This window comes from Acidobacteriota bacterium, from assembly GCA_018268895.1.
Lineage (GTDB): Bacteria > Acidobacteriota > Terriglobia > Terriglobales > Acidobacteriaceae > Edaphobacter.
Window position 1 is genome coordinate 288175 of the sequence record JAFDVP010000009.1, and the last position, 56367, is coordinate 344541.

Annotated in this window: 48 protein-coding genes, 4 tRNA genes and 1 pseudogene (1 of these 53 only partly in view); 41 read left to right on the forward strand and 12 right to left on the reverse strand. The window is 60.9% G+C overall.

Annotation, left to right across the window (positions count from 1 at the left end; all coding sequences use genetic code 11):
- Together JSS95_13075 and acs are read left to right on the forward strand one after the other, a co-directional pair.
- Positions 1–1082: the 3' portion of an amidohydrolase gene (locus tag JSS95_13075; GenBank protein MBS1800746.1), read on the forward strand. It extends 241 nt beyond the left edge of the window; the window shows 1082 of its 1323 coding nt (coding positions 242–1323); the start codon falls outside the window, past its left edge; its stop codon occupies positions 1080–1082.
- A gap of 95 nt (positions 1083–1177) precedes the next feature.
- Positions 1178–3154, forward strand: a complete 1977-nt coding sequence (gene acs / locus JSS95_13080; protein MBS1800747.1) for an acetate--CoA ligase — start codon at positions 1178–1180, stop codon at positions 3152–3154.
- Positions 3155–3207: 53 nt separating this feature from the next.
- Here the strand turns inward: acs and JSS95_13085 are convergent, their stop codons facing one another.
- Both JSS95_13085 and JSS95_13090 read right to left on the reverse strand, forming a co-directional pair.
- Positions 3208–5604 (reverse strand): PAS domain S-box protein, encoded by a 2397-nt coding sequence (locus JSS95_13085; protein MBS1800748.1) that lies wholly within the window; start codon positions 5602–5604, stop codon positions 3208–3210.
- 66 nt (positions 5605–5670) lie between these two features.
- Positions 5671–6249: a nuclear transport factor 2 family protein gene (locus JSS95_13090; GenBank protein MBS1800749.1), complete on the reverse strand. Its 579-nt coding sequence runs from the start codon at positions 6247–6249 to the stop codon at positions 5671–5673.
- Between the two features lie 253 nt (positions 6250–6502).
- Here JSS95_13090 and JSS95_13095 point away from each other — a divergent pair, with 253 nt between their 5' ends.
- From JSS95_13095 to murG, 15 genes are all read left to right on the forward strand, one after another.
- Positions 6503–7909, forward strand: coding sequence for a cation:dicarboxylase symporter family transporter (locus JSS95_13095; GenBank protein ID MBS1800750.1), 1407 nt, complete (start codon positions 6503–6505; stop codon positions 7907–7909).
- Between the two features lie 378 nt (positions 7910–8287).
- The gene (locus JSS95_13100) at positions 8288–9082 is read left to right on the forward strand and encodes an NIPSNAP family protein (protein MBS1800751.1); all 795 of its coding nucleotides are present in this window, start codon (positions 8288–8290) and stop codon (positions 9080–9082) included.
- 206 nt (positions 9083–9288) lie between these two features.
- A complete protein-coding gene (locus JSS95_13105; GenBank protein ID MBS1800752.1) occupies positions 9289–11187 on the forward strand; it encodes a 1-deoxy-D-xylulose-5-phosphate synthase in 1899 nt (632 codons plus the stop codon).
- A gap of 40 nt (positions 11188–11227) precedes the next feature.
- The gene (locus JSS95_13110) at positions 11228–12004 is read left to right on the forward strand and encodes a hypothetical protein (protein ID MBS1800753.1); all 777 of its coding nucleotides are present in this window, start codon (positions 11228–11230) and stop codon (positions 12002–12004) included.
- Between the two features lie 112 nt (positions 12005–12116).
- Positions 12117–12683 (forward strand): DUF2127 domain-containing protein, encoded by a 567-nt coding sequence (locus tag JSS95_13115; GenBank protein MBS1800754.1) that lies wholly within the window; start codon positions 12117–12119, stop codon positions 12681–12683.
- Positions 12684–13085: 402 nt separating this feature from the next.
- The gene (locus JSS95_13120) at positions 13086–13526 is read left to right on the forward strand and encodes a division/cell wall cluster transcriptional repressor MraZ (protein ID MBS1800755.1); all 441 of its coding nucleotides are present in this window, start codon (positions 13086–13088) and stop codon (positions 13524–13526) included.
- Positions 13527–13574: 48 nt separating this feature from the next.
- Positions 13575–14468 carry a 16S rRNA (cytosine(1402)-N(4))-methyltransferase RsmH gene (gene rsmH / locus JSS95_13125; GenBank protein ID MBS1800756.1) on the forward strand — a complete coding sequence of 298 codons (894 nt, stop codon included), beginning with the start codon at positions 13575–13577 and terminating at the stop codon, positions 14466–14468.
- Between the two features lie 164 nt (positions 14469–14632).
- Positions 14633–15142: a cell division protein FtsL gene (locus JSS95_13130; protein MBS1800757.1), complete on the forward strand. Its 510-nt coding sequence runs from the start codon at positions 14633–14635 to the stop codon at positions 15140–15142.
- Between the two features lie 66 nt (positions 15143–15208).
- Positions 15209–17542: a transpeptidase family protein gene (locus JSS95_13135; GenBank protein MBS1800758.1), complete on the forward strand. Its 2334-nt coding sequence runs from the start codon at positions 15209–15211 to the stop codon at positions 17540–17542.
- Between the two features lie 45 nt (positions 17543–17587).
- Complete coding sequence (locus JSS95_13140) at positions 17588–19078, forward strand: UDP-N-acetylmuramoyl-L-alanyl-D-glutamate--2,6-diaminopimelate ligase (GenBank protein MBS1800759.1); 1491 nt, start codon at positions 17588–17590, stop codon at positions 19076–19078.
- A complete protein-coding gene (locus JSS95_13145) occupies positions 19075–20457 on the forward strand; it encodes a UDP-N-acetylmuramoyl-tripeptide--D-alanyl-D-alanine ligase (GenBank protein ID MBS1800760.1) in 1383 nt (460 codons plus the stop codon). The genes JSS95_13140 and JSS95_13145 overlap by 4 nt, the downstream gene beginning before the upstream one ends.
- A gap of 140 nt (positions 20458–20597) precedes the next feature.
- A complete protein-coding gene (locus JSS95_13150) occupies positions 20598–21734 on the forward strand; it encodes a phospho-N-acetylmuramoyl-pentapeptide-transferase (protein ID MBS1800761.1) in 1137 nt (378 codons plus the stop codon).
- A 24-nt stretch (positions 21735–21758) separates the two neighbouring features.
- The gene (murD, locus tag JSS95_13155; protein ID MBS1800762.1) at positions 21759–23114 is read left to right on the forward strand and encodes a UDP-N-acetylmuramoyl-L-alanine--D-glutamate ligase; all 1356 of its coding nucleotides are present in this window, start codon (positions 21759–21761) and stop codon (positions 23112–23114) included.
- Positions 23115–23154: 40 nt separating this feature from the next.
- Positions 23155–24246, forward strand: a complete 1092-nt coding sequence (gene ftsW / locus JSS95_13160; protein MBS1800763.1) for a putative lipid II flippase FtsW — start codon at positions 23155–23157, stop codon at positions 24244–24246.
- Positions 24247–24272: 26 nt separating this feature from the next.
- Entirely contained in the window at positions 24273–25337 is a 1065-nt protein-coding gene (gene murG / locus JSS95_13165; GenBank protein ID MBS1800764.1) for an undecaprenyldiphospho-muramoylpentapeptide beta-N-acetylglucosaminyltransferase, read from the forward strand.
- Between the two features lie 52 nt (positions 25338–25389).
- Here the strand turns inward: murG and JSS95_13170 are convergent, their stop codons facing one another.
- On the reverse strand, positions 25390–26586 hold the full coding sequence (locus JSS95_13170) for a YXWGXW repeat-containing protein (GenBank protein MBS1800765.1): 1197 nt from the start codon (positions 26584–26586) through the stop codon (positions 25390–25392).
- 231 nt (positions 26587–26817) lie between these two features.
- Between JSS95_13170 and JSS95_13175 the strand changes: the two genes are divergently transcribed.
- The 5 genes from JSS95_13175 to JSS95_13195 all read left to right on the forward strand — a co-directional run bounded on the left by JSS95_13175 (position 26818) and on the right by JSS95_13195 (position 34162).
- The gene (locus JSS95_13175) at positions 26818–28215 is read left to right on the forward strand and encodes a UDP-N-acetylmuramate--L-alanine ligase (protein MBS1800766.1); all 1398 of its coding nucleotides are present in this window, start codon (positions 26818–26820) and stop codon (positions 28213–28215) included.
- Positions 28216–28578: 363 nt separating this feature from the next.
- Positions 28579–29862, forward strand: coding sequence for an FtsQ-type POTRA domain-containing protein (locus JSS95_13180; protein MBS1800767.1), 1284 nt, complete (start codon positions 28579–28581; stop codon positions 29860–29862).
- On the forward strand, positions 29859–31091 hold the full coding sequence (gene ftsA, locus JSS95_13185) for a cell division protein FtsA (GenBank protein ID MBS1800768.1): 1233 nt from the start codon (positions 29859–29861) through the stop codon (positions 31089–31091). The genes JSS95_13180 and ftsA overlap by 4 nt, the downstream gene beginning before the upstream one ends.
- A gap of 198 nt (positions 31092–31289) precedes the next feature.
- Entirely contained in the window at positions 31290–32756 is a 1467-nt protein-coding gene (ftsZ, locus tag JSS95_13190; protein MBS1800769.1) for a cell division protein FtsZ, read from the forward strand.
- Positions 32757–32905: 149 nt separating this feature from the next.
- The gene (locus tag JSS95_13195; GenBank protein MBS1800770.1) at positions 32906–34162 is read left to right on the forward strand and encodes a penicillin-binding protein; all 1257 of its coding nucleotides are present in this window, start codon (positions 32906–32908) and stop codon (positions 34160–34162) included.
- 136 nt (positions 34163–34298) lie between these two features.
- Here the strand turns inward: JSS95_13195 and JSS95_13200 are convergent, their stop codons facing one another.
- The gene (locus JSS95_13200; protein MBS1800771.1) at positions 34299–35684 is read right to left on the reverse strand and encodes an NAD-dependent succinate-semialdehyde dehydrogenase; all 1386 of its coding nucleotides are present in this window, start codon (positions 35682–35684) and stop codon (positions 34299–34301) included.
- A 231-nt stretch (positions 35685–35915) separates the two neighbouring features.
- Between JSS95_13200 and JSS95_13205 the strand changes: the two genes are divergently transcribed.
- Both JSS95_13205 and JSS95_13210 read left to right on the forward strand, forming a co-directional pair.
- Positions 35916–36389 carry a nucleoside deaminase gene (locus tag JSS95_13205; GenBank protein ID MBS1800772.1) on the forward strand — a complete coding sequence of 158 codons (474 nt, stop codon included), beginning with the start codon at positions 35916–35918 and terminating at the stop codon, positions 36387–36389.
- Between the two features lie 17 nt (positions 36390–36406).
- Positions 36407–37717, forward strand: a complete 1311-nt coding sequence (locus JSS95_13210) for a homoserine dehydrogenase (protein MBS1800773.1) — start codon at positions 36407–36409, stop codon at positions 37715–37717.
- 43 nt (positions 37718–37760) lie between these two features.
- Here JSS95_13210 and rsmD read toward each other — a convergent pair whose 3' ends face one another.
- Positions 37761–38333: a 16S rRNA (guanine(966)-N(2))-methyltransferase RsmD gene (gene rsmD, locus JSS95_13215; GenBank protein MBS1800774.1), complete on the reverse strand. Its 573-nt coding sequence runs from the start codon at positions 38331–38333 to the stop codon at positions 37761–37763.
- 40 nt (positions 38334–38373) lie between these two features.
- Between rsmD and JSS95_13220 the strand changes: the two genes are divergently transcribed.
- Positions 38374–39489 (forward strand): CBS domain-containing protein, encoded by a 1116-nt coding sequence (locus JSS95_13220; GenBank protein MBS1800775.1) that lies wholly within the window; start codon positions 38374–38376, stop codon positions 39487–39489.
- A gap of 6 nt (positions 39490–39495) precedes the next feature.
- Positions 39496–40371: a 16S rRNA (cytidine(1402)-2'-O)-methyltransferase gene (gene rsmI / locus JSS95_13225; GenBank protein ID MBS1800776.1), complete on the forward strand. Its 876-nt coding sequence runs from the start codon at positions 39496–39498 to the stop codon at positions 40369–40371.
- Positions 40372–40429: 58 nt separating this feature from the next.
- Here the strand turns inward: rsmI and JSS95_13230 are convergent, their stop codons facing one another.
- Entirely contained in the window at positions 40430–40843 is a 414-nt protein-coding gene (locus tag JSS95_13230) for a hypothetical protein (protein ID MBS1800777.1), read from the reverse strand.
- An 83-nt stretch (positions 40844–40926) separates the two neighbouring features.
- On the opposite strand from JSS95_13230, the gene JSS95_13235 reads away from it, so the two are divergent.
- From JSS95_13235 to moeB, 4 genes are all read left to right on the forward strand, one after another.
- Complete coding sequence (locus tag JSS95_13235) at positions 40927–41868, forward strand: cysteine synthase family protein (protein MBS1800778.1); 942 nt, start codon at positions 40927–40929, stop codon at positions 41866–41868.
- 8 nt (positions 41869–41876) lie between these two features.
- Entirely contained in the window at positions 41877–42347 is a 471-nt protein-coding gene (locus tag JSS95_13240) for a M67 family metallopeptidase (GenBank protein ID MBS1800779.1), read from the forward strand.
- Positions 42344–42646 carry a MoaD/ThiS family protein gene (locus tag JSS95_13245; protein MBS1800780.1) on the forward strand — a complete coding sequence of 101 codons (303 nt, stop codon included), beginning with the start codon at positions 42344–42346 and terminating at the stop codon, positions 42644–42646. Before JSS95_13240 ends, JSS95_13245 begins: the two co-directional genes overlap by 4 nt.
- Before the next feature lie 186 nt (positions 42647–42832).
- Positions 42833–44056 (forward strand): molybdopterin-synthase adenylyltransferase MoeB, encoded by a 1224-nt coding sequence (moeB, locus tag JSS95_13250; protein ID MBS1800781.1) that lies wholly within the window; start codon positions 42833–42835, stop codon positions 44054–44056.
- An 86-nt stretch (positions 44057–44142) separates the two neighbouring features.
- Here the strand turns inward: moeB and JSS95_13255 are convergent, their stop codons facing one another.
- Genes JSS95_13255 through thiL form a run of 4 tightly spaced genes read right to left on the reverse strand, consistent with a single transcriptional unit; the run spans position 44143 to position 47352 of the window.
- Positions 44143–44718 (reverse strand): hypothetical protein, encoded by a 576-nt coding sequence (locus JSS95_13255; GenBank protein ID MBS1800782.1) that lies wholly within the window; start codon positions 44716–44718, stop codon positions 44143–44145.
- Positions 44711–45199, reverse strand: a complete 489-nt coding sequence (locus JSS95_13260; protein MBS1800783.1) for a dual specificity protein phosphatase family protein — start codon at positions 45197–45199, stop codon at positions 44711–44713. Before JSS95_13260 ends, JSS95_13255 begins: the two co-directional genes overlap by 8 nt.
- Positions 45196–46320, reverse strand: a complete 1125-nt coding sequence (locus tag JSS95_13265; protein MBS1800784.1) for a cystathionine gamma-lyase — start codon at positions 46318–46320, stop codon at positions 45196–45198. The genes JSS95_13260 and JSS95_13265 overlap by 4 nt, the downstream gene beginning before the upstream one ends.
- 15 nt (positions 46321–46335) lie before the next feature.
- Positions 46336–47352 carry a thiamine-phosphate kinase gene (gene thiL / locus JSS95_13270; GenBank protein MBS1800785.1) on the reverse strand — a complete coding sequence of 339 codons (1017 nt, stop codon included), beginning with the start codon at positions 47350–47352 and terminating at the stop codon, positions 46336–46338.
- Between the two features lie 320 nt (positions 47353–47672).
- On the opposite strand from thiL, the gene JSS95_13275 reads away from it, so the two are divergent.
- The 3 genes from JSS95_13275 (at position 47673) to JSS95_13285 (ending at position 52012) form a co-directional block, all read left to right on the forward strand.
- Positions 47673–48710 (forward strand): M23 family metallopeptidase, encoded by a 1038-nt coding sequence (locus JSS95_13275; GenBank protein ID MBS1800786.1) that lies wholly within the window; start codon positions 47673–47675, stop codon positions 48708–48710.
- Positions 48711–48860: 150 nt separating this feature from the next.
- Positions 48861–50531 carry an alpha-L-fucosidase gene (locus tag JSS95_13280; protein ID MBS1800787.1) on the forward strand — a complete coding sequence of 557 codons (1671 nt, stop codon included), beginning with the start codon at positions 48861–48863 and terminating at the stop codon, positions 50529–50531.
- A gap of 224 nt (positions 50532–50755) precedes the next feature.
- Positions 50756–52012, forward strand: a complete 1257-nt coding sequence (locus JSS95_13285; protein MBS1800788.1) for an HD domain-containing protein — start codon at positions 50756–50758, stop codon at positions 52010–52012.
- A 179-nt stretch (positions 52013–52191) separates the two neighbouring features.
- On the opposite strand, the pseudogene JSS95_13290 reads toward JSS95_13285, so the two are convergent.
- Together JSS95_13290 and JSS95_13295 are read right to left on the reverse strand one after the other, a co-directional pair.
- A pseudogene (locus JSS95_13290) lies at positions 52192–53145 on the reverse strand (hypothetical protein).
- Positions 53146–53208: 63 nt separating this feature from the next.
- The gene (locus JSS95_13295) at positions 53209–54063 is read right to left on the reverse strand and encodes a hypothetical protein (GenBank protein ID MBS1800789.1); all 855 of its coding nucleotides are present in this window, start codon (positions 54061–54063) and stop codon (positions 53209–53211) included.
- A gap of 154 nt (positions 54064–54217) precedes the next feature.
- Between JSS95_13295 and JSS95_13300 the strand changes: the two genes are divergently transcribed.
- The 8 genes from JSS95_13300 to JSS95_13335 form a co-directional block, all read left to right on the forward strand.
- Positions 54218–54826, forward strand: a complete 609-nt coding sequence (locus tag JSS95_13300) for an HAD family phosphatase (GenBank protein ID MBS1800790.1) — start codon at positions 54218–54220, stop codon at positions 54824–54826.
- A 150-nt stretch (positions 54827–54976) separates the two neighbouring features.
- Positions 54977–55052 (forward strand) — tRNA-Thr (locus tag JSS95_13305).
- A 180-nt stretch (positions 55053–55232) separates the two neighbouring features.
- A tRNA-Tyr gene (locus JSS95_13310) sits at positions 55233–55319 on the forward strand.
- Positions 55320–55354: 35 nt separating this feature from the next.
- Positions 55355–55528: a hypothetical protein gene (locus tag JSS95_13315; protein ID MBS1800791.1), complete on the forward strand. Its 174-nt coding sequence runs from the start codon at positions 55355–55357 to the stop codon at positions 55526–55528.
- A gap of 25 nt (positions 55529–55553) precedes the next feature.
- A tRNA-Thr gene (locus JSS95_13320) sits at positions 55554–55628 on the forward strand.
- A 127-nt stretch (positions 55629–55755) separates the two neighbouring features.
- Positions 55756–55830: transfer RNA gene (locus tag JSS95_13325), tRNA-Gly, on the forward strand.
- 37 nt (positions 55831–55867) lie between these two features.
- The gene (locus JSS95_13330) at positions 55868–56176 is read left to right on the forward strand and encodes a hypothetical protein (GenBank protein MBS1800792.1); all 309 of its coding nucleotides are present in this window, start codon (positions 55868–55870) and stop codon (positions 56174–56176) included.
- A 78-nt stretch (positions 56177–56254) separates the two neighbouring features.
- On the forward strand, positions 56255–56367 hold a 113-nt coding region (locus JSS95_13335), incomplete at its 3' end, for a hypothetical protein (protein MBS1800793.1).

Below are 56367 nucleotides of genomic sequence, written 5' to 3' on the forward strand. Positions count from 1 at the left end.
CTTATGGCGTGGTCGGCATCCTGAAGAATGGCGCGGGGCCGATGCTGCTGATTCGTGCGGATATGGATGCGCTGCCGGTCACGGAGGCCACGGGGCTTCCGTATGCCAGCAAGGTGCGCTCTACCAATCCCGCAGGCCAGGAGGTGGGGGTGATGCACGCCTGCGGCCACGACATTCACGTGACGGCGATGGTGGGTGTGGCCCGCGCCATGGCCGCGCTCAAGGGCCAGTGGCACGGCACGCTGATGTTGGTGGGCCAGCCGAGCGAGGAGACGATCGACGGCGCGAAGGCCATGATGGACGACCACCTCTACGAGCGCTTTGGCAAACCCGATATGGCAATTGCGCTGCACGACGCGGCCTTTTCCGCGGGCCAGGTCGCCGTGGTTCCGGGGCCGGCGCTGGCGAGCTCCACCTCGATCGACGTTGTCATGCGCGGCATCGGCAGCCACGGCTCGGCGCCCGAGGCGGGGAAGGACCCGATCATGATGGCCGGCGAGTTCATTACGCAGGTCCAGACGGTCGTCAGCCGCTCGGTGCCTCCACAGCAGCCTGCGGTCATCACCGTCGGGCAGATCCATGGCGGCACCAAGCGCAATATCATTCCCGACGAGGTGAAGATGGAGCTGTCGACCCGCGCCTATAGCGAAGAGGTGCGGCAGACCATCATCGAGGGAGTGAAGCGCACGGCGAAGGGCGTCGCCATCGCAGCCGGAGTTCCCGAGGACAGGATGCCGATTGTGACCGTGCTGGAGCACGAGTCGACCCCGGCGACGATCAACGACCCTGCGTTGTCCAGCCGGTTGCAGAAGTTGTTTGTTGCGAAGCTGGGCAAGGAACGCGTCATCGAGGTCAAGCCGATCATGGGGAGCGAGGACTTCGGCTTCTTCGGCGATGGGGGAAAGGTCCCATACGTCATCTTCTGGCTTGGGGCGGACGACCCGCAGCAGGTTGCCGAATATCGGAGCAAGGGGATGCAACTGCCTTCGCTGCACTCGGACCACTTTGCACCTCTGCCGGAACCGGCATTGAAGACGGGCGTTACCGCGATGACCGATGCCGCTATCGATCTGCTGCAATAAAATGTCCATTATTTCGTTTCATCGTCTAGGACGTTTGCCCGTCGTGCGAGCCGTAGCGTAACGTTTATGTTGGAAAAATAAACGGAGGGTCGTACGTGACGGTGAGTACTGAAGAAAAAGCCAATCTGGATTCGAATCTGCGAGAGAACAGGGTCTTTGAGCCTTCAAAGGAGTTTCGCTCGAAGGCGCATATCTCGAGCCTCGACCAGTATGAGCAGATGTACCGCCGCAGCGTGGAGAAGCCTGAGGAGTTCTGGGCCGAGGCCGCTTTGGAGCTCGATTGGTTTTCGCGCTGGACGAAGGTGCTCGAACCCGGCCCCGATGGCTCCGCGCTTGGGGCGAAGTGGTTCGTCGGCGGCAAGCTGAACCTTGCGCACAACTGCGTCGACCGCCATGCGCTTGGCGCGCGCCGCGACAAGGTGGCGCTGCTGTGGGAGGGCGAGCCGGGCGAGGTCCGCAGGCTGACCTATGGCGATCTGCACGCCGAGGTGCAGCGCTTCGCCAATGTGCTGAAGAACCTGGGAATCCAGAAGGGCGACCGCGTCGCCATCTACATGGGAATGTGCCCGGAGCTGGCCATCGCCCTGCTGGCCTGCGCGCGTATCGGTGCGGTGCACTCGGTGATCTTCGGAGGGTTCGCGGCGCACGCGATCGTCGACCGTGTCAACGATTCCTCCTGCGTTGCGGTCATTACGCAGGACACGTCCTACCGCCGCGGCTCCGAGGTTCAGCTCAAGAAGATCGTCGACGAGGCGCTGACGCAGTGCCCCTCCGTCAAGAAGGTTGTCGTCTATCGCCGCAGCGGGACAAAGGTCAACATGCAGGAAGGGCGCGACGTGTGGTGGGACGAGTCGATGCTGGCTGCCGCGAAGGAGTGCGCGGCCGAGCCGATGGACGCGGAAGACCCGCTCTACCTGCTCTACACCTCGGGCACGACGGGCAAGCCCAAGGGGCTGGTGCATACGACCGGCGGCTATGCGGTGCAGACGTACCTGACCTCGAAGTACGTCTTCGACCTGCAGGAGAACGATGTGTACTGGTGTACGGCCGACATCGGCTGGGTGACCGGCCACAGCTATGTGGTCTACGGCCCGCTACAGAACGGCGCGACCGTGATGATGTACGAGGGCGCGCCCAACTGGCCGGAGAACGACCGCTTCTGGAAGATCATCGACGCGCACAAGGTGACGATCTTCTACACGGCGCCGACGGCGATCCGCGCGTTTACCAAGTGGGGCGTGGAGTGGGTGCGCAAGTACTCGCTCAGCTCGCTGCGGCTGCTGGGCACGGTCGGCGAGCCGATCAACCCCGAGGCGTGGATGTGGTTCCACCGCGAGATCGGCAAGGAGCGCTGCCCCATCGTCGACACCTACTGGCAGACGGAGACGGGATCGATCATGATCGCCCCGGTGCCCGGCGCCGTCTCGGCAAAGCCCGGTTCGGCCACGCGCCCGTTCTTCGGAATTGTGCCTGAAGTGGTTACAAAAGAAGGCAAGCCGGTCCCCGACGGCCAGGGCGGACTTCTCGTCTTCCGGACGCCGTGGCCGTCGCTTGCGCGCACCGTTTACGGCAATCCTGAGCGTTATCAGGCGGCGTACTTCAGCGAGATTCCAGGAAGCTACTTTACCGGCGACGGAGCGCGACGCGATGCGGACGGCTACTTCTGGCTGATGGGGCGCGTGGACGATGTGCTGAACGTCAGCGGCCATCGCCTGGGCACGATGGAGGTCGAGTCGGCGCTGGTGGCGCATCCCAAGGTCGCTGAGGCCGCGGTCGTGGGTCGTCCGGACGAGCTCAAGGGCCAGGCAATCTGCGCCTTCGTCACGCTGGAGCATGGTCATAAGGTCTCCGAGGAGCTCAAGCAGGAGATTCGCCAGTGGGTCGCCAAGGAGATCGGCGCGCTGGCGCGGCCGGACGATGTGCGTTTCACCGAGCAACTTCCCAAGACGCGCAGCGGCAAGATCATGCGTCGTCTTCTGCGCGAGCTTGCGACGACGGGCGAGGTCAAGGGCGACACGACGACGCTCGAAGACTTTGGCGTGATCGCCAAACTCCGCGAAAACGACGAGTAGGAGATAACGCAGGTAAGAGAGCGCGGCACGAGAATCTCGTGCCGCGCTTGTTTTTAGCGCAGGTTGGTGCGGGGTTTAGTCGGCAGGGTGAAGTGGAACGTTGTGCCCTTGCCAGGGGTGCTGGTGGCCCAGATGCGCCCGCCGTGCTGGCTGACGATGCTGCGGCAGATGGCCAGTCCCAGTCCGGTGCCGCCGAGGGTGCGCGTGTCTGAGGCGTCGCCCTGCTGGAAGCGGTCGAAGATATGCTCGAGCTTGTCCTCGGCGATGCCCTGACCCTTGTCGGTGACCTCAATCAACGCCTCATGATCATCGAGGTTGCGGGCGGTGAGGTGGACTTCTCCGCCGGGCGCTGAAAACTTGATCGCATTCGAGAGCAGGTTGTTCAACGTCTGAATGATTCGATCGGGATCGGCCCAGACGCTGACTCCATTGGCGGCGTAAAAGATGCGCGTATTGGGGCGGGGCACGCTGGCCTGTTGTATGCCGACCGCCTTGCGCAGCAGATCTTCGGCGCTGACCATGGTTGAGTGCAGTTCGCTCTTACCGCTTGAGATTCGCTCAAGGTCGAGGATGTCGTTGACCAGGCGGACGAGCCGGTCGGTATTGTTGATGGCGATCTCGAGCATCTGGCGCGATTTTTCGGGGCGTGCATCGAGTGCGCCTCCTGCAAGCAGGCCAAGCGCTCCGCGCAGCGAGGTCAGAGGCGTGCGTAGTTCGTGAGAGACCGTCGAGATGAATTCGTCCTTCATGCGGTCCAGGGCCCTGCGTTCCGTTGTATCTGTAAATGCCACAACCACCCCAATGGCGCGAGCTTCGCCGCTTTCGCTTGTGTTGGTGTCGATCAGAGGACGTGCGACGTACTCGACGGGAAAGCTGGTGCCGTCTTTGCGCCAGAAGACCTCATCGGTCACCCGCGCCGTGCCGAAGTTTGAAAGGCTCTTGCGGATAGGCGACTCGTCGCTGAGATAAGGGGTGCCGTCGGGCCGTGTGTGATGGATCAGATCGTGCATCACGCGGCCAAGTATCTCTTCCTGGCGATATCCAAGCATTTGTGCGGCTGCGGCGTTGACGACCGTGACCTGCCCGTCGAGATCGATACAGTAGATCCCATCGCCGACGGATTCCAGGATGGAATCCGACTGGCGGGTGAGGTTGCGCAATCTTCCTTCGGCGCGGACCTGCTCTGTAATGTCGACACCGAATCCCAGCACATAAGGCGTTCTGCCTGTAGATTCGATCAGCTTGTTCCGGTAGGCGATGACGCGCGTCTCGCCGCCGGTGTCCTCCAGGTAGAGCATTCCCTGCGCCTCGCCACTGTCGGCGATTGCCTTCAGGTAGTCGTCGATGGCGGAACGGCGGTCGGCGGGGACAAATCGGGCAAGAGGGCTGCCCACCATCTCCTCCACCGTGCGGCCAACTGCTTCTGCGCCGTGCGCGTTCAACGAGAGCAGACGGCCCTTCATGTCGTGGGTGAAGACCATGCCCAGCGAGCCTTCGACCAACTGCCTGTATCGCGCTTCGCTCTCACGCAGCGTGGCTTCTGCCGCGCGCTGCGTGGTGACGTCGATGCCTGTGGCGATGATGAAGGCCACCTGATCCTGAGCATCTTTGAGCGCGGTGGCGGACCAGGCGATCCTTCGCAGGCTGCCATCGCGGTTCAGCCACTGATTTTCAAATGCGGCGGGGAACGATCCCGAACGCAGGCGCTCGAAGGTCTCGATGGCCTCTGGAATCTCGTGCCGGGGGATGAGACGGTCCCATGTGTAGCGTCCGACCAGCGTCGCGAAATCATAGCCTGAGGCCATCTCGCAGGCGCGGTTGAACCGCACGATGCGACCGGCTGTATCGAAGACTGCGACCAGAGCGCCAACGGTGTCGAGAACTGCCGAGACGAAGTTCCTTTCGACAGTAAGAGCCGATTCGATTCTGCGTTGCGAACGTGCAGCACGGTCCATCTGCCGCATGCGGCCGTTCAACTCCAGGCGGGTGATGACCTGGCGGCCGAGGATTCCGAGAGCGTCCAGTTGGGCGGCGGTGAGCCGTCGCGGACCATGGTCGAGTACGGCCAAGGTGCCAATGGTGACGCCCGCAGGGGTCGCCAGCGGAGCGCCTGCGTAAAAGCGATAGGTGCGGCGCTCCAGAATGATGCCGTCGGGGGCGAACTCCTGGTTCAGCCGCGCATCCGGGATCTCATAGATGGTATCGCCCTGAATGGTCATCTCGCAGGGCAGGCTTCCGACTGCGACTTCCGCAACTTCGACGCCGATGCGCGCCTTCAGCCACAGACGGTCCTGCCCGACCAGGCACACCACCGCAACAGGAACGTCGCACAGTTGCGCAGCGAGTCGAACGATCTCATCCAACACTGGATCGCTCGCCGGATTGAGCACCTCATACTGCTCGAGGGCCTGGTTCCGAAGCGCTTCGTCTTTGACTAAAAGAGCGTTCATCTTCCACATCGATGGTAGGAGACCGTTATGGTGTGCCGCACTCCAACTTTTGGTGTAGCGAACCAGCTAAGGTTTTGGAACGACACAGCATTCGCCTTTTTCCAGAGGTTCATTCGCGCTCGCGTCTAAAGCCACTTTCCACGCACCGTCAGGCATTTTTTTCCACACCGTGATGTAGCGCCCGGAGACCACCACGGGATTCCCATTTTGGTCCTTCGATCTGCCTTCGTAGTGACCCCAGGTGAACCCCATATCGTTGGACGGCCCCATCTGCGCTCCCTCAGGCACCCAGGTCAACTGGTACACCTTGGGGTCCCACTGCGCTTTGGCGGCAATGGCGACGCGGCCCATGACTGCCGGCTGGCCATTGTTGAGCGTGAGGGCATCGTCGGCGAACCAGCTTGCAAAGGCTTTGCCTCCACCTTCGGCAACAGCCTGTGCAAATCTTCCTTCGAGCTCCATCAGCATGATGACGCCGGGTGAGAGATTGGGCTGAGTGATGGGGCTGACGATCGCCGGTTTCTGGCTGAGTCCGTCGAGTGGTGGTGGCGCAGGTGTCTGGGCATAGAGCGCACAGACGCCCGTCGTCAGCGACGTTACGACGACCAGAAAATGCACATAGCCTGTTTGGTTTCGTTTAGGCATGACAGACCTCGAACAAGATGGCTTCCATCGACACAGGGGGAGTCTGATGCCGGGCCGTTCCTTCATTTCGAGCGGATGGCCGCTCTCTGTACGTTAGACGGAGCCCGATCCTTACGAAATGTCACCGATTCGTAACAGGGTGAAAGCCCTTTATACCGCAAAATGCACCATAGGAAATTGTGGGCGAAACACGGGTGTGGTTTGAGGCGTTTTCCGCGACCGCACTGCGCTACTTTTTGTCCTGAGTGCTGGTATGCTTCGCGGAGTGAATACCGGCAAACGAGAACGTCCACTGGTTCTGGCGGCAGTGCTGCTGCTGGCTGGCGGTGCGGTGCTCTCCTCGATCCATGGCATCGAGCCTTATCTGGCGGCGATGCTCCGCTGGTTCGGGATTCTGCTGCTGGGCGTCTTTGCAGCCGGTCGCCGCACCCTGACGCCGTGGATCTTCGTCGCCATGATCGCGGGGGCAGAACTTGGGTTCGATGCGCCGCGCGTCGCGGTGTCGCTCCGTTTTCTGAGCGACATCTTTCTTCGATTGATCAAGGCGATTGTCGCTCCTCTCATTCTGGCTACGCTGGTTACCGGCATCGCCGGACATGGCGATCTGAAGAGCGTGGGACGGATGGGCATTAAGAGCCTTGTTTACTTTGAGGCAATTACCACGCTGGCGCTGGTTGTCGGTCTGCTGGCAATCAATATCAGCCGCGCTGGAGTCGGCTTGTCGGTGCCTCTGGCGACTCCGGCTGCCGGCGTCCCGCAGGCGGGTCCTCCCGCAGCGCACTGGCAGGAGTTCCTGATTCACGTCTTTCCCGAGAACATCGCGAAATCGGTAGCGGATGACCAGATCCTTCAGGTGGCGGTGTTCGCTGTTCTATTTGGAATTGCGCTGGCGGGCCTGAGCGAAGCGAAGCGTGCTCCTGTGCTTCATCTCTGCGAGAGCTTGAGCGAGGTGATGTTCAGGTTCACGAATGTTGTCATGTACTTCGCCCCCATCGGCGTCGGCGCTGCGATGGCGTTTACCGTCGGCCACATGGGGTTGGGGGTGCTGGCGAACCTCGGCAAGCTGCTGCTGACCGTCTATGGCGCGTTGACCGCGTTTGGGCTTCTGGTGCTGCTGCCGGTGGCGATCGTCGCTGGTGTGCCGGTACGGCGCTTTCTGGCTGCGGTTGCGGAACCGGCGACCATCGCCTTTGCCACGGCGACCAGCGAGGCTGCTCTGCCGAGAGCCATGGAGGCGATGGAGGCACTCGGCGTACCGCGGCGTATCGTGGCCTTCGTCATCCCGGCGGGTTACAGCTTCAACCTCGACGGCTCGACGCTCTACCTTGCGGCGGCCAGTCTCTTTGTCGCGCAGGCGGCGGGAATTCACCTCTCCATCGGACAGCAACTGATGATGATGGGGACGTTGATGCTGACCAGCAAGGGCGTCGCCGGAGTTCCACGCGCGACGCTGGTGGTATTGCTGGCGACGGCATCGACCTTCGGTCTTCCCTCGGAGCCGATCTTCGTCCTGCTGGGGGTGGATGCCCTGGCCGATATGGCGCGCACGACGGTGAATGTCGTGGGCAACTGTCTGGCGTCGGTAGTGGTCGCGCGGTGGGAGGGCGAGTTCGGCACGGAGCCTGTCAGCGAGACTGTTCTTGAGGGGATGTCCGAGTAGCTTAATTTGGTATGTGGGCAAAGTAAATTTTTGCTTTTGAAACCCTGTCATTCCAATCATTTGTCATCCTGAGCGAAGGGGTCGCTTTTGCGAGCCCGCAGTCGAATGACCTGCATTTTTCCCATGCTCGGTCGATCGTGCTCTGGGAAGTGCAGAAACGCAGGTCCTTCCCATTCGACTCCGCTCAGGGCAGGCTCACCGCTGCGCTTCGCTCAGGATGACAGGGTGATGGAGGGAGTGTTGTTCAGGGAAGATACGAGCACAGGTTCTTCGGTACCCGAAGTACGATGGCAGCATCTCGATATGGCCTAAAGCCATCCTAATCGTCATGATTTGCTAGACTTGCTGCGAATCATTGAGACGACTCAGGAGACTCCCATGAAACGCAGAAACTTTCTCAAGGCTGCGCTGGCAGCTTCGGCTGCACCGCTTGCGACGCCAACTCATGCACAGACGGCAGTCTCCGGTGCTCGCGAGTACTACCAGCTTCGCAAGTACAGCCTTCGCAGCGGGCCACAGGGCAAACTCGCCGACCAGTTCTTTTCTGCGGCGATGATTCCTGCGTTGAATCGTCTGGGGCTTTCACCGGTTGGCGTCTTTCGTGTGGACTTCGGTCCGCAGACGCCGACTTACTACGTCCTGATACCGGGCTCGTCGCTTGAGACGGTCGCAAATGTCGATCTCCTGCTGGCGAACGACAGCGAGTTTATGAAGCTGGCCGAACCTTTCTGGAGCGCACCCGCGAAGGAGCCAGGGTTCGAGCGCATTGAGAGTACGCTGCTGAAGGCCTTCGAAGGCTGGCCGAAACTGACTGTGCCGTCGTCAACGGCGCAGAAAGGGAAGCGGATCTTTCAACTGCGCACCTACGAAAGCCCCACGCCGGGCGACCACGTCCGCAAGGTCGAGATGTTTCATCACGGCGAGTTCGAGATCTTCAGGCGGTCGGGCTGCACATCGGTGTTTTATGGCGATGGCCTGGTTGGGCCGAACCTGCCTAAGCTGACGTACATGCTCAGCTTTGCCGACATGGAGGCGCTGAACGCGGGATGGGACAAGTTCCGGGCCGATCCTGACTGGAAGAAGCTCTCCGCCGACCCGCGCTACAGCTTTGAGGCGATTGTAAGCAACGTCGACAACCTGATTCTGGTTCCGCTGCCGTACTCGCAGGTTTGATTTCGCGAAGCTCGAAAACCTGTCCCTGCATGACTTTGTACCTGTTCTGCTCACAACGCAGGGGATCGTCCGGTCTGATAGCAGATGGGTGAATGCGCCGTCGATTGCTATACTTGAAAGATTGCTGCGGGAGAGATCATGAAGAATCTCGACGAGGCAGGCGCAACGTTTTCTCTGCCGAAGAGACGTGGCGGAAGCAGGGACCGATGGACGGGATTTTAGAAAGAATCAAATCGCCGGTAGACGTTAAAAGGCTGTCGATGGTTGAGCTGGAGAGGCTCGCCGAAGAGATACGCGAGCGCCTCATCACCGGCGTGGCGAAGACCGGCGGTCATATCGGCCCCAACCTCGGCGTCGTCGAACTCACCATCGCGCTGCACTATGTCTTCGATACCCCTGCGGACAGCTTCGTCTTCGATGTGAGCCACCAGGCCTACGTACACAAGCTGTTGACCGGCCGCGAAGAGCGTTTCCACACGATTCGCCAACCCGAGGGGCTGAACGGCTTCATGCTGCGCACGGAGAGCGAGCACGACAGCTACGGCGCGGGCCATGCCGGTACGGCGCTGAGCGCCGCGTTGGGCATGGCAGTCGCGCGTGATCTGGCTGGCGGCAAAGAACATATCGTTGCGCTGGCGGGGGATGCCGCGTTTACGAATGGAATCTCGTTTGAAGCGCTGAACAATATCGCCGCGCAGACGCGCCGGATGATCGTTGTGCTCAACGACAATGACTGGTCGATCGACAAGAACGTTGGCGCCATCGCGGAGTACTTCCACAAGATCACCGCGAACGAGACCTTCAGCATCTGGCACGACAAAGCGGCCGGCCTGATTGAACGCTTTGGAGGCAAGGCCGCCCGCCACGTCGCCCGTAAGGCGGAGGAGGCGGCGAAAGGCCTGATCGGCCCTGGCATGCTCTTCGAGGAGTTCGGCCTCAGCTACTACGGGCCCATCGACGGCCACAATATGCCGCTGCTGATCGAGACCTTCAAGTTTCTCAAGCAGCAGAACAAGCCTGTCGTGCTTCACGCGATCACGCAGAAGGGCAAGGGCTTCCAGCCGGCGATGGAGAAGCAGAAGAAGTTCCACGGCCTGGGGCCCTACGATCCCGAGTCCGGCGAGACGAAGTCGGCGGGCCAGAAGACGTACTCGGAGATATTTGCCGAGAGCCTGACGAAGCTGGCAGACAGGAACGGCAAGGTCGTCGCCATCACAGCGGCCATGCCTAACGGCACAGCGCTCGATCTCTTCCGGCCGCACCACCCCACGCGGTACTTCGACGTCGGAATCGCGGAAGAGCACGCGGTCATCTTCGCCGCAGGCATGGCCACCAAGGGTTACAAGCCCTTCTGCGCCATCTATTCCACGTTTCTACAGCGGGCCTTCGACCCGATCGTTCATGACGTTGCGCTCCAGAATCTGCCGGTCGTCTTCTGCATGGACCGCGGCGGCCTGAGCGGCGACGACGGCCCGACGCATCACGGCCTCTTCGACATCAGCTACCTGCGCAGCATTCCGAACATCGTCCACATGGTTCCGAAGGATGAGGACGAGCTGCAGGACATGATGTACACGGCGATGCTCCACGAAGGCCCGTCGGCGATTCGCTATCCTCGCGGGACCGGGCCTGGTGCGACTCCTAAGGCAGATCCAGTTGCGCTTGAGATTGGGAAGGCCGAGATTGTGAGCGACCCGGGACGGGCTGACGTCGCCATTCTCGGCCTGGGCGCCATGCTGCCCGAAGCGGTTCGATTGAAAGAGATGCTTGAGAGCGAAGGCTTCTCGGCGGCCGTGATCAACCCGCGATTCGCCAAGCCTGTCGACCGGCAGTGCATCGCCGACTTCGGCGCTCGCTCGGGCCTGCTGATCACGCTTGAAGACCATGTGCTTGCCGGTGGTTTCGGTTCAGCCGTAATGGAGACGTTGAGCGATCTTGAACTCACCGTTCCGGTGGTTCGTATCGGCTGGCCCGACACCTTTATTGAGCATGGCAAGGTGGAAGCTCTTCGCGCACGCTACGGTTTGACCGCGGAGGGCGCGCTGGATAAGGCCCGGCCTTATTTGAAAAAGATGATGGACAGCGTTCTGGCAAAGCACGCCTGAGCTGCGAAGCCCACCCGCATGACGTGTGATACAACGTCGCATGATGCAAAGAGCTGTTAAAGACAGCACCCTGACACTATGCGCGCTTGGTGCATTGGCCTGCATGGTCCAGAGTGTGCTGCATGAAGGGCTGGGCCATGGCGTTGCTGCCTGGCTCAGTGGAGCGCACACCATTACGGTCAGTTCCGTTGCTATGGACGCAGATATCGAGTCGCGGTGGATCGAGGCTGCGGGAACACTCGTGAACCTGGCCGCGGCCGCGCTCCTGTGGATTGCACTGCGGCTTGTTCGTCGCGGGTCTGCGACGGTGCGCTACCTGCTGGTGCTGATGTTTGCGGGCAACCTGTTCTCCGGGACAGGCTATTTCTTGTTCTCCGGATTCGCAGGCTTTGGCGACTGGAACCAGATCATTCGGGGGTTGCACCCGTACTGGCTATTCCGTTTGGGCCTTGTGGTTGCAGGTGTGATCGGCTATGCCGTTTCGATGGTGCTGGTCGCGCGTGAGCTTCGCCCGTTCGCTCAGGACCGTCAACGGTTGAAGAAGCTGACGTGGACACCGTATTTTGCTGAAGCCGCTCTGGCAGCCTTTGCAGGACTCTTCAACCCTGCCGGTCCGATCTATGTCCTGCTCTCCGCGCTTCCGGCTACGATGGGCGCGAACTCCGGCCTGTTGTGGATTCGCTATTATGTCGCTCCTCCTGCTGAAGGAGACGAAGCCGGTGGCATTGGCCGCAGCTATGCCTGGTTTGGGGTAATCTCCGTTCTGGAAATCGCGTTCATATTTTTCATCGGCAGAGGATGGACGTGGCATCGCTGACGAAGAAAAGACGCTAACTGATGAAATCATGTGAATTGCCTGCGAATAGGGGATGGATGACGCCGATGGGGCGTTGACATTTGTTTCGCGAGTCCGTCAACTGAGAATCAGGATGCAGAGCGAGTTGACGACAGAACACCGATGGGCCGATATGGCAATCGAGCAGAGTGCGCCGAAGGGACACCACCGGGACCGCGGTCTGCTGTTGATCGGACTCTTCAAGCTGGGCAAGGCCCTGCTGTTCTTTGCGCTGGGGATCGGTGCCATCCACCTCCTGCACAAGGATCTTGCCGATGAAGTGCTCAAGCTGATCACGGCCCTGAAGTTCGACCAGGAGAGCAGGTTCGTCAACCTGCTGCTGGAGAAGGTGGACCTGATCGACGCGCACCGCCTCAAGCAGATCGGCTTCGCCACCTTCGCCTATTCGGCGCTGGCGCTGACCGAGGGCATCGGGCTGGTGCTGGAGAAGGTCTGGGCCGAGTATCTGACACTGGGCCTGACGGTGTCCTTTCTGCCGTGGGAGCTCTACGAACTGGCGCGGCACCCAAATATGTTCCGCCTGAGCATTCTAGTGATCAACCTCGCCGTGCTCTGGTACCTGGTGTGGCTGTTGCGCCGCAAGAAGACCGAGGAGCGCGCGACGGTCCTCGCCCGGCAGGAAAAAGGCCTCTCCATTTAGAGCGAAGCAAGCCGTTTTTACAGATGTGTTCGCAAAGCTATGGAGCGGGCCTTCGACCCTCGTATGGCGTGCTGGAGTCGTTTTCGCCTTTACTTCGCTTATCAGATCGATTCCAGCCCGCGCAAGTAACTGGGAAGCCATGAACCGAACTAGCTAACACTACATGTAGTGGTTACCTTCTTGGTTTCCCCAATTCGCTGAGTTATCCACAACCCATTGTGGGAATCACCCCTAAGTTGCACAAATTACCGCTTTACATCGACCTGTTGCTGGGGGAGTATGTGGATGGAAGTGGTCAAAAATGGTCTAAAAGGGGCTAACTCAAGGCCGCAATTTGAGAAAAGTCTACCCCTCAGGCCTGGGCATCACCAAGGATTTGGCAGAAAAGGTATCGAGGTTGTCATGTTTCGGGGAAATCACCCAACACGCGTTGATGAAAAGGGCAGATTGAAGCTCCCTGCCGACTTCAAGCGCCGGGTGGATGAGCTGTACGGGCCCCAGTTCTACATCACCAGCAAAGACGGGAAGCGGGCGGAGGTTTACCCGCTGAAGGAGTGGGAAAAGATCGAGGAGAAGCTGGCCGCGATCCCCTCCATGAACCCGGCGAAGAAGAAGTTTCTGGACGTAACGAACTACTACGGCCAGATGGCGGAGATGGATGCGCAGGGCCGGTTGTTGTTGCCGCAGATCCTGCGGGAGTCGGCAAAGGTGATTGGGGACGTTGTGGTGCTGGGTTCGCAGACGTTTCTCGAGGTTGTGAACCACGATTCGTTCAAGGCTGAGCTGGATACGCAGCCGATGACCGAAGCCGAGAAGATGGCGTTGTCGGAGTTTGGACTGTAAGCAGTTTTTGGAGTTGGCCCCCAGGGGCAGCACAAGGGCGGGGAAGAGATGAGCAAACCGCAGCATGTGCCGGTTCTTTTAGATGAAGTTTTGCAGTACCTCAATGTGCGGCCAGGCGGCGTTATAGCTGACGCCACGCTGGGACTTGCGGGGCACTCCTCGGAGATTGCGAGGAGGCTGGGACCGAAGGGAACGCTGATCGGCTTCGATCGCGACCCGGAGGCGCTGGCGCTGGCGACGGCAAGGCTCGAAGCTCTTCGTGAAGAGCTTGGCTCGGAGATGCCGGCGGTTCGACTGGTGCCGAAGGCGTTTTCGGAGGCGAAGAACGAGATCGAGCAGGCAAGTCTGGACGGGCTGCTCGCGGACTTTGGAGTCAGCAGCCTGCAACTGGACGAGGCGCACAGAGGGTTCAGCTTTCGGTCGGATGGCCCGTTGGACATGCGTATGGATACGCGCAGCGGGGAGACGGCTGAGCAGGTGGTAAATCAGGAAGACGAAAACGAACTCGCCAACCTGATTTACGAATTCGGAGAGGAAAGGAGGTCGCGGAGAATCGCCAGAGCCATTGTGAGGGCCCGGCCGATTACGACGACGGCGGAATTAGCCAGAGTGGTATCGGCCGCGGCCCCATCAATGAAAGGCGACAAGATTCATCCGGCGACACGGACCTTTCAGGCGCTTCGAATTCGAGTGAATAACGAGCTGGGAGAGATCAGGACGCTGCTTGAGAGCGCGCCATCTCTGCTGAAGCCGGGGGGAAGGCTGGTGTTGATTAGCTTCCACTCGTTAGAGGACAGGCTCGTGAAGGATGCGTTCCGCGAGGCGGCGCGCAATAGAGTGTACGAGGTTTTGACGAAGAAGCCGGTCGTGGCCGGCGAAGAAGAAGAGAGCCGTAACCCGCGTTCGCGAAGCGCGAAGATGCGGGCGGTAGCAAAGATTTGAAGCACAAGTGATCGGGCCGGGGTTGTCCCACCGTTCTTTCAGGCGAAAGACAACCCGTAACAAACAATCCTTTCCTCATATAGCAACCCCGGTCCGGTTTCGCTTTGAGGAGTGCGGCACGAGAAGAAGACAGTAAGAGGTGCGCGATGGCAGCAGCAACGGTAATGGCAGGGCAGCAGATTGAGATGATGGGCAAGGTGGCCCCGCAGCGCCGCACGCAGTCGCTGGCGGAGCGCAATCGCGAGCTGTTTGATGCGCAGCGCAAGGCGCGCCGCGGGCCGACGCCGGAGGTCTTCTTCGCCAAGCACATCGACAACACCCGCCTGGTGAAGGCTGACGACCCGGAGCGCCGTCGTGAGATGCGTCAATTCTCCATGGCGATGGGCATGCTTTTCGTGTTTGTGATGGTTTACGTCTGGCAGCACTTCCTGGCGATCGAGATTGGCTATAAGGTTGAAGCGCAGAAGACCCAGGTGGAGCAGCTGCGTGAGGAGAACCGCCAGCTTCGCCTTTCGGAGGCGCAGTTGACGGACCCTGAGCGCATCGACAAGATCGCGAAGCAGCTTGGTCTCGACGCGCCGCAACCCGGACAGGTTGTTCGCCCGGATGGAAGCCTTGTTCCCGCGGGCGCTGTCCTGGCGCAGTCGAACGCACCCGCACTGGTTGCTCAGTAGCGTTCGGATAAGGAGTTTCACGGGCCCGGCAGTATCGAACCGATCAGTCAAAAAAACAGGACAGGGATGAATAACGCGCCACGACAGACGTTGACCGCTCCGATCAGGAGAATTCGGTTCGTCTACGTGGCGCTTTTTTTCTGTCTCTGGACGTCGGCGATCGGGTTGCGGCTGGTGTGGCTCCAGGTGGTCCGCCACAGCGATTTCGTCGAGCGCGCGGCAAAGCAGCAACAGCGGACGTTTGAAGTTGCCCCGCGTCGAGGCGTGCTGTACGACCGCAACCTGAAAGAGTTGGCGATGACAGTGCTCGTCGACAGCGTCTATGCTGTGCCGAGCGAGCTTGGTGAGAATCGCGAGAGCACGGCACAGATTCTGGCGAAGGTGGTGCACGCCGATCCGCGCGACAACTTCACGTCGGAGCCGCAGATGCTTGCGCGCTTCAACGCTTCGCGCAACTTCGCGTGGGTCGCGCGGCGCGTGGATGCAGAGACGGCGACCCGCGTTCGTGAGCTGAACCTGAAGGGCGTTTACTTTCAGAAGGAGTTCAAACGCTTCTATCCGAACAACGATCTTGCCGCGCAGGTGCTGGGCTACGTGGGTACGGATGATACGGGGCTGGGTGGGATTGAGCGCATGTTCGACGACGAGATGCACGGGACGCCGGGGCATGTGTTGACTGCGATCGACGCCAAGCGTCATGTATACGACAGCGAAGAGAGCCAGCCGATGCCGGGCGAGAATCTTGTGCTGTCGATCGACGCAAACATTCAGTACATCGCCGAACGCGCGCTGGATGCGCAGATGGAGAAGATGAAGGCAGCGCACGGCACGGTGGTTGTGCAGGACCCGCACACCGGGCAGATTCTCGCGCTGGCCATCTCGCCGCGCTTCAATCCGAACGACCAGCGGCACATGGACGCGAGTGTTCTGAAGAATCTTGCTGTGAGCGATGTCTACGAGCCTGGTTCGACCTTCAAGCTGCTGACCTATGCAGCCGCAATTGATGGAGCAGGGGTAAAACCGACGGACCTGGTTGACTGCCAGGGTGGTGCGATGACGATGTATGGTCGTACTCTTCATGACGATAAATCGGACCATTTCGGCGTCGTTACCGTGCAATATGCTCTTGAGCATTCCAGCGACGTCGGCGCGGCGAAGATGGCGCTGAAGCTCGGCAACCAGAAGTTCTACGATTACATCCGCGCCTTCGGTTTTGGAGACCGCACGGGGATCGAGCTTCCCAGCGAGACGCGAGGCCTGCTGCGCAAACCGAAGAAGTGGGATGCGACCAGCATTCTTTCGCTGGCGATCGGGCAGGAGATCGGCGTAACTCCGGTGCAGTTGGTGACGATGGTCAGCGCAATCGCCAACGGCGGAGTCTATATGCCTCCACACATCCTGCTGAAGTCGACCGATCGCGTGAAGGGCGACCCACGGCTGACGCCGGTAGCCTTCCGCCCTGCAAATCAACTGCCGGCACAACTTCCCGACGGCTCGCGCCGCGTGATCACAGAGATGACTTCGGCAAAGATGCGCAGCATGATGCAGGGCATCGTAGTGGATGGGACTGGAAAAAAAGCTGCGCTCAACGGATATAGTGCCGGAGGCAAAACCGGCACGGCGCAGAAGGTCGATCCGGTTACCCGTGCTTACTCGCACACCAAACTGGTGGCCAGCTTTGCGGGCTTCGCTCCGGTCAGCAGTCCTGCGATCTCCGTCGCCGTTGTCATTGATACGCCGACGGTGGGTTCGCGTTATGGAGCTGAGACCAGCGCCCCGGTCTTTGCTGAGGTGACGCAGCATGTGCTGGAGTATCTCGGTGTGCCGCACGATCAACCGCTGAAGACGAAGAAGGAGCAGGTCAATATCGCCGCTAAGGACCTTGTCGACGACAACATCGAAGACAGGAGCACCGATATCAACAAGATGTACGCGGATATCAATGACCTCCCTGCGGACGATCCGTTGAGAACGCCAGGCGATGCCAAACCGGAATCTGGAGTAGCAGCGAACTCCGCAGCAATTGTGAACAAGACTCCACTGGCCAATACTTCGGAGAAGAAGTCGAAGCTGGCTGAGTTGCTGCCTGCGAAGGTGGTTGCAGCGTTCAAGTCGGGAAGCAGCAGCGCCGCAGAGGTCGATCAGAGCGCATCGGCAAAGTTGCCGCAGCCTGCTGATGTCTCCACGGTGCAGACGCGGAGCGGCGTCGTTGTCGATGCGAGCCGTCATGTGCAGGTGCCATCGTTTGAAGGTCTTTCATTGCGCATGGTTGTGGAGAAGGCCGATGCCCTGGGTTTGCGGGTGCAGGTCGCAGGCAGCGGACTGGCGCGGGAACAGGCGCCCGCGGCTGGGACAACGGTGCCTGCCGGGACGGAAGTCGTCGTTCGATTTGTGCGATAGATCAGTTGCTTGAGCGAATCCGGAACCGCTTTAGAATCGGTAAATATGAACTGGAATACTGTGCTGCGCGATGTGACGACGCTGGAGTGTGTCTCCTCCGATGCGGAGATTGCGAACGTGCAGTACGATTCGCGGCGCATCCAGCGCGGCGACCTGTTTGTCGCGATGCGGGGCGGCAGTGTGGATGGCAACCGCTACATCGATGCCGCTCTTGCCGCCGGTGCTGCAGCCGTGATGACAGACTCGCGCGAGGTCTACGGCAAGCTGCAGCGCGAGCATCGCGAAGTGGCCGTTGCATTGGTTGAGCATGGACGCCGCGGGTTGGCCGAGGCGAGCGCGGCGATCTTTGAGCATCCGCAATCGCATCTCGCGCTGAGCGCAGTGACGGGAACGAATGGCAAGACGACGACAGCTTTTCTGCTGGAGGCGATGCTCCGCAGTGTTGGCCGCAGGTGCGTGCTGATCGGGACGATCGAGACGCACGTGGCGGGCGCGGTGCGCGAGTCTCCGCACACGACGCCTGAGTCGCGCGATGTGCTGGAGCTGTTCAGCGATGGGGTGAAGGCAGGCGCGAGCGAGGCGGTGATGGAGATGTCCAGCCACGCGCTTGAGCAGGAGCGCGTGTGGGGCCTGCCGGTCGACGTCGCCATCTTCACCAATCTGACGCAGGACCATCTCGACTATCACGGCACGATGGAGCGCTACTTCGCGGCGAAGGCACGCTTGTTCGAAGGCGTAGGAGCGCCGCCACCGCGCGTCGCCATACTGAACGCCGACGACCCTTACGGGCAGCGGCTTGCTGCGGGCATCGAGCGTTCGCAGGTGCTACGTTACGGGTTGGATGCTGCCGCCGATTTTTGCGCTGAAGATATTCGGATGCGAGCCGGTGAGACGCGCTTTCGCATGGTGACTCCGGTGGGAGCCGCGGAAGTGCGCTCTCCGCTGACCGGCCGCGTGAACGTCTACAACCTGCTTGCCGCAAGCGCTGCGGCCTGGCGCCGTGGTCTGACTCTGGATGAGATTGTTGCAGCCGCGCATGCGGGGGCACAGGTTCCGGGCCGATTCGAGGTAGTGCCTTCGACCAATGGCGTTGCTGTGGTCGTCGACTACGCGCACACGGACGATGCGTTGCGAAACCTGATCGCTCTGGCGCGCGACATCGAGAAAGGCAGCGGGGGGCGCGTGATTACGCTCTTCGGCTGCGGCGGAGACCGCGACCGCAGCAAGCGTCCGCGCATGGGACGGGCCGCTGGTGAGGGAAGCGATCTCGTCGTGCTGACGAGCGACAATCCGCGCAGCGAAGATCCAGCAGCGATCATCGTCGAAGCTCTCGCGGGCGTGAGGGAGACAGGGGCCGCGTGCATCGTCGAAGAAGATCGCGCGAAGGCGATCGGGACCGCGATCCGCGCCGCGCGCAAGGGAGATATCGTGTTGATCGCGGGCAAGGGACATGAGAAGGTGCAGGTGTTGAAGAGTGGGACTGTTCCGTTTGACGACGTGGCGGTGGCCTCGCAGGTCCTGAAGGAGATGCAATGAAGCTGACACTCGGCCAGGTCGCCGACTGGATTCACGCCGAAGGAGACTTCGACACCACAGCCGAGGCACTCGGATATTCGATTGATTCGCGGACCATCGGCGCCGGAGATATGTTCTTCGCCGTCAAGGGCGAACGGCTCGACGGCCACGACTATGTGGCGGCGGCGCTTGCAGATGGCGCTGTGGCCGCAGTTGTCAGTAACCAGTGGATTGTGCCGGCAGAAGTGGATACGACCAGGCTGCTGCGCGTTGCGGAGTGTGACGACTGCGTTCTGCTTGCCTTGCAGCGGTTGGCCCATGCGGTGAGGAAAGACTGGGGCGGGCGGGTGATCGGCGTCACCGGCTCGGCTGGCAAGACGACGACGAAGGAAGCGGTTGCACAGGTTCTGAGCGCGAAGTTTCGTGTGCTCAAGTCGGCGGGCAATCTGAACAACGCCTTCGGTCTTCCGCTTCAGTTGCTGAAGCTCGAGCGTGAGCATGAGGTTGCGGTGATCGAGATGGGGATGAACCACGCTGGCGAGATCGCCGCGCTGGCGAAGATCGCCGAACCTGACTGGGCCGTTGTCTCGAACGTTGCGCCGGTGCACATGGAGTTCTTCGCAGACGGTCTGGCAGGAATCGCGCGCGCGAAGTACGAGCTGGTGGAGTCGTTGCCCGGCGATGGCATTGCCATTCTCAACTTCGACGATCCGCACGTGAAGGAGTTCGGCAAAGGCATGGGCGGCAGGGCGATCTTCTATGGCACCGAGCCCGGCGCGCAGGTTCGAGCCGAGCGAATCGAAGAGGCGGGCCTCGATGGAATGCATTTCGAGGTTGTGGTCGCCACCGATCGCGAGCCTGTTCACCTGAAGCTGCTTGGTCGGCACAACGTTCTGAACGCGCTGGCAGCGATTGCAGCCGGTCTACGCAGCGGTATGAGTCTGAAGGCGTGTGCGGCCGCTCTGCGTGATCTTGAGCCTGGGGACAAGCGCGGCGAGGTGATCGCCTGGCATGGGGCGACGTTGATCAACGATTGCTACAACTCCAACCCGCGCGCATTGGATGCGATGGTTGATGCGTTGATGGCGATGCCGGGTTCGCGGCATGTTGTCATTGCGGGCGAGATGCTGGAGTTGGGGCCCGAGGCGGATCGCCTTCATGCGGCGTGCGGGGCAAGAATGGCTGAGCGCGGTGTCTCGACAATTATCGGGGTACGTGGGCACGCTGCGGCGCTGGTTGATGCGGCGGTCAGGGCCGGAGCCGCCGACGCGCATTTTATGCCGGCGGCCGAAGAGGCAGGCGAGTGGATGAAGGGCAATCTAAAGGTTGGCGATGTTGTTCTGTTGAAGGCTTCACGTGGTGTTCGGCTGGAGCGTGCACTGGCGGTTCTCGGCGATTAGCTTTGCAGGAATGAACTTTGGTTCGAGCTGGAAAATGTCGCAAATACCTGCGTCGATAGCCTGTTAAGATACGGCTATCCTGCGGCCCGTTGCGACGACGGCACCCGCGTACTCTGCGGATCTCATCGAAGGCGGACGTCTTGCTCTATTGGCTGCTGTATCAAAAGCTGTTTCCTTATTTTCGCCTGTTTCGCATCTTCCGCTACCTGACGTTTCGTACGGTCTTTGCGAGCTTGACGGCGCTGCTGATTGGCCTGCTGATCGGGCCGTACGTCATCGAGCGTCTGCGCGAGTTTCAGATTGGCCAGTACATCCGCGAAGAGGGCCCGCAGTCGCATCAGAAGAAGAGCGGCACTCCGACGATGGGCGGCGTGCTGATCTGCATCTCCATCCTGGTGCCGACGCTGCTGTGGTCCGATCTGTCGAACCCGTTCGTTTGGGTGGTGATGCTATCGACCCTGGCCTTCGGCGCGATCGGGTTCGCCGACGATTACATCAAGGTGGTGCATCGCAGGAACCTTGGTCTTACGGCTCGCGCAAAACTTGGCTTGCAGCTTCTTGCCAGCGCGGGCGTGGCGGTAGCGTTGCTGCGGCTGGAGATGCACGGCAACTATTCGACCAAGTTGATGTTCCCGTTCTTCAAGCGCTTCCGTCCCGACCTGGTGTGGGAGTGGATGGGGCACGTCCCGCACATGCACTGGCTGGCTTATCTGCCGTTTATCGCCTTCGTGATGCTGGTGATCTCGTTCTCGAGCAACGCGGTGAACCTGACGGATGGCCTCGACGGACTTGCCATCGGATGCACCATCATTGCCGCCGGCGCGCTCACCGTGCTGACCTATGTCAGCGGACACGTCGTCTTCTCCGATTACCTCGAGTTGCAGCGTATGCCGCTGGTCAGTGAGCTTACAATCTTCTGCGGGGCGATGGTGGGGGCCAGCATCGGCTTCCTCTGGTACAACGCACATCCGGCGGAGATATTTATGGGCGATGTCGGTTCGCTGGCGCTGGGCGGAGCGATCGGCACGGTGGCGGTTGCGATCAAGCAGGAGCTGCTGTTGCCTTTCATCGGGGGAGTTTTCATTCTGGAAGCTGTGAGCGTGATGTTGCAGGTGGGGAGCTATAAGCTGCGCAACGGGAAGCGCATCTTCAAGATGGCGCCGCTGCATCATCACTTTGAGCTGCTGGGCTGGTCGGAGTCGAAGGTAATTGCGAGGTTCTGGATTCTGGCGCTCATCTTCGCGCTGCTGGCGCTGACGACGTTGAAGCTGCGTTGAAAGATGTAGTCTGATGGAACTGTCATGGAACTGAAGAACAAGCGCGTACTTGTCGTCGGGTTGGGGAAGTCGGGAATTGCGGCTGCGATGTTTCTGCGCCGCCAGGGAGCGCGGGTGACGGTCAGCGATTCGCGTAGCGCCGTGGCGCTGGCCAAGGAGATTCCCGCGCTGCTTGAGGCGGGCGTCATGGTTGAGAGCGGCGGACATGGACTGCTGACGTTCCGGCGCCAGGACCTGATCGTCATCTCGCCCGGTGTTCCGCTCGACACGCCTGAGGTGAAGCAGGTGATCGGCTACGGGATGCCGGTGATCGGCGAGCTTGAGCTGGCGAGCCGCTTCCTGAAGGGCCGCGTCGTCGCCATCACCGGATCGAACGGCAAGACGACGACGACGACGCTGGTGGGCAAGATTCTGAAGGACGCCGGCCTTCCGACGCTGGTGGGCGGCAACATCGGTACGCCGGTGATCGACCTTGTGCCCGAGAGTACAGACGAGACGCTCGATGTGCTCGAGGTCTCGAGCTTTCAGTTGGAGACGATCGGACAGTTCCATCCATGGATTGCCCTGGTGCTGAATATCACTCCCGATCACCTCGACCGTCACGGCAGCTTTGAGAACTACGCCGCGATGAAGACGCGCATCACCGAGCGGCAGGAGGCAGGCGACTTCCTCATCCTGAACGCTGAGGATAAGCCGACACAGATGGTGGCGGCGAAGACGAAGGCGCAGATCTTCTGGTTCAGCCCGCGGCGGCCGATCAAGCAGGGCGCGTTCGTCCACGGCGAGAGCATCGTCTTCGTTTCGCGCGAGGGTGCGAAGGCCGAGCCTATCATGCCGGTCGCGGAGATCCCTCTGCGCGGCGCGCACAACGTGGAGAACGTGCTGGCGGCGGTCTGCGCGGCGCGGCTGGCTGGAGTTCCGGCGGAGACGATCCGCGCCTCGGTGGCGAGTTTCAAGGCGGTTGAGCACAGGCTGGAGTTTGTGCGCTGCCTGCAAGGGGTCGATTACTTCAACGACTCGAAGGCGACCAACGTCGACGCGGCGATCAAGGCAGTCGAGGCGTTTCCCTCCGGTATTCATCTGATTCTCGGAGGCAAGGACAAGGACTCCAACTACACGCTTCTGAGCTCGCTGCTGCGCGAGAGGGTGAAGGCTGTTTACACGATTGGTTCGGCCGCGGAAAAGATTGAGCGCGAGTTGAAGGGAGTCGTGAAGATGGTGGGAGCGGGAACGATCGACGTGGCGGTGCGCGAGGCGCACAAAGCGGCCGTTCCCGGAGATGTTGTGCTGCTGGCCCCTGCCTGCTCGAGCTTCGATCAGTTTGAAAACTACGAACACCGTGGTCGAACCTTCCGGCAGATCGTGAACGAACTCAGCTAAGAGCAGAGGCAAGAGCCAGCGGCAGGAAGTAGATTTTGAGATGGCGAAGCGTGTCGGGGTTGATAAGTGGCTGTTCGGGGTAGTGCTGTTGCTGGTGCTCTTCGGGCTGGTGATGGTCTTTTCCACCTCGGCTGTGATGGCCAAATCCAGCTTTGGAACACCGTATTACTTCATGATCCGCCAGGGGCTCTGGGCCAGTGCCGGGCTGGCTGCGCTTGTTCTGCTGATGCGCGTCGATTACCGCCACTATAACAATCAGAAGTTTGTCTATGCCGCTGTCGGCCTGACGTTGATCCTGCTCGTCGGCGTCTTTGGGATGCATGATTCGCACAATACGCATCGCTGGTTCCGGTTCGGATTTGCCAGTTTCCAACCCTCCGAGCTTGCAAAACCGGCGATCGTGCTCTTTCTCGCCTACTTTCTGCAGTCGCGCATCCACAAGATGGACGACTGGAAGGGAACAGTGGTGAAGGCGGCGCTTCCTCCACTGGTGATGGTTGCGTTGATTGTGAAGGAGCCTGATCTTGGGACTGCGATCGTCTGCGTCGCGGTGACCGCGCTGATGCTTTACCTCGCGGGGATGGAGATCAAGTATCTCGCTATCGGCGCTGTGTGCGCCTCGCCGGTGCTCTACTATCTGCTGTTCTGGGTGCCGTGGCGCAGGGCGCGCATGCTGGCATTCATCAATCCAGAGGCCGATCCGCGAGGAACGGGCTTTCATATTCTTCAATCGCTCATCGCTGTCGGTACCGGCGGTTTGCATGGTCTCGGCCTGATGGAGGGAAGACAGAAGCTCTTCTATCTTCCTGAGCCGCACACCGACTTCATCTTTGCCAGCGTGTGCGAAGAGCTGGGAGCGATCGGTGCAATCTGTGTGATTGGCTTGTTTGTCGCGCTTGCGTATCGCGGGTTTCGCGCGGCGTATCTTTCTACCGAGCCATTCGCACGATTCCTCGCCTTCGGGATTACCTCGACGGTGCTGATTCAGGCCTTTTTCAATATGAGTGTCGTTGTGGCGTTGTTACCGACCAAAGGCATCACGCTGCCATTCATCTCGTTTGGCGGAACCAGCTTGTTCGTGATGCTGGCGAGCATGGGCGTACTGCTGAACGTTACCCGCGAGATCGATTAGTGAGCGCAGTGCAGGGACTTCGCGTTCTGATTGCCGGCGGGGGCACGGGCGGCCACGTCATTCCCGCGCTGGCGATCGCGCGTGAGCTGCGTGATGCGTATGGTGCAGAGGTGCGGTTTGTAGGAACGGCTCGCGGTCTGGAGACTCGGCTGGTTCCCGAGGCCGGATTTACGCTGGAGCTGATCAAGGTGGGCCAGCTTAAGAATGTCAGCTTTGCGACCCGCGCGCGGACGATGCTCGATCTTCCACTGGGTGTAATGCACTGCGTTGGGCTGCTGCGTCATTTCAAGCCGCATGTGGTGGTTGGTGTGGGAGGCTATGCCTCTGGCCCAGCGATGATGGCGGCGCTTCTGCTAAGGGTGCCTACTCTTGCGTTTGAGCCGAATGCGGTTCCGGGTCTTGCGAACCGGCTTGTCGGTAAGTATGTCAGCGCGGCGGCGGTGAATCTGCCGGAGACGACGAAGTATTTTCGCAACGCGAAGGTGACGGGTACGCCGGTGCGGCCTGAGTTCTTTGCGATTCAACCAAAGGCAGCCGGTGAGTCGAAGCGGCTGCTGGTCTTTGGCGCCAGCCAGGGCGCGCGCATCTTCAACGAGACGATGCCGAAGATCATCGAGCGTCTTTTGACGCAGGTGCCAGGACTCGAGGTTGTGCATCAGACCGGTGCACGGCACGGTGCGACGACGCTTGCTGCCTACAACGAGCTTGATGTGGCGCTTCATGGTGTCGAGGTCACGATGTATCTGGACGACATGGCGGCGCAGTTTGCAGCCGCCGATCTGATACTTTGTCGCAGCGGCGCAAGCTCTGTCGCCGAGGTTGCTGCGGCGGGAAGGGCGGCGGTGCTGGTGCCGTTTCCGCAGGCTGCGGACGACCATCAAAGGAAGAATGCAGAGGCCTTCGTTAGTGCGGGTGCGGCGGTGATGATCGTCGAGGCTGAGCTGACTGAGGAGCGGTTGCTGACGACACTCGTCACTTTGCTGAAGGACGATGCAGGGCGTTCCGCGATGTCAGCCCATGCCCGGGCTCTCGCTCATCCGGGTGCGGTCGCAGAGATTGGCCGCATGGTTCTCGGCTTAAAACGACGTTAAAGGGAAACGGGCTGAGAGATCTCAGCCCGTTCCATTCAGCAATCGCAATCAATTAGCGACGTCCACCGCCACCACCATGGAAGCCTCCACCGCCTCCGCCGCCATGGAATCCACCACCGCCGCCGAAGCTGCCGCGGTTGCCGCCGCTGAATCCGCCGCCTCCGCTATTGCCACGGAAGCCGCCGTTGTTTCCACCGCTAAAGCTGCCGCGGTTACCGCTGTAGCTCTGGCTGGGCGCTGAGTAGGCGCGGTTCCCGTAGCTCTCCGATGGCGCCGAGTAGGCCCGTCCCTGCGATGGCATCACGAAGTTATGTGGCGTGTTGTTGTTCACGCTGCCATTGTTCCCGCCGTTCTTCCAGCCGAAGTTGCCTCCGCCGTTAGATTCCGGCCGCTGGCCGAAGCCACCGTTGTTGCTCCTGTTGACCGAAGTAGGAGCGGCATTGACGCTATTGCCTTGGTAGGCGGCTCCAGAGTTGTTTCCGCCGTTTTTCCAGCCGAAGTTGCCTCCGCCGGTAGATTCTGGCCGCTGGCCGAAGCCACCGTTATTGTTGCGGTTGACCGATGTGGGGGTGGCATTGCCACGGTTGCCCTGGTAATTAGCTCCGGAGTAGTTGTTCCCGCCATTCTTCCAGCCGAAGTTGCCATTGCGGGTGTTCTCGGCAAAGTTGTTGCCGCGGTTGTTGTAGTACGAGCCGCGATTGCCGGCAAAGTTGTTGTTGCCGCGGTTTACCCAGCTTGAGCCGCCGGGTCGTCCGTCGAAGTGGCCGCCGTAGGGGCGGTTATAGACGTAGCCGCTTCTCCATCCGGGGCCGAAGCGGTTGTAGCAGCTGTTGTACCAGAAGCGTCCGCCGCCCCAGTATCCGCCGTAGAAGCCGGTTCCGAAGTAGCCAAAGCCGTAGTTGATGCCACCGTAGTAGCCGATGGAGCGGCCCCAATAGCCGGCGTTCCAGAAGTAGCCGCCAGGGGCGTAGCCCCAGTAGCCGGGGGTCCACAGAGCGCCGACGTAGGGCGGGAGCACCCAGGCGCCATCCACCCACTCGTAGCCATCACCAGTCCACGCCCAGTAACCTGGGGTCCAGATATAGCCGTAGCCTGGCATAGCGGGTTGCGCATAAACAGGGATTACCGGAGGAGCAATCGCCACCGAGACGAAGACTCGCGCGTGAGACACGGCAGGAGCCGCAAACAAGAGAGCGCCTGCGAGAGCGGTGGTGCCGAGAGCTGTGCGGAGACGACGGGAGAGGTTCATTGCCTGCCTTTGCCGGAGGATCCTTCGTTTAGCCCGACCGAAACGGGGCTTCGAGGATCTCCAGCGGAGGTTCCTGCCCGCTTTGCCATGCGGATCAGGCACTCACCATATTAGACACAATGTTGCGGGAATTGTTGCCTGAAAATGAATGGATATTCAGGTGCTATCGAATGAATGGCTTAGCTGGTCGAGAAGGACTGGCAGCGTCAAGCCGCTGCTAGAGTGAAAGATATGGCTGTTCCTGTCGCTCCCTCAGGTCATTTTTTCTTTCCGCCAACGCAGCGGATTCACTTTATTGGCATTGGCGGTATTGGTATGAGCGGGATCGCGGAGATCCTGCTGACGATGGGGTATCCGGTCTCCGGCAGCGACCTGAAGCGGTCGCCGGTGACGGAGCGACTGGTGGCGATGGGGGCGCGGGTCTTTGAGGGGCACGCGGCGGCAAATGTGGTTGCCAGCGATGTTGTGGTGACGAGTTCAGCCGTGAGCAGGGACAACCCTGAGGTGGTGGAGGCACGGGGGCGGAAGATTCCCGTAATCCAGCGGGCGGAGATGCTGGCCGAGTTGATGCGGCTGAAATACGGCATCGCGGTGGCCGGAATGCATGGCAAGACGACGACGACGAGCATGGTTGCGGCGGTGCTGGCGGCGGGCGGACTCGACCCTACGGTGGTTGTGGGGGGGAGGGTGAATGCTCTGGGATCGAATGCGCGACTGGGGAACTCGCAGTACCTGGTGGCGGAGGCAGACGAGAGCGATCGCAGCTTTCTGAAGCTGTCGCCGGTGCTGGGGATCGTAACGAATCTTGACCGCGAGCATATGGACTGTTACCGCGACATGGCGGATGTCGAAGATGCGTTTGTCCAGTTTATGGACCGTCTGCCGTTTTATGGAGCAGGGACGGCATGCGTGGACAACGCGCTGCTGCGAGCGGTTCTGCCGAGGGTGAGGCGCAGAATTTATACCTATGGCGAGAGCGCGGACGCGGACTTCAGGGTGACGCTGCTCAAGAAGGATGGGGAAGGGCTTGCGCGGTTCGAGGTGAGCTGCAAGGGTGAAAGACTGGGACCGTTTTTGCTGCATGTGCCGGGTCGGCACAATGTGCTGAATGCAGCTGCCGCAGTTGCGGTGGGCGTACAGATGGGGATTGCAGCGGAACAGATTGCGGCGGGGCTGGAGAGCTTTCGCGGGGTCGACCGGCGCTTTCAGATTAAGGGCGTTGTGCGCGGCGTGACGGTAGTGGACGACTACGGGCATCACCCGACGGAGATTGTGGCGACGTTGAAGGCGGCGCGCGAGTGCGGTTACAAGCGGGTGCTGGTGCTGTTTCAGCCGCACCGCTTTACGCGGACGCGCGATCTGATGGCGGAGTTCGCGTCTGCCTTTGGCGATGCCGACCGCGTGAAGGTGCTGGACATCTACGCTGCGAGTGAAGCGCCGATTTCGGGCGTGACGGCCGAGGCACTGGTGAAGGCGATCGGGCGTGAGGGGGTTGCGTATGCTGCTTCGGCGCTGGAGGCGGTGGAGGCTTTGGCGCGCGAGGCTCATGAGGGAGATGTGATTCTTACGTTGGGGGCGGGCAGTGTGTCGCAGGCCGGGGCGATGTTGCTGGAGCGGCTTGAGGGATAAGTTCGTGGCCTTACAAGCAAAATGCAGGTCCTTCTGCTGCGCCCTACGGGCTTCGCTCAGGATGACAAATCCTGGGGGTGAGGGAATCGCTTCGCTCAGGATGACAGGTTTTCGATGTGCGCGAGAGAAGGTCGATGGGGCATGGCAGGAATGGGGGAGTGACCAAATGGGTCAGTTCCTGAAAGGGTACAAGCAGTAAGTTGAGGAGATGGTTGGGGTCTTCGGCGGGATATAGTCAGGATGGCGATTCTCGCGGCCTCGGCTCAGGCTTGCGAAAGAGCAGTGGTGCGATCTAGCGGAAGAGCAGCGGGGCGCGAGACAGCGGTGCTTGAGGCGCCACAGCCGGAGTTTGCTCCGAAGTCGATGGCCTCACGCAAGAAGCCTGCTGCGCCGGACAGGACGATGCGCAGGGATTTTTCCGAATTTGACGAGGATGAGTTCGACGAACCTCCGCCATCGCGGCGGCGTCAGGCCGGAGTAAAGCTGCGCCTGCGGGGCGGTCTGCCCAAATCGTTAAGCGGAAAGATGGGAGTTCTGGCTGCGCTCCTTGTGCTCGCAGGACTGTGCATGGCGGCTGCCATGGTGGCCAGGACGGCAATTCTGCACGACGACAGGTTCGTGATTCCATCCTCCTCGTCGATTGAGGTTGAGGGAAATTCACGTGTCACGCGGGCCCAGTTACTGACGGTCTTTGGCGAGGACATCGAGCGCAATATCTTTCGTGTGCCTCTGGCGGAGCGCAAGGCGGAGCTGGAGCAGCTTCCCTGGGTCGAGCACGCTACCGTGATGCGGTTGCTGCCGAACCGGCTGCGGATATCGATCATCGAGCGCACCCCGGTGGCCTTCGTGCGGCAGGGAAATCGTATCGGTCTCGTGGACGGCAATGGCGTGTTGCTGAATATGCCGACCGACGTGCAGGCGAACACGCATTACTCGTTTCCGGTCGTGACGGGCCTGGCGGCGAACGATCCGATCTCGATGCGCGCGGCGAGGATGAAGCTGTATGACCGTTTCACACACGACCTGGACTCGTCGGGCGAGAAGCTCTCGCAGAACCTGAGCGAGGTGGATCTGTCGAACCCGGAGGATGTCCGGGCGATCGTCGCAGACAAAGGCGGCGATGTGATGGTCCACTTTGGCGAAGACAACTTCCTGGGCAGGTACAGGAAGTTTGAGGAGCACCTGCCGGAGTGGAGATCGCAGTATCCGCGCCTGAGTTCGGTGGATATGCGGTACGAGCGGCAGGTTGTGCTGGAGATGCAGAAGGGAAGCACCGCTCCTGCTGCAACACCGGCGGTGACTGGAACCCTGCCGCCTGTTGAACCTGCGCAGATAGCAAAACCAGCGGTAAAGCCACAGGCCGCTCCCATCCAGCATCCAGCGCCGGTGAAGAAGCCGGCGGCAAAGTCGAAGCCGAAGGCCGCAGCCAAGAGCGCGGCCGCAACACGATCGTCTGCAACGAAGACGGCAGCAACGAAAACAATTCCGGCGAAGAGCGCTGCCACAGTGCAGCAGAGGCCGGCAAGCGGAAATGGAGAGTCGTTCTGGGTTCATCCGAAGAAAGAATCGACGAAAGGGTTGACGCCGGCGGAGCAGGGCTCGGGGACAGAGTTCAAGTTTCATCCGCCGCAGGTGGTCCATCGATGAAGAGTCAGAGGCCGGAAAACCTGATTACGGTGCTTGATGCCGGAAGCACGAAGAGCTGCGTGCTGGTTGCGGAACTGCACGACGGTGTCCTGCGGTATCGCGGGCATGGCGTTGAGCCATCAAAGGGGATGCGCAAAGGGCTGATTGCAGAGCTGGCGCCTGCGGTGGGGGCGATCAATCGCGCGGCACTGACGGCAGAGCGCACAGCGAAGGCAACCATTGAGACCGCGGTGGTCGGCATCGGCGGAACGCATGTGCGCGGCATGAACTCGCGCGGCGGCATCAGCATGGGAAGCCGAATGCGCGAGATCACGCGCGAGGAGGTGCGTGCCGCAGTGGATCGCGCGCGCAGCGTGGCCCTGCCTCCCGACCGCGAAGTGCTGCACCTGCTGCCGCAGGAGTTCATCCTCGACGAGCAACCTGGGATTCACGATCCGATCGGCATGGTGGGCAACAAGCTTGAGGTGAATCTTCATCTCTCCACCTGCTCGGGAGGCGTGGCGCAGAGCGTGATTACGTGCGCGAACCGCGCGGGTCTCGAGGTGATGGATACGGTGTATGAAGGCATCGCGGCGGCCGAGGCGGTGCTGAGCGCCGATGAGCGCGAACTTGGCGTATGCATCGCCGACATTGGCTCGAGCACGACGGAGCTGGCGGTGTTCTTCGAAGGCTCTGTGGCGCATACTGCGGTCCTGCCGATCGGCGGCGACCACTTTACGAACGACCTTGCCGTTGGTTTGCATGTGACGGTCGAAGAGGCGGAGTTCCTGAAGAAGACCTACGGACACTGCGTGGTGACGGCCGTTCCGCAGATGAACGAGATCGAGGTTGGCGGCGACCTGGCGATCTCGGGAGGCCAGCCGGCGCGGATGGTGCGGCAGAGGTTCCTTGCAGAGATCCTTGAGCCGCGTGCGCGTGAGCTATTTACAATGCTGCGCGACAACCTGCGCACCGGTGGTGTTCTTGAGGCGCTGGGCGCGGGCTGCGTAGTGACCGGCGGCGGCGCGCTGATGTCGGGGCTGCTCGACAACGCGGAGAGCCTGCTGCGCGTTCCGGCTCGTGTAGGATACCCGGTGCCGCTATCGCGGATGCCGGAGGAACTGGCGCGGCCGGAGTATGCTGCAGCGATCGGAATGCTGCTGTATACGCATCGCACGCAGGTCCGCAAGGCGAGCGAGGAGCAGGGGCTGCGGGCGAAGCTGAAGGCGATCTTTGCGGGAAGTTTTTAGCGTTCGTTCTGGAGTTTTGCGGCGCTTCAGGCAAACAGCAGATTCCTCCACTTCGCTGCGCTCCGGTCGGACTGACAACCAGGAAAGAGTCTGTTGAACCAGCGATGGTACGTAGCGGTGGAAAACGTGGATGAAATGCAGACGGCGATGATGTGAGAATTGAGTCAGCCTTGAAGCGGCTTAAGGAGCACTGCATTCATGCCGAATCTGCCTGACGACGACATCCGTATCCACTATCACGACGAGGTTCCGCGGGGAGCGCGGATCAAGGTCATCGGCGTGGGAGGTGGGGGAAACAACGCTGTAAACCGGATGATTGCGGCCCGCGTTGAAGGCGTTGAGTTTATCGCGGCCAATACAGACGTGCAGGCACTGACGGTTTCAAATGCTCCGGTCAAGCTGCAGCTTGGAGTGAAGCTGACGAGCGGGCTTGGCGCGGGCGCAAACCCCGACGTGGGCAGACGTGCGGCGCTCGAGGATTCGGACAAGATTATCGAGGCCCTTGAAGGCGCGGACATGGTGTTTGTCACCGCGGGCCTGGGCGGAGGCACGGGCACTGGTGCTGCTCCGGTGATCGCCTCGCTGGCCAGCGAGATGGGAGCGCTGACGGTGGCGGTTGTCACGAGGCCCTTCGGATTTGAAGGCAAGCGCCGCATGATGCAGGCCGAACGCGGCTTGCAGGAACTGCTGGACTCGGTCGATACCGTGATTGTGATCCCGAACGAAAAGCTGCTGGCCGTAGCCAAGGATGCCGGGTTCTTCGAGAGCTTCCGCATCGCCGACGATGTGCTGCGGCAGGGCGTCCAGGGCATTTCGGACATCATCACCATTCCCGGCGTGATCAACCGCGACTTTGCCGATGTGAAGACGACGATGGCTGGCATGGGCTATGCGGTGATGGGCACGGCGGTGCGTGCCGGGCAGAACCGCGCGGTTGAAGCCGCGATGGCGGCGATGGCCTCGCCACTGTTGGAGTCGGGCGCGATCGATGGAGCGCGAGGCATCCTGATCAACATTACGGGTTCGAGCAGCCTGAAGCTGAATGAGGTCAATGAGGCTTCCACGATCATTCAGAATGCGGCGCATGAAGATGCCAACATCATCTTCGGCGCGGTGCAGGACGAGACCATGGGAGACGACGTGAAGATCACCGTCATTGCGACAGGTTTCAAGCAGCAGGAGATGCCGGCGCGCCGGGAGCGGATGCTGGCCGAGTCGACCCTGCCGACGATGCGCTATGAGATGCCGGTGATTGAGCCACGCGTTTCGACCCCGCGTTCGACGGCATCGATGCCAAAGTTTGCAAGTGATCCCGAGGCAGTAGCGACTCCCGTTCCATCGGTCTCCCCGGCGTATGCGGAACGGCGAGAGCCTGAGACTGCGGAACCCGAGCTGCGGCCCGTTCCCGCGTCGGTCTTTGACGATGAGTTCTTTCGCAGTACCCAGGAACGTGGAGTACCCCCATATATCGTTTCTGAAGAGGTAGTTAGGGTGGCAACAGGGGTGAAGGAAGCGGCTTACCTCCAGCACGGGGAGAGCGTCCAAGCTGATGTATCGGTTGATGCGGCCAAGGTGCCGTTTGGTGGAGCAGCAGTGCCGCTCGTTGTGGATGCCAACGAACCGGATGAGCTTGATATTCCAGCGTTTCTGCGGCGTGGCCACTAGTGTCGAATCTGCCCGGAGTATGGGGCAAAAGATGTATTTCCCCAGTGAGGGGATTGGGGTGGAATGAGAGTCTCCTGGGGTTAACCTCACAGGAGATGGCAACTTAGTTGCTCATTCAGTTTTAATGTAGGAAGAAGAGGGGTCGCCAGGTGTCGAAACTGTTGAGGGTCTTAGGCGTATTCCTTCTGGGCCTGGTAGTGGGTTCGGGGGTTGAGGCTTCTGCGAAGCCGTCGAGCAACGCGAAACATCACTCATCGGGTACAGCCCACACTGTTTCGAGCAGTAAGGCACGCCTAACAAAGAGATCGACGAAGACAGTAAAGGCCACTCGCAAGTCCGGCAGTCATGTGGTTGCGACGAAGGTTGTCGCCGGCAAGCGCCGCGGTGCCAAGACCAGGCTTGCCGTGCGTCGGACCCGTTATTACGAACGCTTCACGGCCAGCTCGTTTACCGACAACCTGACCCTGGGTGACGTGACCGATGGCGAAGACCCGGTGGTTCGCGCTGCGGCGATCGAAGCGCTGGGCAATATGAACGGAACCGCTGTGGCGATCGATCCATCGACTGGCCGCATTCTGGCGATGGTGAATCAGAAGCTGGCGCTGTCGCGCGGCGCGGAGCCCTGCTCGACGATCAAGCTGACGGTTGCGCTGGCGGCACTGGAAGAGGGCATCGTCAAGAAGGATACCGAGGTCAATCTCGGCGGCAGGTATCGCCTGACGATGACGGAGGCACTGGCGCACTCCAATAATGCCTACTTCGAGACACTGGGCCGTTCGCTTGGCTTTGAACGCGTAAAGCACTATGCCAACGAATTCGGCCTCGGCGAGCTGGCGGGATATCACATTGAAGGCGAACAACTGGGCATCTATCCCGACGAAGAGCTTCCGGCTAAGTTGGGCGGCGTAGGAAGGATGTGTTCGTTTGGCGAGGGCGTTTCGATGACTCCTCTACAGCTTGGAGCGCTGGTTTCGGCGATCGCCAACGGTGGCACGCTCTACTATCTCCAGCATCCGGAGAATGCGATCGACATTGCGAGCTTTCAGCCGAAGGTGAAGCGGCAGTTGAACATCGCGCCGCTGATCCCGGAGATACTCGACGGCATGCAGGGCGCGGTGATGTATGGCACGGCGCGTTCACTGCGGGCCAACTTCAACCAGTTTCCGGTCATGGGCAAGACGGGCACCTGCTCGAACAACGGCACGCGCTTCGGCTGGTTCGGCTCGTACGCCGATACGCCACGGGGACGGATTGTGACGGTGATCTTCCTCGAGGGCGGCAGGCCGACCTTCGGGCCAAAGGCCGCCGAGCTAACCGGCCAGTTCTACCGTGCCTTGTGGGACAAGAGCTACTTCACTCCGAGTACGGAGCAGGCGCTGGGTGCGGTGGGCGGCGGCGCGCAGTAGAGACAGGTGGGTCCATGTAGGCGCAGTATGGCTGGGGTGAAGGTTCGTGCAGTCCACGGCGAACTACAGGGATTCTTCGCCTTCGGCTCAGAATGACGGCGGCTATCAGTTATCGTCACAGCAATAGGGAAAAATTCTATCGTGCATCCGCAGAGCGCGGTGACGATAGCAGGACTGTTTTTGCGTTGAGGAACTCGCGCATCCCCGCGGCGGAGAGTTCTCGGCCGTAGCCGGAGTGTTTGACGCCGCCGAAGGGCAGGCGCGGATCGCTGGCCACCATCGCGTTCACAAAGACGGCGCCGCACTCCAACTCGGCGACGAGGCGCTGCTGCTCGGCGGGATCCCGCGTCCACACAGAGGCGGCGAGCCCGAAGGGAGTGTCGTTGGCGATCTCAATGGCCTCGTCGAGTGAAGCGACTTTGAAGAGCATGGCGACCGGGCCGAAGAGTTCTTCCTTGTAGACGGCGCTGGTGCGCGGGACGTTGACCAGAACGGTGGGCTCGAAGTAGTTGCCGTCGCCGAGCATACGTTCTCCGCCGGTGAGCACGCGAGCGCCCGACGTGGTCGCCGCTTTGACCTGTGCTTCCAGCTCCTCGGCGATCTTTGCCGTGGCGAGCGGGCCTACGTCGGTGGTCTCCTTCATGGGGTCGCCGATCTTCATGGCCTCCATGCCGGCGACGAAGCCGGACTCAAACTCCGCATAGATGGACTCGTGAACGATGAAGCGCTTGGCGGCGATGCAGGACTGACCGCTGTTGACCAGGCGCGCGCGAACGGCCGTCTCGATTGCGGTGGCGAGGTCGGCCGAGGGCATGACGATGAAGGGATCGGAGCCGCCGAGCTCGAGCACGGATTTCTTGATGAGCCAGCCTGCCTGCGCCGCGATGGCACGCCCGGCGGGCTCGGAGCCGGTGAGGGTGACGGCGGCGACGCGTGGGTCGGAGAGGACGCGCTCGACCTGGCGCGATTCGATCAGCAGTGCCTGGAAGGTTCCGCGGGGAAAGCCCGCGCGGCGAACCAGCGACTCGATCGCGAGCGCGCATTGGGGAACATTCGACGAGTGCTTGAGGAGGCCCACGTTGCCCGCCATCAGCGCCGGGGCGAGGAAGCGGAAGACCTGCCAGAAGGGAAAGTTCCAGGGCATGACGGCGAGGACGACGCCGAGCGGGTCCCAGCGAACGTAGCTCTGGTTCTCAGTGGGGATGGCCTCGGGCGCGAGGATGCGTGCTGCGTTTTCGGCGTAGTAGCGGCAGGCGGTGGCGCACTTGGCGATCTCCTGCCGCGAGGCGTGAATGGGCTTGCCCATCTCGAGCGTGATGGTCTGGGCGAGGTCGTTGACCTCCTCATCGAGCAGGTGGGCGAGCTTCCGCATGCAGAGGGCGCGGTGCTCGAGCGGGACCGCGGCGTATTCACGAAAGGCCTGGTGGGCCAGCGCGATCTTTTCGAGGAAGGCCTCTTCGGTAAGAGGCTCGAAGCTGCGAAGGAGCTTGCCGTTGGCGGGATTGATGGATTCGATGGCCATACGCCTGTGAGCCAGCTTAGCAAAGATGGGTCGGTCCTTTCCGAAAACCGGATTGCGCTTTGCGCGATGATCCCACCTTCGCGATGATGAAACCGCCGCGAAGATGGGCACCCGCAATTGGCGGCAGAGAGGCACATCTCCTGCGAAGTGCCTGTGAAATAATCGGGGATATCCTTTTGAGTGCCGTGCGCGTGAGGTGTTTCCGGGCGCGCGGCGGCGATGCGGGGCCGAATGCAGGGCAATCCAGAGTTCATGAAGCAGGCGATTGAACTGGCGACCGGGAATGTCACCTCCGGTCGCGGTGGCCCGTTTGGCGCGGTGATTGTGCGCGACGGCGCGGTGATCGCCACCGGCGTGAACCAGGTGACGGCAACCAACGATCCCACGGCGCACGCCGAGGTAGTGGCGATCCGCAACGCCTGCGCGGCGATCAAGGATTTCAGCCTCAACGGATGCACGATCTATACGAGCTGCGAGCCCTGCCCCATGTGCCTGGCTGCAATCTCATGGTCCCGCATGGAGAAGATCTTTTACTGCGCCACGGCGGCCGATGCGGCAGCCGCGGGCTTTGATGATGCGTTTTTGTATGACGAGCTGAGAAAGCACATTGGAAAGCGGAAGATTCCCGAGCAGAGGCTGCTTGCCGAGCGTGCGACCGAGAGCTTCGAGGCATGGCGCAAATACGAGACACGAGTACGTTACTAAGACGACAGGCGAGGATGATGACGACAAAGAAGCTGACGAAGGTTGCGGCGAAGAAGGCGGATGGCGTGGTGAAGGTTGCACTGCTTGGGTTCGGGACCGTGGGAAGCTCGGTGGCGAAGGTCCTGGCCGAATCGAAGTTTCCCGGCATCGCGCTGACGCATATCTACAACCGAGGCGTCGAGCGGAAGAAGTCTTCGCCCGCTGCGAAGTTTGTTCCGTCGACGGCGGTGTGGACCGAGAACGTCGACGATGTGTTGAAGTCGAACGTCGATGTGGTGATTGAGTTGATGGGCGGCCTGAATCCCGTGGAGGGGTGGCTGAAGAAGGCGATGGCCTCGGGCAAACATGTGGTGACGGCAAACAAGCAGTTGATCGCGTACCGCGGCGTGGCCTTGCAGAAGCTGGCGGCCCAGAACGGCGTTCAGCTTGTCTACGGTGCAGCGGTGGCTGGCGGGGTGCCGGTGATTCCGGGCATACGGCAGGGACTGGGCGGCGACAAGATGGTGCGTCTGAGCGGCATCGTGAACGGCACCTGCAACTACATCCTGAGCCGCATGGAGGCGGGGGCGGAGTATGCGACGGTGCTCAAGGACGCGCAGGGACTTGGGTATGCGGAGGCGAACCCCTCGGCGGACGTGGATGGATTCGATGCGCGCGCGAAGCTCTGCATCCTGTCGCGGATCGCGCTTCACGCCGAGCTGAACCCGGATGAGGTAGCGACGCAGACGATCTCGAACGTCGAAGCGATCGACTTCGTTTATGCGAAAGAGCTGAACTGCACGATCCGGCAGGTTTCGCGCGCACAGGTGGAAGGGGCGCTGGTGCATGCTCGGGTGGCTCCGATGCTGGTTCCGCTGAGTTCGCCGATGGCGTGGTCGCACGGGACGCAGAACATGGTGGTGACGAGCGGAAGGTTCGGCGGCGACGTGGTGTTCTCGGGCCACGGCGCGGGCGGAGAGCCTACAGCCGTCGCGGTAGTCTCGGATCTGCTGGCGGTGTCGCAGGGAGCGAAGGCGGTCGAGCTGCCGGTGCGCAAGCGCCAGGTGACGGGCGAGTTTCTTGCGCCGCACTACCTGCGCTTTGTCGTGGACGATAAGCCGGGAATCGTGTCGTCGATCGCGGGTGCGCTGGCGAAGGTGGGAGCGAACATCGATTCGCTGCTGCAGCGGCCGGGGTACCCGAAGCACAAGTTGCCGTTCGTGGTGACGACGGAACCGTGCCTGACAGGGACGATCGAGCGGGCGATGAAGAGCATCGGCAAGCTGGACTGCATGCTGGAGAGGCCGCTGACGTTGCAGATGCTTGTGGCTGAGGACACGGCGGAGTAGGCTGCGCAGCTGTTTGTGCCGGACTCAGGATGACGATCGTCGCCTATGCAGATGTACGCAAAGCGTAAAAGCTGAGCGCCGCGTCTCCCTGCTTGAGAACGCGGACACGTTCCAACGCGCCGTATCGTTCCGCCAGCTCCATCTTGCTGCGATGCTCCGCGATTACGCGGGCATCTTCGGCCAGAATTGCCTGCCCGCGCGTACCTCCAAGAAATTCCAGAGTGCGCGCGTATTCTGCCTCGGCATCGTATGGAGGATCGAGAAAGACGAGGTCTGTCACTGTTCCGCGCCTGGCCAGATTTTCAAGAAGCGCCATGGCACTGCGTTCTTCCACCATGCACCCGGACGAGATCTTCAGCGCACGAAGGTTTTCGCGAATGGCTTTTGCGGCCGCCGGAGCGTTCTCTGCAAACCACACGAACGTGGCCCCACGGCTGAGTGCCTCGATGCCTACCGCTCCGGTGCCTGCGTAGAGGTCCAAAAACTTTGCGCCCTCGACGCGCGGCGCAATCACGTTAAACAGCGTCTCGCGCAGACGGTCGCTCGTCGGCCTTGTCTCTATGCCTCGCGGCGCCGACAGCAATCGCGACCTGTACCTCCCTGCAACAACTCGCATCTTCCGTTCCTCCACCCACCCTGCGCATACAATGATAAGCATGCGCGGGTGGTCCTTTTCGATCGGCAGGCTTCTTGGTGTGGAGATTCGCATTCACACGTTCTTCCTTCTGCTGCTCGGTCTTGCCATCAGCTACTCTTCTGTTTCAGGAGCCTCGGGCAGCAGGGGCTTCGGCTTGTGGCTGATTCTTTTTTTCGCTGTCGTCGCACGCGAGATCGCACGCGCAGTTGCCGCTGCATGGTTTGGGCTGGAGCTGCGCAGCGTTCTCCTGTTGCCAACCGGCGGCCTGCAACAGTACGCCACCCCTGAAGCGACGGACCGCGCCGCTACGCCTGAGATCGGCAAGCGGCTGGGCATCGTCGGCCCGCTGACCAACCTTCTCGTCGGCTTTGTACTCGGCGCGGTGATTGTCACGGTCGCTCCCGAAATCAACCTGCTTGAAAAGCCGTGGATGACTCCGGCGCACCTGATTCGCGCCATGGTTTGGATCAACCTTCTGCTTGCTGCCATTAACCTGCTTCCCGCCGCTCCGCTAGACGGAGGCCGCATCTTCCGCGGCGAGTTCGCGCGCAATCATGGCGTTCTCAAAGGCACACGCGCCGCCGCCGGTCTCGGCCAGATCCTCGGCATCCTGCTCGCCATCGCCGGATGCATTCTGCCCAACATGTGGCTCATCATGCTCGGCGGCTTCGTCTTCATCGGCGCACATATGGACGATGCTACGATGCTTCTCTCGAACGAGAACGATCCGGTGAGGATGCGCGACGTGATGCTGACGAACTTCAGCACGCTCTCGGCGTCGGACACGCTCGAAGAGGCGTTGCAAAGTTCCGTACATACGCTACAGGATGTCTTCCCTGTGGTGCGCGGAGGAAATCTCGTCGGCGCCGTCTCACGTCAGAACATCGTCGAAGCGCTCCAGGCCGAAGGCAATGGCTACATTCAGGGCGTCATGACGCGCTCGTTCCAGACCGCGCAGTCCGACGACTCGCTCGTCACCACGCTGCGCCGCATCATGGCCGGACAGGGCGCACAGCTTGTTCCCGTACTCGACGGCGACCGCATCGTCGGCATCATCACACCGCAGAACCTCGCCCACTCCATGGGCCTGCTCAACGCCCGCCGCCGCCTGACCCAGCAGCAGCGCGAGGACTGACCTCTTATGTCCTCCACAGGCGAACACGATGGCCCCATTGCCCCCGGCCTCTATCTCGTCGCCACGCCGATCGGCAATCTCGAAGACATCACCCTGCGCGCGCTGCGCATCCTGCGTTCAGTCGACCGCATCGCCTGCGAGGACACGCGCCAGACTCAAAAGCTGCTCAACCACTTCGGAATCACGACGCCCACGGTCAGCTACCACCTGCACAACGAAGGCACGCGTGCAGAAGAGCTTCTAGCGCAGTTGAAGCAGGGTGTGCGCATCGCCGTCGTCTCCGATGCAGGAACACCCGGCATCGCCGACCCCGGCCACGAGATCGCCACCGCGGCCATCGCGGCAGGCATCGCCGTCTTCTCCATCCCCGGAGCCAACGCCGCCATCAACGCACTCGTCGCAAGCGGCCTGTCGACGGAAGTCTTTACCTTCCACGGCTTCCTTCCTTCAAAAGAAGGACAGCGCAAGACCGCGCTCGAACAACTGCCGCGCGACCATGCCACTCATATTTTTTACGAGGCCCCGCATCGCATCCTCGACACCCTCGCCGACATCGAGGCAATCTTCGGCCCCGCGCAGCCAGCCGTCGTCGCACGCGAGTTGACCAAGCTCCACGAAGAGTTTCTGCGCGGCACGGTTCAAGAACTGCGCAAGCAACTTTTCTCCCGCGCAGCGGTCCGCGGCGAGATCGTGCTGCTTTTTTCACCTGTCCAAAGGGAAGCGGCAACTCCCGCGCGAAGCATCGCCGCCGAAGTATCGACCCTTATGCAATCAGAATTTCTATCGGAAAAAGACGCGCTCAAACGAGTGGCTCGCGAGCGAGGCATTGGCAAAAGCGAAGCCTACCGCGAGCTCCAGCGCGACCAGAACCGCAAGCGTTAGTCCCGAACCATCTCCAAGGCGTCATTCTCAGCTCCAGCCTCTCGGCTGGCACAGGAACCTACTCTCGCCCCTTCACCCGGTCGTACTGGTACACATCGCTCGTCGTACCCAGTGACTCGTTGTAAAGGTTCGTCGCCCCCATCGCCTTCTTCAGCTCCTCGCTGAACTCATGCAGCGAACGCAGGTGGTCGGCCGTCGCCGGGATCTCCAGCTTGCTGGTTTTGAAGAACTTCTGGTAGCCGCGGTCGAGCAGACGAGCAATTTCGCCGTTCAGCAGCACCCCCGGACGCACCAGGATCTCCGGCGTGCCGTCGGGGGCGGGGGCAATCTCCGCAGCGCACCCGAACTTCCTCACCTGAAAGGCGTTCGGGGTCCGCTTTGCACCATCCTGGGCCGGTGCAACATCAAATCTCTGACTGCCAAGAACGGAGAGAACATCGTTGAAGCTGCGCGTCTGGGTCTTTTTCGCCATAAGTGCCATCATTTAGACTCGAAGTTAACTGTCGCACATTCGCACGGGCGCTTCAATCCGCCAGGGCTCACTGAACAGGACACATGCTGACTACCGTCAAACCGCTGGGCTCCACCATTCTCGAACGCATCGGCAACACACCCCTGGTGCGCCTTGAGGTGCTGGACGACCTGTCCGGTATCCAGATTCTAGGTAAAGCGGAGTGGACCAACCCCGGCGGCTCGGTAAAAGATCGCGCGGCCTCGGCCATCGTCGCCGATGCTTTCAAACGCGGACTTATCGGAGGTTCTGACGCCAAGGGCCTGCTCGACGCCACCAGCGGCAATACAGGCATCGCCTACGCCATGCTCGGCGCCGCGCTGCACTTTCCCGTCACGCTCTGCATGCCCTCCAACGTCTCACCTGAGCGCAAGAAGTATCTAGCGGCATACGGCGCGAGTATCGTCTGGACCAGCCCAGCGGATGGCTCCGACGGAGCCATCCGCAAGGCGCGCGAGCTCGTCGCCGCTGAACCGGGCCGTTACTTCTACGCCGACCAGTACTCCAACGACGAGAACTGGCGCGCCCACTACCGCACCACCGCCAACGAGATCTGGGAGCAGACCGAAGGCCAGGTGACGCACTTCGTCGCCGGCCTCGGCACCTCCGGCACCTTCATGGGCACGACGCGCCGCCTCAAGGAGCTGAACCCCGCCATCCGTTGCATCTCCATGCAGCCTGACGCCGCCTTCAACGGCCTCGAGGGCCTCAAGCATATGGCCACGGCCATCGTGCCGCGCATCTACGACCCCGCACTGGCCGATGCGAACATTGACATGGATACCGAGGTCGCCTATCGCATGGCGCGCAACCTCGGTCGCAACCACGGCCTGCTCGTCGGAGTCTCCGCTGCTGCTGCTGTTGCGGCTGCGGTCGAGGTCGCCAGGCAGGAGGCCGCCGCCGGACGCGAGGCCGTCATCGTCACCATACTGCCCGACTCGTCCGAGAAATACATGAGCGAACACTTCTGGCAGGAACAGGACTAAAGAGGCCCATGCTACACATCCAATACAGCGACTACGAAGCCATGCGCCTCCACGGCGAAGAGACCTACCCGCATGAGTGCTGCGGCGTCCTGCTCGGCAGGTCCGACGCCGAGGGCAATCATGTTGCGCAGCTCGTTCGTGCCGGGAACACCCGCACCGACTCCGCGCACAACCGCTACAACATCGCTCCGCAGGAGCTGGTGAAGATTCAGCGCCAGGCCCGCGGACTCGGCCTCGACATCGTCGGCTTCTACCACTCGCACCCCGACCACCCGGCCCAGTGGTCGCCTACGGACTTCGCCGAGGCTCACTGGATCGGCTGCTCTTACGTCATTACAGCAGTCGACAACGGGAAGGCCACCGACACTAATTCCTTCCTCCTCACCGGCACCACCGAGGACGACAAAAAGTTCGTCGATCAGCCCGTCGAGATCGACGTTGCACTCTCGCAATCCAATCAACCGAAAGGCCACGCATGAACATTCACATCCCAACCCCGCTCCGGACATACACCGGCGGAGCTGAGACGGTCGCCGTCCCGGGCGGAACCGTCGCCGAGGTGTTCTCCGAACTCACCTCGAAGTTCCCCGAGCTGAAGCAGCAGCTCTTCACCACCGAGGGCAAGCTCCGCTCCTTCGTCAACGTCTACCTCAACGACGAAGACCTCCGCTACCTCCCCTCCAAGGACGCTACCGCCGTCGCCTCCACCGACGAGCTGACCATCATCCCCTCCATCGCAGGCGGCTCTGCCTGTTGTAGCTGTTGTCCCCTCCTCTAGTTCTTCCCCTTTCAAAACTCATAGTTGTCATTCCGAGCGAGCATAGCGAGCCGAGGAACCTGCATTTTTGCCGTTCGAGCCGCAAATCTGGCAGTAAGCCAACGACTTGCACACCCAATCACGGTCGATGAGCCGTTCTGGGGCACTTTGCATCTAGAATTAAAACGAACCTTTACAAGGAACGTCATGCCAACAGCCATTGAAGAAGCCGTACAGCTCCCGAAGCTCACCAACGAAGAGATCGCCCGCTACTCCCGCCACCTCATCCTTCCCGAGGTCGGCATGGAGGGCCAGCAGAAGCTGAAGGCGGCCCGCGTCCTCTGCGTGGGAACCGGTGGCCTCGGCGCGCCGCTCGCCCTCTACCTCGCCGCCGCAGGCGTCGGGACCATCGGCCTGATCGACTTCGACGTCGTCGACGAATCGAACCTGCAGCGCCAGATCATCCACTCGCAGTCCACCGTCGGCATGCTCAAGGTCGACTCCGCCGAGCAGATGATCAAGGGCCTCAACAAGAACGTCAACATCATCAAGCACAACACGATGCTGACCTCCGCCAACGCCCTTGACATCCTCAAGGACTACGACGTCATCGCCGACGGCACCGACAACTTCCAGACGCGCTACCTGGTCAACGACGCCTGCGTCCTGCTCAAGAAGCCTAACGCCTACGCTTCGATCTTTCGCTTCGAGGGACAGGCATCGGTCTTCGGCACCGAGCAGGGACCGTGCTACCGCTGCCTCTACCCGGAGCCGCCGCCGCCCGGCCTCGTTCCCTCGTGCGCTGAAGGCGGAGTGCTCGGAATCCTGCCCGGCCTACTCGGCGTCATCCAGGCCACCGAGACCATCAAGCTCATCCTCGGGCTCGGGGAGCCGCTGATCGGCCGCCTGCTGCTCGTCGACGCGCTCGGCATGGGCTTCCGCACGCTCAAGCTGCGCAAGAACCCCGACTGCCCCGTCTGCGGCACACACCCCACCGTCACCCAGCTGATCGACTACGACCAGTTCTGCGGCATCGAGAAGCCCAAGACCGTCGGCCCGCTCGAGGTCGCACGCGACAAGGCCGTCGCCGGCGGCTCCGTCGTCGACGGCATCCCGCAGGTCACCGTCGAAGAGCTCAAGAAGAAGCTCGACGCAAAGGAAAACATCTTCGTCCTCGACGTTCGCGAGCCGCACGAGTACCCCATCGCGAACCTCGGCGCGCCGCTGATCCCGGTAGGCTCCCTCGAGGGCCGCGTCTCCGAGATCGCCGCGCACAAGAACGACGAGGTCATCGTCCACTGCCGCTCCGGAGCACGCAGCCAGAAGGCCGCGCTCGTGCTCAAGGCTGCGGGCTTCACCAACGTCTCCAACCTCTCGGGCGGCATCCTCGCCTGGGCCGACAAGATCGACCCGACGATGGCGAAGTACTAAACCGTTAGCACAACACAAGGCAAAGGCCCGAACAACCGTTCGGGCCTTTCATCTTTCAGGTTGTCATCCCGGGCTGCCAGCAAAACTCAGGAGGAGCAGCCGCCACCCCGATGCTGTCCTGTCTTCAGGTCAACGGTGAAAGGAACATCCTTGTCGGTCAGCATGTTCCACCCCGTTCCATGGAGCATCTCGCCCTCAACTCCAGTGAGGCGGAGTCCTTCCCAGCTCAGCCGCCGGGTGTGCCAGGCTTCGCCATCCGCTCCCCAGGCGAGGATGGTATGAAAGCCGACGAACAATAGAAGATTTTGTGAAGCCACGGCACGGACCTCTACAACTGGCTTGAGGCGAATATGGGTCGAAGTCTGCGGATTCAATGTGTCGATGATGTAAGCGTAGCCACCGGCTACGGCGCAAAGCTCGCTGGGGTTCGGACAGGCATGTACACCTGTTGGCATGGAGCGATCGGTAAACCCAAGCGCACAGGTGGCAAGAAATATCCCGCCAGCTTCAGGTTTGACGAGCAGTTGCAGCGCACCCCGTGCGAGTGCGTCCTCTTCGCCTGCAATCTGCTGCGGGTAGATGAACTGCCGCGCTGGCGCGATCAGCGGCGGAGTCTTGAGAATTTCAGCCTGCCAGTTGTGATGAAAGGTGTTTTCAGCCACGAGCGTTTGCCTTGATGTTGCGGTTGACCCAGTTCCATTGTTCATCAGTGTCGGGAACCATACAGCCACGAGCGTTGGTGACCTGATCCCATGCAGCTTCGTGAGGGATGCCCGATCGAACCAGAAGGCCGACGGTTACGACACTGGAACGCCCAATACAGGCACGACAGTGAACTCCGATCCGCTTACCCGTCGACAGCTGCTGTTCGAGTGCCGCGAGAAGATGATTGAAGGCTTCAGAATCTGGCGGAACGCTACGATCGGGAATTGGAAAACGGAGAAACGATATTCCGGCCTGATCGGCAGCAGCAGATTCCTGTTGCAGTCCCAGCTCTTCGGCCTCGTCCTTTTCAAGCAGAGAGACAACAAGATCAATGCCTGCTTCGCGCAATGCCAGCATCTCGCTATCCAGCCAGTCTTCATCTCTGGGCCGAGGAACAATTGCAATCTGATCGGTAATCCAATAAGGGCGGGCGATCATGGTTTGGCTGCATCCAGTGCCTGTGCGATGTCTTCGAGCAGATCCTCAATCGCTTCGCAGCCTGCGCTGAGCCGGATGAACCCGTCGGCGATAGCGTCGCCTCCCCAGCGGGCGCGGCGCTCGGCAGATGAGGTGATGCCTCCGAAGCTGGTTGCATCGGTAAGCAGTCTCGAATACGCAAGGAAAGACTCTGCGGCGGCCTTGTCGCGGAGGATGAAGCTGACGACGGGGCCGAAGTAGCGCATCTGCTTCTTCGCGATGGCATGTCCGGGATGTGCAGATAGCCCGGGATAGAGCACAGCCTGAACCTCCGGGCGCGTCGTGAGAAATTCCGCGATGGCCTGTGCGTTCTGGCATGAGCGCTCCAGACGCAGGGGCAGTGTGGCGATGGAGCGCAGTGCGAGCCAGGCCTCCATCGGGCCGAGCACTCCGCCGGTGAGCGTGCGCCACTGGTCGAGCCTCTTTTGCAGCTCCGGATCGCGGACAGCAACATGGCCGACGAGGATGTCGCTGTGGCCGGTCATCGACTTGGTATCGGATGCGACCGAGATGTCGGCGCCAAGCGCGAGAGGAAGCTGACCGAGCGGTGTCGGTGTGGTGTTGTCGACCGCGACCAGCGCTCCGGCTCGGTGTGCCGCCTCGGAGAGCAGAGCGATGTCGCAGACGTCCATGGTGGGATTGCTCGGCGTCTCTATCCAGAGGAGCCTTGCGCCCTCAAGTTTTTCAGCTTGAGCGTTGCAGGTGGTAGGAGCGAAGCGAAGTTCAACTCCCATCTTGGCGAAGTACTCCTGCGCCAGGACGCGGGCGGCGTAGTAGGAATTTTCAGGAAGAACGACGGCATCGCCCGGGCGAAGGACGGCGCCAAAGACAGCAGTCGTCGCAGCCATGCCGGATGCGAAGACAAGCGCGGAAGCGGTGTACCCGTCACCGGACTCCATCTGGGCGATGGCATCTTCAAGGTGGGTCCAGGTGGGGTTGTGCGCGCGGGCGTAGGTGTAGGGCACGCCAGCCGGGTCGCCCGGAGCATGATAGGGCGCGGCAAAGACGGGTCCGGCGTGCAGAGGCTCGCCTGCGACGGCGCGGGTGAGGCCGGAGCGGATGATTTTCGTCGTGTCGCGCATGTGTCGATTGTAGTGTCAGCGTGTTGCGAGGTGTTCCCATCCGCCGGGTCGCAGGGGAGAGCGACGGCCCTGCAGGTCGGTCAGCATGATGCGGGGCTTACCTCCGCTTGCCTTGTGCACAGAGCCGATGCACGTAAGAGGCACACCGGCTATGCCGCGCGGGACTATGCCTGGCGCGGTGAAGAGAAGCTCGTAGTCTTCTCCCCCGTGGAGCGCAGCGTACATGGCTGCGTCCGGAGTGAGCTTTGCGAGGGAGGTGGAGAGGGGAAGTGCGGAGGCGTCGATCTCGGCGCGAACGCCGGAGGCCTCGCAAAGGTGAGTGAGGTCGGTTGAGAGTCCGTCGCTCAGGTCGATGGCTGCACTCGCGAGATGACGACGCAGGAGAGCGGAGCCGACCGCCAGCCGCGGCTGTGGGAAGAAATGAGGATGGCCCTGCCACCCGGTGACCCTTGCAGGCCGATTGCTCGCAAGCAGAGCGGTGAGTTCGGCGTGCGCTCCTCCCAGTGAGCCTGTGACGTAAATGTTGTCGCCGGGTCTGGCTGCGCTGCGTCGAAGGGCGCGGCCGCGCGGGGCAGAGCCGATGAGGACGATATCGGCAAAGATGAGATCCGCCGGTGACTCTGCCGTATCCCCCCCGGCCAGTACAACGCCATGCCGGCTGGCCAGTTCGCGTATCCCGGCGAAGAAGCCCTCCAGCCAGAGCCGTCCTCGTCTTGCGCGCAGCAGGCGGGGGGGGACGGCAAGCGAGAGGAATGCTGCCAGGGGGGACGCTCCCATGGCTGCCAGATCGCTGAGGCCGCGCGCCAGGCAGCGATGTCCCGCCGAGGCTGCTGGGTGAAGGTCGCGGCGGAAGTGCCGGCCCTCGAGGGAGAAGTCCGTTGTGACGAGAACTTCGGATCCCCGGGGAGGGCGCAGAATGGCGCAGTCGTCGCCGATACCGAGCGCAACCGCCGAATGGCGGGCAGGAAAGGAGCGTCGTATGTGCTCAATCAAAGAGAGTTCGCCGGCGATGGGAGGAGGGGCGCTGCGCATCCTGAAAGCAGCATAAACTTTTGTGCCGCTCAGGGCGTCTAGTCTGACAGCGAGGGCTGCTATGCCGCCAGTTCGACAGGCCACCGAAATGCGTCTTTTGTGGCAGGCTGTTGGGCGGAAAACAGTGTAGGGTTTGTTGCAGGTAACTGACCTGTTTGTTACCCTCGAAGAAGCCCAAGAGAGTCTGCAATTTTGAAATGCCAATTGGTGAATTCGATTTACCAGTTGCGATTTGTGAAGCATTCACTCCGCGCCGTGCAGTCTGGCGGCCAAATCTGGGCCAAGAGTAAGGTTTGAAGCTAAAGAAGCGTTACTACATCATGTTTGTCAGCCGCGATGACGACGGCAACCTGAACAAGGTTCCCGTTCCGTTGCACTACGCCTACATCTTTGTGGCTGTGGCGGCGATAGGCATGTTCACCATCACGGGTATGGCTGGATCGTACTCGCGAATGCTCATCAAGACGGCCCGCTTCAACCAGCTTCGGCAGGACCACAATACCCTGCAAAAGGATTACGCTCACCTGGAAGAGGCGGCGCACGAGAAGGACATTCAGGCCGCGTCGCTGGGCTCGCTGGCAAACGAAGTCTCGGCTCTGTATGGACTGACTGCCAGCAAGCTGGCTACCCCGATGGGACGCCTGACAGGTAAAGCCCACGCGACCGCGGTTGTTGAGGCAGTGACGAACACGCCATTAACTGAGACCTCAAGTTTGACCGATGACAGCTACTACAAGTCGGTGGACGCGTTCTACTCTTTGCGTAACCAGGCGATGAGCGGCGCGACCACTCGAGCGCTGGGCGGTTTGAACCGTCCTGGCTATGGAGTGGGAACAAGTCTCTTTGGCGGAAGCCTGTCGATGGGCGATCTGGACGCCTCCTATGTCCCGACCCTGTGGCCGGTCATGGGACCGATCACGAGTAGCTTTGGACAGCGGCAGGACCCGGTTCTTGGCAACGGCGAGGGCGAGTTCCACAAGGGCCTCGACATCTCGGCGCCCAATGGAGAGCCGATCCGCGCTACGGGCGATGGTGTGGTGAAGTCGGCGCAGATGGAGAACGGCTATGGTCGCGCGGTAACGATCGATCACGGCCATGGGGTTGAGACGCTCTACGGGCATATGTCGGGTTTTGCCGTGATGGCTGGCCAGACCGTTGTACGCGGACAGGTGATCGGCTACGTGGGACACAGTGGTCGAGTGACCGGCAACCATGTTCATTACGAGGTCCGCATCCGCAATACAGCGGTCAACCCGCATAAGTATCTGCGCATGACGCTGGCGGAGCTTGGCTCGGAGGCACCGGCGGTTCCTTCGACTCCTGCTGCCGCGACGAAGGCTGTGGGTCTGGACAAGTAAATATCTCAACCAAAGAAGAAGAGGGCCGGGGTGATCCGGCGCTGAATTTTTTGCGTGGGTGTCTAGGCCAATTGTCCGGTTTCATCAATGACTGCGTGCCGCAGTCTATGAAAAACTTCATCTCAAACGAAAAGAGGCGGCCTCGTGGCGATGAGAGGGTTCAGGACAGTTTCAGTTGCAGCATTGTTGGCGGTTGGCGCGGCGCAGGTGTGGGCGCAGGGCAAGGCCATAGCCGGTGAAAATACCGACTTCAACAGCTCGCAGAACAAGCCGGAGCGCGATGAGTGGTTCCGCGACCAGGGGTTTGGGCTGTTCATTCATTGGAGCGTGGACAGCCAGCTTGGCGTTGTCATCAGCCATTCCCTTGTAGGGGCGTCCGAGGACTATACGAACCGCTTCTTCAGCGATCTGCCGAAGACCTTCGATCCAACGCGATTCGATCCGGCGGAGTGGGCGCGGCTGGCAAAGCTTGCCGGCGCGCGTTATGTCGTGTTTACGACAAAACACCATTCTGGCTTTGGGATGTACGACACGAAGACGACTCCGTTCAACATTATGAATACGCCGTTCCATCGCGACGCGACGGCGGAGATATTGAAGGCGTTCAAGGCAGAGGGGATTGCTCCCGGGATGTACTTCTCGCCCGACGATTTCTACTGGCTCCACGAGAATGGGAAGACGATCCAGCGCGGCACCGAAGCAGTTCAGCCGAGTCACAATTCCGGTCTCCTCAAATACGACAGCGACCAGTTGCGCGAACTGCTGACAAACTATGGCCCGGTTGACGTTCTCTTCTTCGACGGCGAGGCGACCAGCCTGCGCCAGCTTGCCTGGAAGCTGCAACCCAATATCGTGGTGACGCGCGGAGCGATGATGACGCCGGAGCAGACGATTCCCGGCATGGCCTTCGACCAGCCCTGGGAGGCCAACGACACCATGGGCAGCGCGTGGCAGTACCAGCCTCAGAACGACCACTACAAGTCGGGCCACGACCTGATTCGCGAGCTGGTCCAGACACGAGCCAAGGGCGGCAACTTCCTGCTGAACATCGGTCCCAAGCCAGATGGCGAACTGGCGATCGAGCAGGAAGAGCGTCTGCGCGAGATGGCGTTGTGGATGTTCGTGAACTCAGAGGCGATCTATGCGGCGCGGCCATGGATCATCACGAACGAGGGCAACGTCTGGTTTACGAAGAAGAAGGATGGAAGCGCGCTCTACGCCATCGTCGATCCTGCTACACCGTGGAAGCTGGGGCAGTGGCAGGACCTGGTGCTGCACTCGGTGAAGGCTACAGCGAAGACCGAGGTGAGCGTTCTGGGAGCAAATGGCGAGGTGGTGGAGTATGCGCCGAACGTGGTCCCGAAGACGACCTTCCACATGGAGAGCGACGGGCTGCATATTCGCACGATGCGTTCGCAGCGGTTGCAGGACAACCGGCAGTGGCCGAACCCCGTAGTGGTGCGCCTGACGAATGTGGAACCCGCGCTCGCGCCTCCTCGCGTGAAGACGGAAGCCTATCAGTGGGGTGCGGACGGTGGGAGCGTAAAGCTCGAGGGCGAACTGCTGGATATGGCCGGAGCGAAGTCGCTGGAGGTTGGATTCGAGTACAGGTCGATCGAGGGTGAGGATGTGCACTCCCGCACCGCTCCATGGACAGCGACCAGGTTGCAGACATTGATCGCCGCCGGCAAGTTCACAACGACGGTGGAAGGGCTGTCCGCTACGGGACGCTACGAGTTCCGTGCCGTCGTACATCACCCTCTGCTCGCCTTGTATGGAGGCGACGTGGTTCTGCGCCGCGGGCAGCCTCGCCAGCGGTGATGGCAAGGCATTGGTTTTGAGTAGCTTGGATGTTTTAGAGCGCCTGCGGATTTGGAGGAGAGGCCACCTGCCTGGTTACGTCACTGCACCTTTTGTGTAGTGGCTTCAGGTGGTGCGGCCACCTATAGTCACGAATGTATCTGGGAGTACCCTGGATCGGGCGAGGTGTATCGTTTGCCGGACTCTTCCAGGACGATGGGCAGTTTTGGAGTGAAACGAATCCTATGGGCCAGACCTCAGCGTCTTTTCGGCAGGAAGAACACCCTTTCAATGAATCGCTTTCACTCTCCGAGGTGATCTCGGCCCTGTCGTTTGCCATCGACCTGACTGAAGGGGCGGTCCGTGGCCATGCGCTGAGAAGTTGCCTGCTGGGGATGCGAATCGCCTACGAGATGGGGCTTAGCTCCGAGCAGAAGAGCAGCCTCTACTACGCCCTGCTGCTGAAGGACATCGGCAACGAAGAGATGATCGGTCTTCGCTGCGACCGCGGCGCAAGCATTGTAAGCAAGCTCGGGATGGGCCAGACGGCCGCCGAGGCCGTTCGCAGTATCGAAGAGCATTGGGATGGGACAGGGTATCCGAAGCGTGCGCGGGGCGAGCGGATTCCGCTGCTGGCGCGCGTCTGTGCCGTGGCGCAGCACCTCGACGTGTTCTCCATGGGACGGAACGCGGATGTGGCCATCGAGACGCTGGAGCAGTGGAGCGGCACATGGTTCGATCCCCAGATCGTTCGCGCGGTGATGTCCCTGAATCATCGGGGGCACCTGTGGACGCACTGTAGCGCAACCGACAGCAACGAGATTACGCGCGCCGCTGTACTCGATCTCGATCCACAGCAGCAGCAGCGCCTGGACGACACGCAGATCGACAGGATCTGCGAGGCCTTCGCCGACATCGTCGACTCGAAGTCGCACTTCACCTACAGGCATTCGATGGGTGTGGCCGAACTGGCGCATGGCATTGCAAAGCGTCTCAAGCTGCGGACGGACCGTGTGCAGTTGGTTCGCCGTGCGGCATTGCTGCACGACATCGGCAAGCTAAGCGTCGCGAATACGATCCTCGACAAGAAGACGCGGCTGACCGAGGCGGAGTGGAAGATTGTAGAGAGGCATCCAGGGCTGACGCGGCAGATCCTCGAGCAGATTGGGCCCTTCCGCGAGATCGCCATCGTAGCCGGTGAGCACCACGAGAAGCTGGACGGGACGGGCTACCCAAACCGTTTACTGGCCCCCGATATCTCCATTGAATCGCGTATCGTCGCCGTGGCCGATGTTTACAGCGCGCTTTCGGAGGACAGGCCTTATCGCGCCGGTCTGCACAGCAGCGAGATTATTTCAATTATGCGCGCCCTGGTGCCGAAAAAACTGGATGCGGACTGCGTGGATGCTCTGGTGGCGTTGATCGCCGAGGAGCAGGAGACGGAGCAGAAGTTTGAGCCTGTCGGGATCGTGGTGGAAGAGCTGGCCCGGGCATGCGCCTGATAACGAACTGACAAGTTGGTGGGTGGGTGGAGATGGCGAGGCGGCCAGGAAGCTGGACGTCTCGCCTTTGTTTTTAATTCCAGCGGAGCGCTCGGTTATGGCGCAGAGACATCAGGTACGGCCCCGGATGGGGAGACATCGTCGCCAGTCAATGGTTCGGCGTTGGGATGAGTGACGAACTTCAGCAAATCCATTGGAACTGTTGCTGTGACGATGGCGCGGTCCTTGCGATGGTCGATCTTGAGCGATCCGATGAGTTGCTGCACGTCGGCATCTCCCTGATTGCGTGGCCGCAGTTGTTGCAGCGACCGGAAGAGACCGATCAGCGCGGAGAGGTTCTGCGCGGCGCGCGCGGCGTCGGCCTCGGTTGGCGAGATCTCTTCGATGCGTAGTCGCAGCGTTCCGGTGTAACGAAGGCTGGCGACGAAGGTGGTGTCCTCAGGCAGAGGAAGCTGAAGGCCGAAGATCGAGATGTAGCCGCGGTCGGAGAAGGGAAGACCGATGCGGCCGATGCCCCATGCGCTGGCGAAGATCGGCACATCGCGATAGCGCGCTGAGAGCAGAGACGAACCGGAGAAGGGCGATGCCCCGTAACGGTGGCGGTCGAGGATGGAATGAATCTGTTCGGCCGTGGGCATGTTCGATGCGGCTACGGAGTCGTAGCCAAGCTGAACGATGCGCAATGGTCGCGTTACGCTGCCGTCGTCGATGGCGACCGTGTAGATGGTGTGGCCGGCATAACTTTCCTTTGCAGTCGCGATGGAGTCGAGATAGTGTGCGAGCTTCTCTCCGTCGAAGCGGCCTTCAAAGACCTCGGAGTAGCCGACGGGGCCATTGGGGCCGTTTGGATTGTCCATGCGATGCAGGGCGAATGCGGCTGCGTCGATGTCGCGCTCGGGCTCGACTCCGGTTGCATCGATGAAGCGTTGATATTCAGGCACGCGGGCGACGGGATTTTTGTCGAAGTGTGTCGCCAGACGAAGAGGTTTCAGGTTGACGTAGACGATGGCGTCGGATTCAGGCAGCAGGCGCGCGGCCTCCGGCGGAGCGGCCTTGCGCAGGACGATCGCCACGATGAGCGCGGCGACGAGTCCGAGCACCAATAGAAGAGAGTATCGGGTCGGCTTACGCATTCGGTGATGGAGGCATCACGTCTGTTTCTACTCTGTCCCGCGATGGAGAGCAATGGGGCACGTTCATTCCGTAATGGCGAAGGTGTAAATCTTGCCGCCGTTGGTAACGTTGCCAGTTCCGGGAGGGAGAAGACCGAACTCGCCGCCGCCGACGGTCTTGTCGATGGTGAAGGTGTAGGTGCGCGGTGCGATGCGGTCGGCCTGGAAGCCGATTTCATCATGTCCCGCCCCTCCGGTGGAGTGAAAGATGCCTCCGGTGAGAGTACGGAACTCGCGGCTGTCGGAGTGGATGTGGAAGCGCAGAAAGGTGTACTCGGTGGCAGCGACGCCTTCTGGCGCGTAGATGAGAATTTCAATCGGAGCCTGCAGTGTGAGCTTCGATTCGCGTCCGTTGATATGACCGTTCATGTCCTGCTTGATGATGCCCTGGGTGATGGTGGACTTGATCCATCCGCTGGATTTGCTATGAACGACCTCGACGGAGAGCGGTTGCCAGATGCCCTTCCTGTCCTTGTAGTAGACGCCCATCTCATTGACCGGTACCAGAGTGATTGGTGCAGGAGGCGGGTCTTGTGCCACGCCTCCGTCCGGGTTCAGACGCTTCCGTCCCTTGTTCATCATTGCGGCGATCACGCGCTCGGAGACGCCGGCATCCTTCAGGTCGACGAGCGCGTCCGCGTCCGTCTTGTATTGACCGGGCTGCGACGCGATGGCCTGGATAATCAGATCGTCGCTCAGGTTTGCCCCTGCCATGCGAATGATGGAGGCATTGGTAAGTGTCTTGACTTGTGCCGGTGCTGCGATGGTGGGGCCAGCATCCGCCTGCGGTGTTTCAGATGTCTGCGAGTGGCTTGGCGCAGCACAGAGCAGCAAAGCGCTGCTGAAAAGAATCGTCAACCAGGCCCGTGCTGAAGACATGCAGGCGTCCCCCCTAAAAAACAGTGTTCTAAAGTATTTGGACGTGGGAAAGCCTATCACGCAACCAGGGGATTTCCATCATTCTGCGGATCGTTTAGGGTCGATCTGTCATCATGAATAGAGGGAGTGTCTACGCCCTGGGAGACATGTTTTGATGAAGTTGAAGCTGCCGGCCGGTGAGTTCAAGGCATACCTGTTCGATTGTGATGGAACGATCTGCGATTCCATGCCGCTCCACTACATTGCCTGGAAGAATGTTCTGGCCCGGTGGGACTGCGAGTTCGGCGAAGACCTTTTTTACTCCTGGGGTGGTATGCCGGTGACGGAGATTATCGCTTCGCTCAACAGTCGTCATGGCCTGTGTATGCCGGTGTCGGAGATTCAGCAGCGTAAGGAAGAGATGTTCTATGCGAATCTTCCTCACATGAAGGCAGTGCCGGAGGTTTTGGAACACATCCACGCACAGCATGGACAGATTCCATTCGCGGTCGTTTCCGGGAGTACGCATGAGTCGGTGCGCGCGTCACTGACGACGCTGAATCTGCTCGACCGTTTTCAGACACTGGTGTGCGCGGGCGATTACGCTCGCGCGAAGCCGCATCCTGAGCCGTACCTGATGGCCGCCGAGCGGTTGGGTATAGCGCCGGAAGACTGCCTGGTCTTCGAGGATACGGATATGGGAATCGAAGCGGCGACGGCGGCGGGCATGGCTTCGGTGAAGGTTCCTGCTCCGTGGGAGCGCGTTCGATTGGCAACAGTCTGAGTTGTGGGAAACGGCTGAATCTGTCCGGTCTGCCAGTGTTTGCGGCAGGGGTTCTGCTGTGCTAAAGTTAGGCCTGCGGCGCACTCTGCGCAGGCACCACTGCGCGTCCCGCAGCCTGGAGCTTACAGAGGGCAAAACAAGGCTGTTTGGGCTGGCGTAGCTCAGCTGGTAGAGCATCTGATTTGTAATCAGAGGGTCGGGGGTTCAAGTCCCTTCGCCAGCTCCAGATTCCTCGCAGCCGGGGAAGAGTTTGGATTTGGTAGTACTGCCAGGCCGTTCTGGTCGCGCAGGCCTCCGGAGACTTTCTTCAACGATGGAAACCCGCTCGATCGGCGGTACCAGAGATCGAGATTTCGTGCGGGAGTTGAAGCGGGGTGCTGTTCGATAGTGCGGTTTAGCAGGATGTGCACAGGTGGCCGAGTGGTTAATGGCAGCAGACTGTAAATCTGCCCGTCAATGACGTACGGAGGTTCGAATCCTCCCCTGTGCACCACGAGTTTGGTTGTAGTTGGAAGCAGGGGAGCGTACGTGGACTTCAGCCCCGCCGGCAGCGGAAGAATGGCAGTTGCGCTGGGCGTGCTTGGAGTGCTGGCGGTTCTGGCCTGGCAGACGATGGAGCCGGGAAAGTATCGTTCGCTGACATGGCTTCTGTTGGGATTTTTTGCCTTTCGTGTAGCGCTTGGACGGCTGCGGTCGCGGTAGGATTGTAAGATTGGTTGTAAGTAAGGCTGATGTAGCTCAGTGGTAGAGCACTCCCTTGGTAAGGGAGAGGTCATGGGTTCAAGCCCCATCATCAGCTCCAGATTTTGTAGCAGTCGGGCGTGGCGGTCGTCCCGGAGCTTGTGCCTCGGACGGAAGTTTATAGCCCGATAGGCGGGAGTAACGGTAGTCCAGGGCTTTAGCCCTGGATAGAGTCGTAGCTCGATAGGGCGGGAGTAACTCAGTGGTAGAGTCACAGCCTTCCAAGCTGTTGGTCGCGGGTTCGATTCCCGTCTCCCGCTCCAAAGATAGAAGGCATTGCAGGAGAGTTTGTTGAGCACCTTGAAAGAGCAACCCGTACTTCCGATCGCCAACCCCGAGGCGTTCGGCGCGGTAAAGACAGCGATTGAAATGTCGTTTTCGGCCGGAAAGGTTCGTGGGTTCCTCCAGTCGCTGGAGCGCCAGGGAGTGCGTATCCGTGAGTTCGAGGCTGTTCTGGGTAAGGGGCTGCTGGGGCCGAAGACCGCAGGCGAGTATAAGAGTCTGCCGGACGGCGACCAGGGGCAGATTCGTGAGTTCTATCTTGCGAGCCTTGAAAAGGTCGCACCTGATCTGAGGCAGCAGTTCTTCCGGCTGTATTCGTACTACTGAGATTTCTCACAACGACTTTAGAAGTTTTCACTTGAACCGCCGGCGCATGCCGGCCAACACTACGAGACGGAGAGAGCAATGGCGAAGGAAAAATTTGACCGGTCCAAGCCGCACGTGAACATCGGAACGATTGGTCACATTGACCACGGCAAGACGACGTTGACGGCGGCGATCACGAAGGTATTGTCGAA

What these genes read in the sequence shown, in the direction of transcription:
- JSS95_13235 (MBS1800778.1), top strand. Translation starts at nt 40,927, where the DNA reads ATGCTGACTACCGTCAAACCGCTGGGCTCCACCATTCTCGAACGCATC.
- JSS95_13280 (MBS1800787.1), top strand. Translation starts at nt 48,861, where the DNA reads ATGAGAGGGTTCAGGACAGTTTCAGTTGCAGCATTGTTGGCGGTTGGC.
- JSS95_13245 (MBS1800780.1), top strand. Translation starts at nt 42,344, where the DNA reads ATGAACATTCACATCCCAACCCCGCTCCGGACATACACCGGCGGAGCT.
- JSS95_13220 (MBS1800775.1), top strand. Translation starts at nt 38,374, where the DNA reads ATGCGCGGGTGGTCCTTTTCGATCGGCAGGCTTCTTGGTGTGGAGATT.
- JSS95_13180 (MBS1800767.1), top strand. Translation starts at nt 28,579, where the DNA reads ATGGCCTCACGCAAGAAGCCTGCTGCGCCGGACAGGACGATGCGCAGG.
- JSS95_13300 (MBS1800790.1), top strand. Translation starts at nt 54,218, where the DNA reads ATGAAGTTGAAGCTGCCGGCCGGTGAGTTCAAGGCATACCTGTTCGAT.
- JSS95_13095 (MBS1800750.1), top strand. Translation starts at nt 6,503, where the DNA reads ATGCTTCGCGGAGTGAATACCGGCAAACGAGAACGTCCACTGGTTCTG.
- JSS95_13205 (MBS1800772.1), top strand. Translation starts at nt 35,916, where the DNA reads ATGCAGGGCAATCCAGAGTTCATGAAGCAGGCGATTGAACTGGCGACC.
- JSS95_13135 (MBS1800758.1), top strand. Translation starts at nt 15,209, where the DNA reads ATGAATAACGCGCCACGACAGACGTTGACCGCTCCGATCAGGAGAATT.
- ftsW (MBS1800763.1), top strand. Translation starts at nt 23,155, where the DNA reads ATGGCGAAGCGTGTCGGGGTTGATAAGTGGCTGTTCGGGGTAGTGCTG.
- thiL (MBS1800785.1), bottom strand. Translation starts at nt 47,352, where the DNA reads ATGCGCAGCGCCCCTCCTCCCATCGCCGGCGAACTCTCTTTGATTGAG.
- JSS95_13200 (MBS1800771.1), bottom strand. Translation starts at nt 35,684, where the DNA reads ATGGCCATCGAATCCATCAATCCCGCCAACGGCAAGCTCCTTCGCAGC.
- JSS95_13130 (MBS1800757.1), top strand. Translation starts at nt 14,633, where the DNA reads ATGGCAGGGCAGCAGATTGAGATGATGGGCAAGGTGGCCCCGCAGCGC.
- JSS95_13295 (MBS1800789.1), bottom strand. Translation starts at nt 54,063, where the DNA reads ATGTCTTCAGCACGGGCCTGGTTGACGATTCTTTTCAGCAGCGCTTTG.
- JSS95_13240 (MBS1800779.1), top strand. Translation starts at nt 41,877, where the DNA reads ATGCTACACATCCAATACAGCGACTACGAAGCCATGCGCCTCCACGGC.
- JSS95_13110 (MBS1800753.1), top strand. Translation starts at nt 11,228, where the DNA reads ATGATGCAAAGAGCTGTTAAAGACAGCACCCTGACACTATGCGCGCTT.
- JSS95_13230 (MBS1800777.1), bottom strand. Translation starts at nt 40,843, where the DNA reads ATGGCGAAAAAGACCCAGACGCGCAGCTTCAACGATGTTCTCTCCGTT.
- rsmH (MBS1800756.1), top strand. Translation starts at nt 13,575, where the DNA reads ATGAGCAAACCGCAGCATGTGCCGGTTCTTTTAGATGAAGTTTTGCAG.
- JSS95_13170 (MBS1800765.1), bottom strand. Translation starts at nt 26,586, where the DNA reads ATGAACCTCTCCCGTCGTCTCCGCACAGCTCTCGGCACCACCGCTCTC.
- JSS95_13285 (MBS1800788.1), top strand. Translation starts at nt 50,756, where the DNA reads ATGGGCCAGACCTCAGCGTCTTTTCGGCAGGAAGAACACCCTTTCAAT.
- JSS95_13260 (MBS1800783.1), bottom strand. Translation starts at nt 45,199, where the DNA reads ATGATCGCCCGCCCTTATTGGATTACCGATCAGATTGCAATTGTTCCT.
- JSS95_13265 (MBS1800784.1), bottom strand. Translation starts at nt 46,320, where the DNA reads ATGCGCGACACGACGAAAATCATCCGCTCCGGCCTCACCCGCGCCGTC.
- ftsA (MBS1800768.1), top strand. Translation starts at nt 29,859, where the DNA reads ATGAAGAGTCAGAGGCCGGAAAACCTGATTACGGTGCTTGATGCCGGA.
- JSS95_13140 (MBS1800759.1), top strand. Translation starts at nt 17,588, where the DNA reads ATGAACTGGAATACTGTGCTGCGCGATGTGACGACGCTGGAGTGTGTC.
- JSS95_13275 (MBS1800786.1), top strand. Translation starts at nt 47,673, where the DNA reads ATGTTTGTCAGCCGCGATGACGACGGCAACCTGAACAAGGTTCCCGTT.
- JSS95_13105 (MBS1800752.1), top strand. Translation starts at nt 9,289, where the DNA reads ATGGACGGGATTTTAGAAAGAATCAAATCGCCGGTAGACGTTAAAAGG.
- JSS95_13085 (MBS1800748.1), bottom strand. Translation starts at nt 5,604, where the DNA reads ATGAACGCTCTTTTAGTCAAAGACGAAGCGCTTCGGAACCAGGCCCTC.
- JSS95_13145 (MBS1800760.1), top strand. Translation starts at nt 19,075, where the DNA reads ATGAAGCTGACACTCGGCCAGGTCGCCGACTGGATTCACGCCGAAGGA.
- JSS95_13115 (MBS1800754.1), top strand. Translation starts at nt 12,117, where the DNA reads ATGCAGAGCGAGTTGACGACAGAACACCGATGGGCCGATATGGCAATC.
- rsmD (MBS1800774.1), bottom strand. Translation starts at nt 38,333, where the DNA reads ATGCGAGTTGTTGCAGGGAGGTACAGGTCGCGATTGCTGTCGGCGCCG.
- JSS95_13120 (MBS1800755.1), top strand. Translation starts at nt 13,086, where the DNA reads ATGTTTCGGGGAAATCACCCAACACGCGTTGATGAAAAGGGCAGATTG.
- JSS95_13210 (MBS1800773.1), top strand. Translation starts at nt 36,407, where the DNA reads ATGACGACAAAGAAGCTGACGAAGGTTGCGGCGAAGAAGGCGGATGGC.
- rsmI (MBS1800776.1), top strand. Translation starts at nt 39,496, where the DNA reads ATGTCCTCCACAGGCGAACACGATGGCCCCATTGCCCCCGGCCTCTAT.
- JSS95_13090 (MBS1800749.1), bottom strand. Translation starts at nt 6,249, where the DNA reads ATGCCTAAACGAAACCAAACAGGCTATGTGCATTTTCTGGTCGTCGTA.
- moeB (MBS1800781.1), top strand. Translation starts at nt 42,833, where the DNA reads ATGCCAACAGCCATTGAAGAAGCCGTACAGCTCCCGAAGCTCACCAAC.
- JSS95_13100 (MBS1800751.1), top strand. Translation starts at nt 8,288, where the DNA reads ATGAAACGCAGAAACTTTCTCAAGGCTGCGCTGGCAGCTTCGGCTGCA.
- ftsZ (MBS1800769.1), top strand. Translation starts at nt 31,290, where the DNA reads ATGCCGAATCTGCCTGACGACGACATCCGTATCCACTATCACGACGAG.
- murD (MBS1800762.1), top strand. Translation starts at nt 21,759, where the DNA reads ATGGAACTGAAGAACAAGCGCGTACTTGTCGTCGGGTTGGGGAAGTCG.
- JSS95_13175 (MBS1800766.1), top strand. Translation starts at nt 26,818, where the DNA reads ATGGCTGTTCCTGTCGCTCCCTCAGGTCATTTTTTCTTTCCGCCAACG.